This is a genomic window from Listeria floridensis FSL S10-1187 (assembly GCF_000525875.1).
Classification (GTDB): domain Bacteria; phylum Bacillota; class Bacilli; order Lactobacillales; family Listeriaceae; genus Listeria; species Listeria floridensis.
This window is the reverse complement of the sequence record NZ_AODF01000007.1, coordinates 1-54,701: the sequence shown is the minus strand read 5'-3', so window position 1 is coordinate 54,701 and position 54,701 is coordinate 1. Positions and strand designations below refer to the sequence as shown.

The following is a 54,701-nucleotide window of genomic DNA, read 5'->3' as shown; positions in this document are numbered from 1 at the left end:
CCCGTTGCACCAAAATATTTAGAAAAGGAATAGATACAAGCCGAGTGAAACGGTAAAGCACTAAAAACCGAGTGAAATTCCGGTACAAACGTGCCATAGACATCATCCGTTAAAATCATCAGTTCCGGATTATCCGTTTCAACAATATCTTGAAGCAATCGAATTGTATCTTCCTTAAGCGCCGATGAGCTGGGATTACTTGGATTTACCATAAACACAGCTTCAATCATCGGGTTTCTAAGCTTTTCAATTTCTTGTTCCGCAAACTGATAAGTCAGCCGCCCATCAATCAGTTCTGGTGTCGAACGAATATGAACGACATTAAAACGATAACGTGACAAATGCGGAATTTCTAAATACGGTGTAAATGTCGGTATCATCAGTGCAATCGTGCTGCCTGGTTGCAGCAGATGATTGCTCACAAGCGAATCAAATAAGTAGCAAATTCCCGCTGTCCCCCCTTCGACAGCGAAAATCTCAAACTCTTCTTTTAGTCCTTGAAAAAATTTCTTTTCTCAAATAAGCCTTAACCGCTTGATCTGTATATTTTAGTACCCTATCAGGATTTGGATAATTATCACCCGTGATCGCATCTACAAGTTCAAACAACCAATCATGCTTATCTGCTCCAAGAAATTGCTCCCCTTTTTCCCAAATTCGTTCAAGCAAATTTTTCCCCGGAGTTTCCGTTTGACCCTTTAAAAACAGTTCAAACCTTGAAAGCATCTCCATCCGAGCCGGCATTCCCGATAGTTCCCCTTGCCGAACCCGTTCCATCTCAGTAACTGCAAACAAACCTAGCAGAAAAAACGCCTCGCGCGGCGCGGCTGCCGTCCAGTTCGGGTTCCCTCTTCCCGCATTAAGCGGCACGCTATTCTTAACAGCTTGTTTCGCACTTTTCTCTAAAAATAAGCCTAATTCAAATGGGCTGAGACCTTCCGCCTCTTTTACAGAAAACATTTATCGATCCTCTTTCCTTCTGATTTGCACTTTTTTTTCAAATGCTCTCGGTCGGCAACATTGTGAAATCGATTTACTAATTGACTCGATCGTATAAAAGTATCTCTATAAAAGTATCACTTCCTATCTGCGTTAATCTATTGGCTGCTAGATAAGTAAGCGCTTTCTCTAAAAACATTATATCTGACATCTCGTGTGATGTACACCAATTTGCACAAAAAAAGTATGTGAAAAAAAATGCGTGCAAATAAAAAAGCCTGCCGAAGCAAGCTCTCCTTTTCTTATTTTGATTCTCTTGCAATTAAAACATTACATTTAGCATGCTGCACAATATAAGATGAAATGCTTCCCATCAGCATTTTCTCCATGCGATTTAATCCCGTCGCACCGCATATAATTAAATCTGCACCAAATAAATCAGGGAGTTCCTCTGACAGCATCTTTTTCGGATTCCCCACTTCCAAATAAGTTCCAATTGATTCAAATCCAGCCGCCTTTGCTTTTTCAACATATTTACTTAAAACCGCTTCCATTTCTTTACGAAGTTCATTTTCCCAAGTCGTACCATCCGCGGTAAACGTAGGAAAAGAGCGTGAATCAATGACAGACGCGAGCGCAACACTAGCTCCCGTTATCTTGGCAAGATTGATTGCCTCTTGAAAAGCGATCTCTGCTTGATCCGATCCATCAATTGCAACAAGAATTCGTTCATAACCAGCCATTTTTATCTCCCCTTTATGTTTTTGAATTCGTTTATTCTATACCTATTATCGAGGGGATTAAAACGTCATTTTGAACTTTTTTTTCGCTAAATTTTCAGCTTCTCGGTAGCGTACAATTCGCTCAATCAAATCTAGCGGCAATTCTTCTACAAGCGGAAATTGAATCGTTCCCTTCGAATAACTATATTTCCCTTCAATCTCACCTAAAAAGTGTTTCACACCGTCCGCTCCCGGATAAAAACCAATATGCGTTTTATATCCCGCGAAATGAACTAAATTTTTCTTCAAAAAAAAGGTTGGAATACCGTAACTGATTTTTTCAGTTGCAAGCGGTACAAGCTGATGAATCAGAGCTCTGATTTCTTCCAGTTTCTGCTTCACATCCTCTGGAAACTGCGCAATATATTCATCAATCGTTTCATAAGGTTCCATTTTCATTTTCCTCCTTTTTAAAAAAAAGCACGCCGGACCTCTCCAGCATGCTTTTCCAGCTATTATATCGAACAGCTTCCGTCTTCACACCCAGGACCTTGCGTTGCTTTAATTTCCGCTTTCGTCCCGCCCGCTCGTTCAAGAACAGATACAAAACTCTCAACCGGCTGAGCACCGGAAACCGCATATTTTCCGTCAATCAAGAAAAACGGTACACTATTAATTCCGTATTCCATCGCCTTCGTCTCGTCGACCCGCACCTGCGCTAAATATTCGTTTGAATGAATAATCTCACGCACCTTTGTTTCGTCAAGACCTGCTTTTTTAGCAAGTTCCACCAAGGTTTCCTCGTCGTTCAAGAATGCTCCCTTGGCGAAATATGCATCCATTCCAAGCTCCATGAATTCATTTTCTTTCCCAACCGAGCGCGCATATTGAGCAATCCTATGTGCCGTAAACGTATTGGTTGACTTCATGTTGTCAAAGTCATAATGAAGACCTGCAAGTTCCGCCATTTGACCTACTTGCGCATTCATTTGTTTCGCTTCTTCAACCGTCTTGCCATATTTTTCTGCTAATAATTCGTGAATCGACTTGTCCGTTTCAACCGGTGCATTCGGATCAAGTTCAAAACTGCGGAATTCAACTTCCACATCCTCGCGTCCATTCATCGCCTGTTCCAAATTTTTCTTTCCAATATAACAAAATGGGCAAGCAAAATCTGACCAAATTTCAATTTTCATGCGACTTCCTCCATTTAAGCTTATTTATAGTAAGTTTATAACTATTTATAACCCAAATAGTATCCTGACGCAATTTTTCTGCTTAGAAATTCTGAATCAATAGAATCCCAGCAATCATCGCGATAACTCCTATAATGCGGTAGCGATTGATTGGGTGCTTAATCACCCCAAAAAAGCCGAAATGGTCAATAACAAGTGCAATCAACATTTGTCCACAAATCGCGAGCACAACCGTCATCGCTGATCCGAGCAGCGGTAAAAGTAAAATATTCGATGTAACAAAAACGACACCCATAATGCCGCCAGTGAAAACCCAAAACGGAATTTTGCCAACACCTCGAACTTGAAACGTCACGCGCTTTTCAATCAGCAAACAAATGATAAAAAGCAGCGTTGTTCCGACCAAAAAAGAAATAAAAGAAGCGAGAAATGGCGAGCCGACTGCTATTCTAAGCTTGCCGTTAATCGACGTTTGAATCGGCGAAAGCATTCCGGCAATAAGCCCCATCAGCATAAACAGCAGCATCGTTTTCGGTGCTTGTCTTTCCATATCTAACTCCCCCTTAAAAGCGCTGCATCAAGTATACGCCGAAAAACATCAGCGCCATCCCAAGCAGCCTTTCAATATTTAATTCATGAACCGGCAAATTAAACCAGCCGAATTGATCAATCAAGATCGCCATCACCATTTGACCACAAACCGTCACCATCACCGTTAAAGCCGCACCTAGCCGAGGCAAAAGCAAAATATTATTCGTCAAAAAGATGATTCCGAGCGCCCCGCCTCCAAACCAAATCCACCACGGACTCGTTGCGATCGCATCTGGAATAATCGCATAGTTATGAAACGTAATTAACGTAATAATAAGAAGCACCGTACTCCCAACCGCAAAAGAAATAAATGAGGCAATAAACGGCGACCCAGTGTAGCCTTTCAGCCGATTATTGACAGAGGTCTGCACAGGAAGCATCATGCCTGCTAAAACTCCCGCCAGAACATAAAAAATAATCAAAATAAGTCCCTTCTTTCTCGTTCTGCAATACTCATTTATTTTATCGGGCATCTCCGCCCAATGCAACTGAATTTTCCCAAAACGAATAAAAAACCCTTCTTCCGCTTAAGAAAAAGAGTTTTTAAAGTTGTTCTTCAAGCTCGTATTGCCGCATTTTCAGATGTGCATCGAGCGCGCTTCTAGCATTTTCTGAAACAAGCCCGACAATGGCCCGCTTATCCCCACGCTTTGGCATTTTAACTTTGATGCCGAGCACCTCACACAAAAGTTCTGCATTCAGACCTTCCCCAACAAAAAGCTCGGCAGGCAGCAGGTGGTTGGGATGGTCATAAAACGAAACCACAAAACTTTCAACAACCGCCTCGTCCTCTAAGGAAGCACCGTCTTCGATAATCTGACCAAATCTCCCTACGATCGCACCATTTCGGATAAAGAAAATTTGGATGGATAATGTATCGTCTTGGCGGACAAAATCAATCACATCCCGATTCCCGCCGTCTTTCGTCACAACCTTCTGCTTTTCCGTAACCCGATCAAGCGATTCTAACAAATTGTGGATTTCCTTTGCCCGCTCAAACTCCAGTCGCTCAATATGCCCATCCAGTTTTTGCTTCAGTTCACGCCGTACATCTTGATGTCCGCCGCTTAAGAAATGCTTGATTTTTCTAATCTGCTCTGCATACTCTTCATCTGAAACGTCGCGTGCACACGGCCCGATACACATCCCCAGATGATAATAAAAGCATGGGCGCCCCCGCTTTCCGCTACAATGACAAAGCGGATAAATTTTTTGCAGGAACTCCTTCGTTTTTTCAGCCGCATACGTTCCCACATAAGGCCCGAAGTACATTCCACCATCCTTTTTAATCTCACGCGTAACCTCTAGCCGCGGATTTACTTCGCTCGTAATCTTAATATATGAATAATGTATTTCATCTTTTAACAGAATATTATACGGAGGTTGATATTTCATGATCAATGACATCTCAAGCAGCAGCGCTTCTTTTTCAGAACTCGTCACGATCAGCTCTACATCAGCAATATAGTGCACGAGCCGTGCCGTCTTCCCCGTTTGCGTTTTCGTAAAATAAGATTTTACACGTTTTTTCAAGTTTTTCGATTTGCCGATATAAAGGATTTCACCCATTTTATCGCGGTAAATATAACAGCCGGGTACTTCAGGGAGCGTCCTAAGTTTCTGCTGCAATTTTGTTTCGCTCAAGATTCCTCACCTCCAAAGAACAATCGTTCGTATTTTCATTGTAGACCCTCTTAAGCGAGTTGTAAAGTCGATAAAAATAGAGCTTGCGCTGCGGCGCAAGCTCTATCAAATTATTTAAAAGGAATTAAACGGCAGTGTAAGCACCGTCTACAACAAGAATTGTACCAGAAACGAAAGAAGCATCATCACTTGCAAGGAATACCACACAGTTGGCTACTTCTTCTGGAGTCCCAAGACGACCCATTGGATGAAGCGAAATAAGTTCTTCGCGAGCTTTACCTTGTGCTGCTTCAATTAGTGGAGTATCAATATAACCAGGGCCAACAGCGTTAACACGAATGCCATGTTCTGCATATGTAGCACCAAGTGTTTGTGTTAACAATTTTACGCCGCCTTTTGCAGAAGCATAAGCAGTCACACCTCTTTTACCTGCTAAACTGTGAATTGAACCAGCATTGACAATTGCGCCGCCGTTTCCTTGTTTGATCATTTGTTCAATCGCATATTTATCGGATAAAAATACCCCATTTAAATTGATATCAATTGTTTTCTTCCATTGTTCATATGGCATTTTATCAATATCAGCATCATTTGCAATCCCAGCATTAGCAAACATGATATCAAGTTTACCGAAAGATTCTACTGTATTTTCGATCATATTTTTGATATCTTCTTCACTCGTAACATCCGTTTTAACGAAAATAGCTTCAAACCCAGTATCGCGAAGTTCTTTTGCCAGCACTTCACCTTTATCGGAAAAATCGGCAATTACTACTTTGGCACCTTCACGTACAAATTTTTCAACTGTCGCTTTTCCGATACCGCTCGCTCCACCTGTAATAATCGCTACTTTGTCTTTCAATTTCATGTCAAATCTCTCCTTCATGTTATAAAAATATTTGCGCTTACATTATAAGTATACTCCCCGTTTTTAAGATTAGACAATACTTTTGCTTTAAATAATTCAGTGCTTTTTGAAGATTCTTTAAAAAGCGTACTTAATTTTACAAGCCCGCCAATTAAACGTATTAAATAAAATACTCTTATAACAAAAAGATATTTAATTTACTATTCATCTTATCTATTACCTTTTAATAGTTATCTAATCTACTTACGATTTATTAAAAACTAAAAGGCGACTTTTATCAATGAGTTTGAATGCGTTTCAACAGCCAAGTAAAGAATACGGCTAAAAGAACCATCAAGCCGCCAAATAGTGGAGCGGCCGTTAAACCCATTCCCTCTGTAATTACCCCACCGAGGAATGCCCCAGCGGCAATACCGATATTGAATGCAGAGATATTGAGAGCTGAAGCCATGCTGACGGCGTCAGGAACATTTTCTTCAGCCAGCTTTACCACATAAAATTGCAAACCTGGAACATTCATGAAAGCAAAGAATCCCATTAGTAACACTGTAGCTAGCCCCAGAATCGGACTTGTTGAAGTAAAATACAGCAGAAATAAAATAATGCTTTGGAATAAGAACATATATGAAAGTCTCTTCAAGGTATTTTGATTCGATAAGTGACCACCGATTGTATTTCCAAAAGCCACCATCAAGCCGTAGACAATTAGAATAATAACAATAGCATGAGCGCTGTAGCCCATTTTCGTTTCAAGAAGCGGCGACAAGTAAGTATAAATGACAAACGTTCCTCCGTAGCCAAGAGCTGTAACAAGGAGAATCAAAAGAATTTTCCCATTCTTAAGTACCCGAATCATTCCGGAGAAACTTGTTTTTTCACCTTGGTTTAAATCTTTTGGAACAAGTAGCCAATTACTGATGAGCGCAATTACGCCGATTAACGCGATGAATAGGAAAGATACTCGCCAATTGCTGATTTGCCCGATAAAAGTCCCCAGAGGAACACCTGTTACGGTTGCCACTGTAAGTCCGGTGAACATTACAGCAATAGCACTGGCACGCTTACTCGGACTAACAACATCAGCAGCGATCACAGATGCAATCGACATAAATACTCCGTGTGCAAACGCTGAAACGATTCGACCAACTAGCAAAATACCGAAAACGGGTGCAAAAGCCGCTAGCAAGTTCCCGATAATAAAAGTCAACATCACAAGCAATAATAGTTTTTTCCGGTTTAAACGTGCTGTCAGCGTTGTAAAAACAGGCGCCCCAATTGTCACTCCCAGCGCATAAATTGAAACAGTCAAACCAGCTGTACTAATGCTGATCCCCATATCACTCGATATCAGCGGCAATAACCCTACGCTGATAAATTCTGTTGAGCCGATTCCAAAAGCACTGATTGCAAGTGCCATCAAAGTAAATGCGGCATGATTTGATTTTCTTTGAACATGTTCCATCCTATACAATCCCTCTTCTCTATTTGACCTTTTCTGTAGCATGTTATACAGTATCTTATATACCGTATAAAATAACAAGAAGGCACTTTAAAGTTATATACGCACTTTTTAGTACCTATGAAAGGAGTTGCGATCACGTGACCAAAGTTTACAATATCGGAGTTGAAGCCACGCTTGAGGTAATTGGCGGTAAATGGAAGCCTGTCATCTTATGCCACTTGCGTGATGGAAAAAAAACGTACTGGCGAGTTGCGGCGTTTGATCCCGAATATCACTCAAAAAATGCTGACACAGCAGCTTCGCGAACTGGAAACATCTGGTGTTATTTTACGAAAGGTTTATGAACAAGTGCCGCCAAAAGTAGAATATTCGCTTAGCTCGTATGGAGATTCTCTTTCTGCTATTTTGAACCAACTTTGTTTGTGGGGGGAACATCATGTTGATCTACTTCTTGAACAAAATGAAGATATTATTCTTTTGAAGCGCGACGCCGATAAGGTGATCGAAACTGAAATAAACGAAAACCTCCGCTGATAATCCTTAGCGGAGGTTTTCTATTCACGCGGGTGTCCCATTTTCACTTGAAATTTATAAATACGATCCTTTAGTGCTAAATGGTAGAAGATACTTTGAACAATGTATAATAGGGAGGTAGAAAACGAATAAACTGGAGGTTTATTATGGATAATTTATTTGCCAAACTTTTTCCTGATTTCACAATCGATTGGAATGAAATAGCTTATTTGTTTCAATTTATAAAAATACCCGCCAAAACGACTTTACTTCATGAAGGAGATGTTGCTACAAACATTTATTTCGTGTCCAAGGGAGCATTAAGGTTGTGGAATAATGATAATGGCAATGATATTACCGTACAATTCTTTTTTGAAGATCAAGTCGTTTCTTCGTTTGAAAGTTTTTATCTTGAAACACCCAGTAATTTTTCTATTGAAAGTTTAGAAGAAACAGAGCTCTATATGTTACGAAAAAAGGATTTAGATTTCTTACTAAAAAAAGAACCCGAGATGAATGTCTGTCTCACCAAATTTATTTCTGAACGATTTATGGCTTATACCCATTATTTTTTATCCAGAATCAAGGAATCTCCAGAAGAACGCTATATTCACCTTATTCAATCAGAACCCTTTATCTTTGACAGGGTTCCAAACTATTACATTGCTTCTTATTTAGGAATTACACCCGTTTCTTTAAGCCGCATCAGAAAACGAATCGAAAAAAAAACAGCATGAAGATTAACATAAGATAATTTCAACCTCTCTCTTTCCGATTATGATAGAGCCATACTTAACATGAAGGAGAGAAAATAAATGAAAACAGTCATTGTTTACAATCATCCCTATAATGGAAGCTTTTGCCACGCCTTGCTCGAATCCGCTCAAAAAGGTGCCGAAAGAGCTGGACATGAAGTAGAAATCATTGACTTGGATGCTGATCAGTTTAATCCCGTAATGTCAGGAGCCGACCTCCTTGCTTTCAGAGAACACAAAATGATAGACTCACAAGCGCTTCATTATGCCAAAGCTATCCAACAAGCCAATCACTTAGTACTCATTTTCCCAATTTGGTGGGAACTGATGCCAGCTATGATGAAAGGCTTTATTGATAAAGTCATTTTCCCCGGTTCCACTTATACGTATACAAAATCAGGTTATCGTATGAAAACCCTGCTACCAAATTTGCAAACAACAACCGTGGTCACAACGATGAATACACCGAAAGTTATGTATACAACAGTGTACGGAAATGCGATTAAAAAAGCTTTAATCCAAGGAACTCTAAAAAAATCCGGCATTAAAAAAGTGAAATGGCTTAGCTTCAATATGGTCAAAAATAGCAGTTCTGAAACAAGAACAAAATGGCTAAAACAAGTTGAACAGACCTTTACAAAAAACAAACGATAAAACCTACTTTTTTGAAATTAACAGTATGATAAAAAGCAAGGAACCATCTCCCTTCTTACTGAAAATGGTTCCTTGCTTAAATTTGTTCCCTTAAATATTATCCGTTTTTCTTCACAAATTCTGATTTTAGTTTCATCGCCCCAAAACCGTCAATTTTACAATCAATATTATGGTCGCCTTCAACAAGACGAATATTTTTAACTTTCGTGCCGATTTTCAGCGAAGAAGAACTTCCCTTCACCTTCAAATCTTTAATAACTGTTACCGAGTCGCCGTCTGTTAGAATATTGCCATTGGCATCGCGTACAACATTTTCTGCTTGTCCGCTTTCCTCTGTGCTCCATTCGTGTCCGCATTCCGGGCAAACATATAAACCGCGGTCCTCATAGGTAAATTCTGACTTACATTCTGGGCAATTAGGTAATTTTGACATTAATCACATTCCTCCATTCACTATCTTTATTATATCCTATCCGAATATCTTTTCACAGGAATTTTTTCATCCTGCCACTTAACAAATGCCGTCCGAACCGATATAATGAAACAAGAGTATTTTTAATTCATGATAAATCAGAAAGAGAGTGTTCTTATGGGCCGCAAATGGGCAAATATTAAAGAAAAAAAAAGCATCAAAAGATACAAATAACAGCCGCATCTATGCGAAATTCGGGATTGAAATTTACGTAGCCGCTAAACAAGGTGAACCAGATCCGCATGCCAATCAAAAACTTCGCTTCGTCATTGAACGGGCAAAAACGTATAATGTCCCGAAACATATTATTGATCGCGCCATTGAAAAAGCAAAAGGGACCGGCGATGAAAGTTATTCTGAACTTCGTTACGAAGGGTTTGGTCCAAACGGCTCGATGGTAATCGTTGACGCACTGACAAACAATGTAAACCGGACTGCATCGGATGTTCGAACAGCCTATAACAAAAACGGTGGCAATATGGGGGTTAGCGGTGCCGTATCCTATATGTTCGATAACACCGCTGTATTTGGAGTTGCTGGAAAAGATTCTGAAGAGCTACTCGAAATCTTAATGGAAGCGGATGTCGACGTTCGCGATATTCTTGACGAAGACGATCAAGCAATCATCTATGCAGAACCAGGCGACTTCCATCAAGTTCAAGAAGCACTGAAAGCGGCAGGAATTGAAGAATTTACGATTGCAGAAATCGAAATGCTGCCTCAAAACGAAGTGGTACTATCCGGTGACGATTTAGTTAAATTCGAAAAAATGATCGATGCACTTGAGGACTTGGAAGACGTCCAAAAAGTGTATCATAACGTTGATTTATCTGCAGAATAAACCAAAAGAGACCTTTGTATCAGGTCTCTTTTTTTTGCTTCAAATATTCTTTTGCCTCGCGATTTACTTGTTTCAAATCCACATTTTGCTGTTTAGCTGCAAAAATACAGCCACAATAGCACTGGCGGTAAATATCGTATTGTTCGCACATCTCAACCGAACGCTTATACCCGCCTTTTTTCTTAAAATCACTTGGCAAATAACTTACATCATAAAGCTGCTGTATCTCCACACCAATCGAGTTAATCAAGCTACTGTTTTTATGTGGGCTAATTGTAAGTGCGCTACCGAAATAATCAGCACCGACTTCCTTTGCTTTTTGCGCCGCTTGATCTAATCGCAAGTTAAAACAAGCCGAGCATCGCAAACCACCTTCCGGCTCTTCTTCAAGCCCTTTTATGGCACACAAAAACGTTTGAGGTTCATACTTCTCAGCAATAAATTCGACATGTGATCCTGTATTTCCATTAAAAGCTTCAACAAAATCGGCTTGAACTTGTTTGCGCCGCTCAAACTCAGCACGCGGATGAATATTGGAATTAGCAAAATAAAGAATAACATCTGCGTATTTTGTTAAGTATTCAAGCGTATAAGTGCTACATGGCGCACAGCAACTGTGCAATAAAATCTTAGGTCGAATGGCTTCTTTTTCCCACCAATGAATCATTTTCTCGAGCAAGCTGTCATAATTAATCTTCTGATCGGGCTGCAGTTTCTCAAACAGTTCTGTAATATTCGGCATCATGTTCATCTATCTCCTTTTTCCCACTCAGTTGATTCTCCCCCGAGGTTACAATTCTAATACTGCTTTTTCGTTCACTTAAACCCGCTTCCAGCAGCATCTTTTATAGTCCACATTTAAACTTGCAAATCGAATACTGCTACAAGTAAAAAGCTTGATACTTCATAACCTGAATCGTTTCCAAGTATAGCATATTTCCCCATGCTTTTCAGTAGCTTTCAAATCCCATTTTAATTTAAAAAAGAGCACCGGCAAAAATGCCGGTGCTCTTAAACCTTGCTTTATCTCACTTCTAAAACAAGCGGAACAACTGCTTCAACAGCGGCAACGAGATGCCCGTCTGAAAGAACAGCGGTTGCTTTTTCAAGCTCATCATAAATCTCAATATCCCGATCATTTTCAATGAAATCGACGCTCTTTCGGAAAACATCATAAGCGACTTGCGTTCCTTTGCCGAGTTTTCCAACTTGTTTCTCTTCAAAATCAAGCGCTTGGCAAGCCGCCATAATTTCTGTTGCCACAACTCGGCGCGCATTATTCACAATATCTCGTGCCTTTCTCGCAGCAATCGTACCCATACTCACAAAATCCTCTTGATTTTCGCACGACGGAATGGAGTCAATACTTGCTGGGTGCGCCAAAACCTTGTTCTCTGAAACGAGCGCAGCCGCAGCATATTGCGTAATCATAAAGCCTGAATTCAACCCCGGATGTTTGACGAGAAACGATGGAAGTCCGCTGAGCGAGGAATTTACGAGCCTTTCAATCCGCCGCTCGGATACACTTCCGATTTCCGCAGCCGCAATACCTAGAAAATCAAATGGCTGAGCAAGTGGCTCTCCGTGGAAGTTACCACCTGAAATGACTTTGCCGCTCTCCGTTACAATCGGATTATCTGTTGCTGAATTGATTTCAATTTCAACTTTTGATTTTACATAGGACACACTATCTTTATTCGCCCCGTGAATTTGCGGAATACAGCGCAGTGTGTAAGGATCTTGAACGCGCTCAGTCGAGGCACGGACAACTTTCGTACTACCTGAAAGCAAGTTTCGCATATTTTGTGCCGTTGCAAGCTGACCATACTGCGGGCGAATCCGGTGCAAGGCTTCATCAAATACATCCACAATCCCTTGATGCACTTCAAGCGATAAAGCACCGGCAATATCGGAAAGTTTGATCAGCTCAACCGCATCATAGGTAGCAAGTGCACCCACTGCCGTAAGCACTGTAGTCCCATTAATTAAAGCAAGACCTTCTTTAGCCGCAAGCCGAATTGGTTCAATTCCAGCCTTCTCCATCGCCTCTTTCCCAGACAACAGCTCTCCGCGATAAAATGCCCGACCGAGGCCAAGCATCGGCAAAACCATGTGCGCAAGCGGTGCCAAATCTCCTGATGCGCCGAGTGAACCTTTCTCAGGAATATGCGGAATCACACCTTGATTGAGCATCGCAAGTAATGTCTCAACCGTGCTGAGCCGAATGCCTGAACAGCCTTTTACAAGTGAGTTAATCCGAATCAGCATTGTTGCTCGAACTTCGTCCTCTGCAAGTGGCTCGCCAAAACCGCTCGAATGCGTCCGAATCAAATTTTCTTGCAACTCGCAGCAGTCTTCCGTGGATATGCTAACGCTTACAAGTGATCCAAAACCAGTTGTGACCCCATATGTGACACGATTATTTGCCACAATATCATCAATAATTTCACGTGATTTTTTTTACTGCTTCAATCGCATCCTGATCAATCTTCACTTGCCAGCCACATCTTGAAACACCAATCACTTCGTCTAAAGTCAAATCGTTCCCTGTTAAAACTACTTCTTTTGTCATTTCTTAACACCTCTTCACGTTAAATTTGCCCATTTTACAACTCTCTGCTTCCTTCGCTTTTCTTTTTCCCGTACAGAATAAAGTATAAGATACTTGTGATACAGATTGCTCCAACCGTAAAGAGAATGTTAATCATACTCGAGGAAGAAATCATCCACAAGCTGACAAGGACACTCAAAATTGCGATAACCGGACCAAACGGAAGCTTGAAACCTGGATCTTCAAGTCCCTTTTTCCTTAAAGCAATGACAGAAAGAGCCGTCGGAATATACTGAATAAATCGCATCAACACGCTTAGCTGAGCTAGCTGTTCAAACGAACCGCTCAATACTAAAGCGGAAGCAAGCACCCCTGAAACAATGATCGCAAAAATCGGTGCTTGATTCTTATTTTTCTTCGCAAATGCTTTTGGAAGTAAACCATCCTCTGCAATCGAGCAGGCATAACGCGGAATCATCATGGAATCTCCCGTATTGAGACCGCCAACCGAAATGAGTGCGCCGATTGTAATAATAAATTTGCCTACTGGACCGATGATCTTTGTAAAAGCATCTTGTACAGGGGTATCTGTGCTTAAAATTCCGTTTCCGAGCTGCGCAATTGTTCCAGCAATAATTAAGAAATAAAGCAGGGAAACGATGATGATCGACATGACGATTGCTTTCGGCACATTCTTCTTCGGATTACGCATTTCACCAGCAACAACAGGTAGCGCTTCAAAACCGATGAAAGCATAGAAGACAACAAGCGCTGATGAACTCATTCCTTCCATAAAGCTTTTACCTGGCGGAAGCTGAACAAACGGCGTAAAGTTGCCAGCGTCAAAGCCGCCTCTTATAAAGAATACCGAAATCGCAACAAAAGCAATGATCGGAATCAATTTTGCAATCGTAATCGTAATTGTAAAAATTTTAGATGTTTTAACACCAAAACTATTAATCACTGATAGAAGTACAATCAAAATGACTGCAATCCATGTTTCATAAGGTTTAAATGACGGGACAAGTGCAATAAACAAGCGGGCAAAACCGGCAGCCATTGCACCCCATGCAATAACCGTGACAGCCCATCCTAGTACACCGACATTAAAACCGACAAAATCGCCAAATGCTGCTTTTGAATACTGAAAGGCACCGCCGTTTTTATCAAAATAACCGGCAACCTCAGCAAAACATAATGCGAGCAGTAATACTAAAATAACATCTACAAGCATCGCGACAAGCGATGCCGGGCCAAGTCCTTCATAAAGTGTTCGCGGCAGTAAAAATATTCCTGAACCAATGACAGCGTTGATACCGTATAACGTAGCTCCACTCAAACTAAATTTTGATTTTTCGCTTTCTTTTTGCGTAGCCATTTTCTGTCCCCTCTCAATATGACGGGCATGACTATACACGTTTTTCGTATCATCTTTATAGTTGCGTCATTTTAGCCTCGACTGCAATATTTCCAGAAGAAGAATATGTACTTGTAAAAAACAGCTTCGCTGCGCCGGATATTCCGCTTAGAAACAAACTGTCTCCCTTTTGCAGCTTTACCGTCTCTTCACTTGGGAAATGAACCAAGATTTCCTCAGCCAGAGCGTAATAAAAATAATCCGCTGTTTGGCTCAACTGATATTTTCCTTCCGAATCTACTAAAGATAATGTTGCGGTATAGGCGGGTGTATAAATGATATTGAAATCAATACATTGCCCGTAGCTTGTTGTGATCTCAGAACCGCCGAAGCTGTCTTGGCTAAATTTGGCCAGCCGTTCCTGCCGCATTTTCCCGTCTGCTTCGTGCTGTAACTCGATCTCACCGTCTAGAATCAGTAGTTTTCGCTCATAAGAAGGAAGAGAAGTAAAAGTCGACTTCGGTAAACTCACAGTCGCCGTTGAAATTCGGTACGCAAAATCACGTGCTTCATACAGCGCTGTTTCAGGCCAAATCAAAAGTTCGGTTGTCGTACCGCCAGTCCAAATGCTTTTCTTATAATCTGATTTTCGCTTGATCATTTTTTCCATCGCCTTTTCTCCTCTCTCCTATGTTTTACTCATTTGGCTTAGAATAGTCCAGAAATAACACCATGATCATCTACTTGAATATGCTCTGCTGCTGGAACCTTTGGCAAACCAGGCATAGTCATGATCGCTCCTGTAAGTGCGACAACAAATCCGGCACCTGCTGAAATTTTTACTTCTTTAATCGTAATCGTAAACCCTTCCGGACGTCCGATTTTCTTGGCATCATCTGAAAACGAATACTGCGTTTTTGCCATGCAAATTGGAAGATGTCCGTAGCCCATGTCTTCAATATGACGCAGCTCTTTTTTGGCAGCAGGAGCAAGTTCAATTCCAGTTCCGCCATATACTTTTGTCACAATTTTAGTCAATTTTTCTTCTAAAGAATCGGATTCTTCATAAACAAACCGGAAGTGGTTTGGTTCATTTGCTAGGCGAACAACTTCCTCAGCAAGTTCAACCCCGCCATCACCGCCATGTGCCCAAACATCAGATAAAACAACATTCGCACCATGCTTCTTACAAGCCTCTTCAACCGCCTGCAGTTCAGCATCTGTATCTGTCGGAAACTTATTGATTGCTACAACTGCCGGAAGCCCATAAACGTCCTGAATATTCTCAAGATGTTTTTCAAGATTCGGCATCCCTTTTATGACTGCCTCTACATTTTCGCTGCCGAGATCTTTCTTCTCAACACCGCCGTGCATCTTAAGTGCTCGCACAGTCGCAACAAGAACAGCTGCATCAGGTTTCAATCCTGATTTACGGCATTTAATATCAATAAATTTTTCTGCACCAAGATCAGCCCCAAATCCAGCTTCCGTCACCACATAGTCTGCATACTTCATCGCAGCTTTCGTCGCCAAAACACTATTACAGCCATGCGCAATATTTGCAAATGGACCGCCGTGAATAAAAGCCGGCGTATGTTCCAAAGTTTGCACAAGATTCGGTTTGATCGCATCTTTAAGTAGCGCTGCCATCGCCCCGTCTGCCTTTAATTCTCCGGCTGTAACCGGTTCATTATCCCGTGTGTATCCGACAATGATTTTCTTCAATTTTTCCTTCAGATCATGAATATCATTGGCCAAACAAAGAATTGCCATCACTTCAGAAGCTACCGTAATATCAAAACCGTCTTCGCGCGGTACACCTTGCATTTTCCCACCGAGTCCGTTCACGATATGGCGCAGCTGGCGATCATTCATATCAACCACACGTTTCCACGTAATCCGCCGATTATCAATCCCGAGCTGATTACCTTGTTGAATATGATTGTCGATTAACGCAGCGAGCAAATTATTTGCTGCTCCAATCGCATGAAAATCACCCGTGAAATGCAAATTAATATCTTCCATCGGTACAACCTGCGCATAACCGCCGCCAGCAGCGCCGCCTTTTACGCCGAATACAGGTCCAAGTGAAGGCTCACGCAACGCACAAATGGCTTTTTTACCAATTTTTCTAAGTCCATCACCAAGACCAACCGTCGTTGTTGTTTTCCCTTCACCAGCAGGAGTGGGTGTGATAGCTGTCACCAAAATTAATTTTGCTTTGCTACCTTCTAAATCATTTACAGCTACCTTGGCCTTGTAGTTCCCATAGAGTTCAAGTTCTGATTCGTCGATACCAGCTTCACGCGCTACATCTCTAATTGGCTTCATCTTACTTTTATGGGCAATTTCGATATCTGAAAGTACCATTGCTGCAAAACTCCTTTTTTAAACAATTTTTTAAAATCGCTTGATAAATTTGGTCTGCCTTGTCGCAACTATCCGCAAGTAACTTCTCACCATCGTTCTTATATTTTTCTACATAGGCTTCATCTTTGATTCCCGAAAGATTAATTAAGACATTTAGCCAAGCGCCTTGCAAGCCTGATTTCAAATTAAGTGCCGCGACACCAAGATCACTTGCGGCATTGACATTCGACTTTCCAACTGCTTTTTCCGTAATTCCAATTGCTTCACTTGCAAGCACCATAATTTCATATGGAGCCTCAGCTGCTTGTTTCAATGCTTTTTGCATAGCAGTTTTCCGTGCTTCTTTATCCGCATCCGTCTCTTTCGGCATTGAAAATACCGCAGATACTTGATTAAATGCTTCCGTATCTTTGTCGATTGCTTTAAGCAGTTCTACATTTACTTTTTTTTGCATCAATCAATACTTGTTTCATCACATCGTCATACTCCGCATATTTTTTCTTGCCGACCGTAAGTTCAGCTACCATCATGGTAAGAGCCGATCCAACACTTGCCGCAAGCGCAGAAGCCGAGCCGCCGCCTGGAGCCGGAGCATCTGACCCTAAAACATTCACAAAATCCGTAATCTTCATATCTACAAGTTTCATTTTCTTCTCCCCTAACCTAGTAAGTGATTTTCTAAAATTTGTTTTTTCTCGTCAAATTCTTCAATTTGCAAGTAATATTCTGCACAATCAATCAATGCCTTGGCTGGGGTTAAACCAATAACCTCACTTCCAATAATTCCGACACCATAGCGTTTTGCTTCAAAGCGAATCGTCTCAAACACACGATATAATGGGGTGCCTTCGTAATTGACCATGTTCATAGAAACTTGGGCAATATTTCTGTCCTCAAGCAAAAGACCGATTCCCTTACAATATTTGAACCCTCCGCTTGAACCCCGTACAACTTTTGCAATTTTTTTAGCGACCTCGACATTATCCGTATCCAAATTCACATTAAAGGCAACAAGTGGCATCCGCGCTCCAACAGCCGTAACCCCTGCTGTCGGATGAACCTTGCGTTCCCCGTAATCAGGCGCCCATTCAGGCTCCTTTAGCTTGTCTGTCATTCCTTCAAATTGCCCTTTACGAACCTTCGCTAAGTTTTGTCGTTCTGGCGTTGCCGCTGATTCTTCATACAAGAAAATCGGAATATCCAGTTCGCTATTTATCCGCTGCGCGACTTTTTTTTGAGATTTCGATACACTCTTCCATTGTTACATCTTTTACGGGTACAAATGGAACAACATCCGTAGCCCCCATACGGGGATGCTCACCGTGATGCTTAGTCAGGTCTATGTTCTCACTTGCAAATTTGATCAGCTGAAAGGCTGCTTCCTGAATGCCATTTTCATCTCCAACAAGCGTAAAAACACTGCGATTGTGATTTGGATCAGATGAATGATCAAGTAAAGAAACACCCGGAATACTCGTTGCAATTTTAACTAGCCCATCAATCGTTTCTTGATTTTGTCCTTCACTAAAATTGGGGATACATTCCACTAATTTTGCCATGTTTTTTTGCTCTCCTTTTTCAAAGTTATTGAATGACTTGGCGGTTTTTTACAACTAATTCGCCATTTTTATAAACATCTGTAACGAGATTTGTTGCAAAGAAATAAAGCGGATAATCAATATTCGGCGCATCAAACAATGTAATATCCGCTTTTTTCCCCTTATCAAAACTTCCAATCGAATCCGCGCGATCGACCACATAAGCCGCATTAATTGTAACCGCATTCAAAACTTCGATCGGCGTCAGCTTGTCAGCAAAACAGCCAAGCTGCATGATAAATTGAATATTGGCAGTTGGACAGCTCCCTGGATTACTGTCGGTCGAAAGGGCAATGGCCATATCATGATCAAGCATTTTTCGCGCTGGTGCATACGTATCCTCCATCAAGCTGAATGTTGTCGCCGGAAGCAAGTTTCCGATCACATTTGCACGGCTGAGTTTCTCGATTCCCTCATCCGTTATAACCATCAAATGTTCAGCACTTACAGCTCCAAGCTCAGCAGCTACATCAGTACCGCCAATGGACTCAATTTCATCAGCATGAATTCGGAGTTTAAACCCTTGAAGAGCGGCTGCCTGTAAAAGTTTACGTGATTGTTCTGCCGTAAAAACTCCTGCCTCGCAAAAAATATCGCAAAACTCAGCTAGCTTTTGTTCCTTCACTTTCGGTAGCATTTCTGTGATGATTAGATCAATAAAACCGTCTGGATTCGTACGATATTCTTCCGGAATTGCATGCGCCGCCATAAAAGTTGAGATCACATCAACCGGCAAGTGGTGTTCAATTTCTTTCGCCACCTTAAGCTGCTTTTCTTCCGTCTCCCAGTTGAGGCCGTAACCGCTTTTCGCTTCCACTGTTGTTACCCCGTGTACAAGCATCTGTTCAATCAGCTTAGCCGTTTTATCATACAGCTCTTGAAACGTAGCAGCTCGCGTGGCTCGCACAGTACTTAAAATTCCGCCGCCTTCTTTCAAAATATCCAAATAAGCGACACCGTTTAGTTTTTTTGCAAATTCATTTTCGCGCGTTCCCCCGTAAACCAAGTGTGTGTGCGAGTCGATTAGTCCCGGCGTCGCCGTCTTCCCCGTGCAGTCAATCAGCTTTGTCTTTTCACCGATAATAGAATCTGGAGGAGTTCCCTCGCCAACCGCCAAAATTTTACCTTCTTGTATCGCAATGTAGCCTTGCTCCATTAAACGAGCTTCACCCATTTCCTTGCCGCGTAAAGCACGCCCTTTGTCATTCGGACAAAAAATCTGATTTAAATGAATTAAAACCTTATCTGCGTGCATTCTCTTCCGCCTTTCATTTCACGTATTTTTCGACTGCTCTTTTCACCGCTTCATCATCCGTCAAATATGGAATCGTGATATGATCAGAGCCGTTCTTTTCTTTATTGAATGCAATCGACGTTTCCATTGAATGTTCATTTCTCGCCCAGTTGCGGCGTGCCACGCCACCCATTACATCCCAAGAAATCGCAGATCGAATAATATCATCCACAAGCTCGCTTCCATCCAGTACAAGCCCGAAACCGCCGTTAATGGCCTTCCCAATACCTGTTCCGCCGCCGTTATGCAGGGCAATCAAACTCATGCCTCGCGCTGCGTTCCCCGCATAGCACTGCACTGCCATATCTGCCGTCACATTGCTTCCGTCTTTAATGTTGGATGTTTCACGGAATGGCGAATCCGTTCCAGACACATCATGATGGTCGCGTCCAATCATCACCGGCCCAATTTTACCTTCACGAACCAATTGATTAAATTTCAGCGCGATGTCAATTCGACCTTGCGCATCTTGATACAAAATTCGCGCTTCCGTCCCAACAACTAGCTGATTCTTTTCCGCATCGCGAATCCAGTTGTAATTATCTCGATCTTGATAGCGTCTTTCCGGATCAATCGCTTCCATTGCGGCCCGGTCCGTCGCCTTCAAATCTTCATGTTTCCCGCTCAAACAAACCCAACGAAACGGTCCATATCCATAATCAAACAGCATTGGTCCCATAATATCTTCCACATAAGACGGCCAAATAAAACCATCCTTATCATCCCGTCCATTTTTCGAGATTTCCGTCACACCTGCGTCAAACACCGACTTCATAAACGCATTTCCGTAATCGAAGAAATATGTCCCTTCAGCTACCAAGCCTTTAATCGCGTTAAAATGTCTGACAAGCGTTTCATCGACAAGCTTGCGAAACTTCGTTTGGTCTTCCTGCAAAAGCCGCGTTCTTTCCTCAAATGTGATTCCAACCGGACAATAACCGCCGTTATAAACGTTATGACAAGAAGTCTGATCCGACAACAAATCAATGTGGATTCTTTCCGCCGAAGCATATTCTAATAAATCAACAATATTTCCGTGATAGGCAATTGACATGGCTTCTTTCCGCTCCATCGATTCCTTAGCGAGCCGAATGGATTCTTCTGGCGTTTCCGCACATTTCTTAATCCAACCTTGCTCCATCCGTGTATCAATCCTAGATTTATCAACCTCGGCGACAATCGCCACCGCATGAGCTATCTCCGCTGCTTTCCCTTGCGCGCCGCTCATTCCACCAAGCCAGATGAAATAAAAAGCTTACCGGACAAATCTCCATCATCCTTAACACCGAGCTTTAAGCGACCTGCATTTAGAAGCGTATTAAAAGTCCCATGAACAATCCCTTGTGGCCCAATATACATCCAACCGCCTGCTGTCATTTGACCATAGTTTGTTACGCCCATTTCTTCCGCTACTTCCCAATCATCCAAGTTGTCATATTCGCCAATCAATAATCCGTTTGTAATAATGACACGCGGCGCATCCTTTTTCGACCGAAACAACCCGACCGGGTGCCCAGATTCAACGACTAAAGTCTGCTCATCTGTCATCACTTCCAGATATTTCTTAATCAGACGATATTGTAGCCAATTTTGGCAAACCTGCCCCGTTTCACCATATGTAACCAGCTCATACGGATAAAGTGCAACGTCAAAATCAAGATTATTATCAATCATCACTTGCATTGCTTTAGCAGCTGTACAATTCCCTTGATATTCCTCAATCGCTTTTCCGTGCATTCTGCCTTCAGGACGCCATCTATAAGCGTAAATCCGTCCTCTTGTTGTGAGTTCTTCTAAAAATTCTGGGATAACCTGTTCGTGAAATTTTTCAGGAACATAGCGTAAAGCATTTTTAAGTGCAATTTCCGTCTGTTCCCTAGTCAACCGAAAACCTCGATCTGGTGCGCGTCTAATCCCTTCAACAAATGAAGCTTATTCGGCAAAACATCATCCAGCTTGATCGTCATTGCGTTTGCTATTTGCTCATTCTTAACCATGTGCTCCATCCATTCCCTTCACTCATATTTCTAGTTTCCCCGTCCTTTATTTCACTCAAATGAAAACCACATCCCCTTTCTTTTCATAGAACAAGAAAACTAATCCAGCATAATAAAGCGCTTTTCTTTTTTTTAAAAACCTTGTAATTCCAAGACTCTATAGCCTCAGTTCTTCCTTCACTCAAATCAATTGTACCTAAAAACCTTTTCATCCTTTACCAAGATAAAGGAATTCTTTCATTTCAAGAAACCGCTTTCATTACGCATTCACTATATCTAATTGTGAAGCATTTGTCAATATAAATTCTTCACATATTTATAAAGTTGTCAATAAGTCTTATTTTGTGTATCATTAAACATATCATCACTCAATTAGGGGGAAAGACGTTTGTATACCGTATTAGATCAAAAAAATTACAAAACTATCGAATGGAGCGGCGGTGATTCCATAGAAATATTAATTTTTCCGCATGACCGTTCCTTTCAAAACAAAGATTTTGATCTTCGCATTTCGCGCACCAAACTTTACCAGAAGGAATCACGGTTCACAGATTTACCTGGCTATACGCGCGATTTAATCAGCTTACATGGCAACGTCACCCTGCATCACTTTGAAGGAACCACCGAGCGAACCGTTAAAATGTCTCCGTTCAAACTTGACCATTTTAACGGCAGCGCTAAGACGAAAAGTCTAGGATCAGGTGAAGATTTCAATTTTATTTACCGTAGCGGTTTGGAGGCAAGCATCGAAATTCTACATCATAATCAGACCAAGAATTTTCTAATCGAGCCTTATTCTTTCCAACTCATCCATGTTATCTCAGATTTAATTGAAATCCAAATTGAACCAGAAAATGACTATCTAAGTGACGAACTGGTATTAAAAAAAGGCGACAGTCTACTTGTATTTAACGAAACTGCCAAGTTCAGCTTCCGTAACGCCTCAATCGCATCCAACAGCGAACTTGCTATTCTATGCACTTTCGATACCTTACACAATCGTGAAAATTACCAATCCTTCATAAACAACATCCAAAGCAACTATTCTCATTGAATCCAAAAAGCAGCGTAATCAATATTACGCTGCTTTTTTCCTTGTCATTTAGTTAGTTTCCATTACAATACCTTTGTAAACTGCAATATCTTTTACATTTAATTCTGGCTTACTAAGTACATTGACATTTGATGTGCCTAATAGACCATAGTTGAATTCCCCCGTTTCATATTCTCGATTACCATTAAAAGGAAGAGTTCTAAACCAATCATAATCATCCAATCCATTGGTATAGAAATTAGATCCGTACATGGTCGTTCCAAAACCGTTTATAAGTGTATTTTCAGCTTCACCTCGTGCACTTGTTGCCACTTTCGCTAACATTGCTACACCTTCCATAGATGACTCTGTTGCTGCTTGAAAAAGTTCCTTCCTAGATAAGACATAGTAAAGTGAACTTGGGAAAACCGGATACGATTTCGAATTTTTTATGTTTAAAACCTTACCTTTGAGCGTTTCTTGAAACGAGTAGGTTGCATCTTCATTTACTTTCCAGCCATCAAGTTTCCCCTTGCTGAAGTCAGTAAACGAAGTTGGCGTTATTTTCTCTAAAACAATATTATCTATGTACGTGGTTCCAGCATTATTTGTTAGAATACTATGGAAATCTGGCGTCTGAGTTTCCGTACCAACTGAAAATACGAATGAATTATGATGCCACTCTAAAGAGTTCGTCATTGGGATGAATTGAGCACCAATATCGAAATCAGATCTATAACCGCCTGCAAAATTAGAGAATTGGCTATCATATTTTGTATCAAAGCTAAAACGATATAAAGCACTGATATCTTTGCCTACTAACAAATTTTTAATCGTTTCTAACTCTACTTCACCTGACAGTTTAAGCACCTTTGATCCGCTGCTTGCATCAGCAACAACCTCACTAGTACCCATTCCTCTACTGTGCCAATTATCTGTATTGCCGCTTTCAAAATCTTCTTTGAACATTATTGTGCTCTCTTCTTGTTCGCTTCCGTTAGATTTGATTCTTAGTTTGTTGCCATCATATATCGGAGCTGTTTCATTACTTCCTACAATCGCCTTTGAGAAGGCGTCCTTTGTTGGCGGCTCTATACTTTTCGCGTTCACAACTAAAGGAGCCTGACATAATAGCAAAGTCGCAATCATAATTTTAATTGGCAGTTTTATTTTCATTCTAGTATCATCTCTTTTCTATATTTATATGTAAATCTATATTGATAAAAGAGATTAAAATTGTTTATTTTTTTCACATGAAATCACATGCTCAACTTACCCTGCTACTCCCCCTTCCTGTTTCCATCTTAAATTATCAACATCTATTTACTTTTTAACAATACCATAAAATTCACTACAATGACTAAAAATGTAATAAAATACTCGTTTTTTGTAATTAACGATTAAAATAACTAATTTTATTTCTTTTTTCGAGTAAGATAAATAATTTTCTTACTTTTTATCTGACATAAGATTTATTGAATTATTTTGATATGATAGTCAAAATAATAGTCAACTCTGTTTTTACGCATAAAAAACACCAACCTTCCTAACGAATCAAATCGTTAAAACAGTTGGTGCTCTGATGATACCGGCGGCCGGGGTCGAACCGGCACGCCCTTAACGGGCACTGGATTTTGAGAAGTGTAAGTATGGATTGTTCTAATGTCTTAAAAACACAAAATAGCATAAACACTTACCTAAATACACTTATCAGTATAAGAAACACAAAAAAAATGGATACTTTGTGGAAACCAAAAACGAAATTAGAATAGCAGGAAAATATACACTATGGGTTATTTCGTACTTTCTATCATTTCCATTGCTTTTAGATTTTTTTATTTTGATCATTTTGTGGACAATCTCCAGTTCTAAAATAAGCCTAAGCTTATTTTAAAAAAACAATCTCATCAATCGAAAATGTTTCGATATACTCATTAAAATGTTGTAACTGGACAATACCTGTCGTTACATTTAAGTAAACGGGTGCCAGTTTTTTATATTTAAGTAACCTTTCATTCTGCCGCACATGAATTTCAACAGTTCTTTTGCGATCGATCGCAATCAACAACATAAAAATATATTCTTGGCGATCTATATAACTGGGATCATCAAACAAATTATACACACGACTTCCTCCTACACATAATCTTTATATGTATAAACATTGATGTTTCTATCATTTGATGGCTCACTTGTCTTTTCAAATCGAAAAATATGGTCGCACCTATCTCTTGTGCGCGTGCTTGGAATTCGAAAAGACTTGGTCTCATTCATTTCCATTAAATATAACAAATCTTTCTGAACCGCCCACAACGGCACATCTGACACTACTATTTTATGGAAATCATGAATAAACTTATCTGCGTTTGTAACACTATCAAATAACGCATTTGTGTGTAGCCAATTCATTTTATCACCTCTAATCGAATAAATTTATTATACGAACAAACGTTCTGTCAATCAATAGGTAAATAGGCATAAAAAAACCTATCTAAAATGGGATAGTTATTGTTTATCGGAATAAATGTGTGGGAATGACGTCCTCACAAAAATAAACGGCAAAAGCCTGAGCTAATGCCGTTTTATATTAATTAATCTTTGTATCATCCCAAAGAGGAGAAGAATAATCTGAGGCATATCCCAGTTTTAAATCCCCTCTATTTATTTCAACAGTCAAATCTAGTATGTGAAAAAACTTGCTTTTAGCCTCATCAAAAGTTAAAAACTCGAAAGTTGCTCCAATAATATAACCTCGCTCATCTCGTGAATCCACCATAAATTTATCATCTTTTAAGTAAAGATGTACAGCGAATGGTGTTTTACTGTTTTCATCAAATAGCACATATCTCAGTGTTTGATAGTTCTTCTTATTTATCTCTTGTTTAATTATCTTGCTAAACTCCTCTATCTGCTGAGTCATCATTTTATTTAACCTCCCTTATTAATCCTAGTATTTCATAATATTTTACACTAGTAACAAACTTAATTTGCTCTCCTCCACCAACACCAAACACTTCTGCAACTTTTCCTTTTTGAACACTGGCTAGCTTATCAAAATCAAGCCCAAATTTATCCATTATCCCATCTATTTGTTTCTTTACTCCCTCTGCAGAATTAATGTATGCGTCTCTTATGTTATCTTTTGTAATGTCTGATAGTATTTCATACTGGTGATAAGCTTTTATACTTTCTGGATAAGGCAATCCTCTTGTATCGTACGCCAATATCTTGCCATTTTCTACTGGACTCGTAAATCTACCCATTGAATCGCCATATCGATCAACAATCTGACCCGCCTTCAAGTTTGCATCTGTCATAATGGGTTTGCCAGAACTGTCACACACAAAACCATCGGTGCCTTTCGGCGGCCATTTTATTTCTCCCACTTCATCTAAATAATCTGGAGACCTGACCAACTCACCACGAGATGATTTATAGGCTACCTCTCCATTTTCAAGCGTCACTTTTTCAGTCTTAAACACTTTCGTGCTTTCCTCAATTATATCACCTGTTCGCTTACCCCCGCCAAGATTTAAGTCAAATTCCTGCATGACTTTCTTCAGCGCCTTTTGACTATTTCCTTTTACCGGAACAGCTCCAACACCCGGCGCCGCGAGTTGTCCACGCGGTGGAAGATTCAAACTATCACCTAGATGGTTCAGTTGTTTCTTAACCGCTGTTGTGCCTGTATGTACCGGTTCTTTTAAAGCCGCTTTTAGTCCTCTTATTCGCGTAAGCGCCATTTTGTTCCCTTGCACAACAAGATCGTTCACATTTTTCAATGGCGGACGCATCAGTCGTTCCAGCGCTGAACCTGTTGGAAGCCCCTTGATTCCGGTAGAAAAAGCCTTCACTGCTGGAAGCATATCCGCGACAGATAATGCCCCTCTCATCGCCCGTTCGGAAGTCTCAAGCTCTCTGCCGCTTACCCAATCTTTTCCTGAAATCGCTGTACCAAGCTCCAAACTACCATATGCCGCCCCGATTGCCAGTCCGGCAGGTGGACAAAAAATCGTCACTCCAACGATGCCCACTGTCACAATAACATTCACCCAAAACTCTTCCTTCTGCTGTTCGTCTTTGATCGACGTATAGGCAAACGCTCGCGTGTTCAGCATCGCCGCCCGAAAATCGTTCTCTGAAACCGTCTCTTCCGGATTCAACTTTTTCCATTCCTGAAACTGGTTTTTCAATTTGTCCGCATAGACAGTACTCCCGCTAAACAAATCATCCATCGTGACTTCTGTTTTGGGTACTTCTCGCTGTTCCTGCGTATAGCTATTCACAAAAACGGTCTCTGTTTTCGTTGCTCCAATCCGATTCGTGGTCGTAAATTTGGACGCATCCAAATTCCGCATTCCTTCCACAAACTTATCCAAGTCTTCAAAGAATGGTCGATCAATTTTCGTATGAATGAGTTCATCCACTTGTCCTGAAAACTGGTGCAAGACTTCAAAATCTTCAAACAGGGATTGAAGGTCTTTTTCTGAACTCGTATGACGGAATGAAATCGCTCCATCACAATCCAAATCGCGAATCATTTCCTCGACATCGTCCAAGTTCTCTGAGGCTTTCTTTAGCTCATCAATTGCCCCTTTTCCCCAAACGCCTTTCCCGATTAAGTTCCCAATACTCTCATGCGCACGGTCAAAATCATCTTCCTTGTACTCAACATCTTTCACGCTGTACACTCACCTCTTCGTTGTATTCTATTTCTACTTTTACAGTGTAACATACAATATGGAATAGAAATGTGACTATTTGATGAAATCGTCTAGTAACGATACAAAAATGGCATAAAAATAACCCCATCCATTTGGACAAGGTCAACTCATAATCCGTTACTAAATCTTTAAGAGTACAAAAACGCCTCTCAACGCATCCGTTTCTGGCAAAATGTTTTACTGCTACTAAATCTTCAAGAGTACAAAAACTTCATGCACAGACATTTCATGTTCCAATGGGTTTTACTGCTACTAAATCTTTAAGAGTACAAAAACCAATTGCTAGGCATTATATTATTACGAATGGTTTTACTGCTACTAAATCTTTAAGAGTACAAAAACCTTGATCAGCTTCTGGATACGCACTCGCTTGTTTTACTGCTACTAAATCTTTAAGAGTACAAAAACAAACTGCATAGAGGTCAGTTATTTCCAACAGTTTTACTGCTACTAAATCTTTAAGAGTACAAAAACTCTGAGAAGCATAATTGTTTCTTTGGCGGTGTTTTACTGCTACTAAATCTTTAAGAGTACAAAAACGATGAGTTGCGAATAAAAGGTAAGAATGATGTTTTACTGCTACTAAATCTTTAAGAGTACAAAAACCAAGAACTGTGTTTGTATTTGAGGAAGAAAAGTTTTACTGCTACTAAATCTTTAAGAGTACAAAAACCATGCTAGAAATTCTAAAAAATGGTTTGTTGTTTTACTGCTACTAAATCTTTAAGAGTACAAAAACCTCATGCGTTTTTGAGTATTCGTTAATAATGTTTTACTGCTACTAAATCTTTAAGAGTACAAAAACCTCATGCGTTTTTGAGTATTCGTTAATAATGTTTTACTGCTACTAAATCTTTAAGAGTACAAAAACAACGTCGGAGGGAGCCCCGACGTTCATGAAGTTTTACTGCTACTAAATCTTTAAGAGTACAAAAACTCAATTTTCCGGGAAAATGTAACTCGAACTGTTTTACTGCTACTAAATCTTTAAGAGTACAAAAACCTCAAATTAAACGTCTTTAACTGAAAGTTTTACTCTACACCCTTATTTTAACATAAAACTCTGACATCGAAAAATAAAAAAATGCCTCACTTGTATAAAAGTAAGACATCTTTTTTTGCTACTAGTTCTTATTTCCCTCCTGATAAACCTGTTTTACTGAGAGCCGTAGTTATTAATCACTCTACCCGTTCGCAAACACCAGAACACATATAGCGAATCCAAAAAAATTATTTTACATTTGTTTCGGTATAATCAGCTTCCCAGTCATCTGCTTTGTAATCAGGAACAGAAAAAATTCCATTTTTAGACTCTATTTTAAATAGCTTGTTACGCAACTTTTTACTTTCATTACGCCCTGGATATTCAATAAAAACATACTGTCCGTTTTTAAAAACTTTAAAATTACATTCCTCCCTTTTTAAGTTTCTTTCTTGTTCATTTACATCTGATAATAGCTTATCTTCATACTTCACAACACTGTCAATTTGTTCATCATACTTGGAACCATCGCAAGCAGTCAACACAAACGCTAAAAGAATACCAACCAAAACCAACCCCTTTTTTTTCATTTTTCTTCACCTCATTTTTATTATGTAATTGAGCCTTTTCTCTGACTCAATTATTATACCATGCTTCATCCTAATACGTTGTGATTACTTGAATGTGCGCTATTTTGCGATCTGCATTCAATGTGGTTTGAACAATCATATGGTATTCATTTCTTTGATCGTTAAAAGTTGTTTCCAATTTCAATACATTTAAATACGAAACATCCCCTTCCCCTTTCAAGTAAAAACTATCGGCTTTTAGAAGGGTAGATTGAACCTTAGATTGTTTCATATCTCCAGACGGAAAAGCATCAGCCAATCCATTTTGGGTTAGTAACGAGTGTACCGCTCGGTAACGATCTTCTCCATTTCGATACGTGAAAAAGGCTTCGAGAAAAGCTTGGTTTTCTCGTCCACCTTGATTTGAATTCACCTGCTTTAAATCCTTATTTTCATGCGAAAGAGTCTGAACTTGCTTCATTAACGCTTGATTTTTTTCATGATAGAAAAAATTTCGACTTACAGAATAGAGAAACAAAAGTCCTAACACAATAGAAAATAATCCGATTAAAAATCTAGACATTTTTTCACCCTCTCCTTTATTTAAAATCAGCCACTCGACCATACCCTACTAGATGTTGTTTCCAGTATCCAGTCAAATTGTCATACTTAACCCCTGAATCATTGGAGTTATACATGCGTCCATTTCCCAAATAAATACCAACATGGGTAATGTATTTCCCCGCATATGTTCCTGTAAAAAATACTAGATCACCCGCTTTTGCTTCGGCTACAGAGACTTTTTTAGATGCGTAAAACTGTTCTTGCGCCGTGCGCGGAAGAGAAATACCCAATTGTTTATACGTCCACTGAGTTAAGCCTGAACAATCAAACCCAGTTTGTGGGGTGCTTCCTCCCCAAGAATAAGGATTCCCTTGATATTTCAACGCTTCATCCATCACTTTTTGGAAATCGCCTGTAAAGTTGGAGGTAGGCTTCAAGTATCTTCGAACATGAGGGACATATTCAGGATCACCATATCGTCCCCAACCCATTTTCCCTGCCATCATTGAGCTAAATTCTTGCGCGAGACTTAACGTATACTTGCCCCCCCTTTCCATTTTGCACCCACGTAATAAATCCCCCTCCAAAGTTATAAGCCTGTAACGCTAAATCTACATCACTCTTTGCACTCGTATATACGGCTTTAAAATGACGAACACCTGCATCAATGGATTGTTCAGGGTCAGTAATCGTATTGGGTGGAAGTCCTAAACTTTCCGAACTTTGCATAACATCTGGAACACGTCCGCCACTTTCTTGCATGGTTAAGGCCATCAGAATATTTACTAATTTTTCCACTCCATACTTTTTTGCGTATTTTTCAAACAACGGACGATAACGTTCGACTTCCTTTGAAACCATAATAGTTCCTATCTCCTCCTTGTCTTGTGTATGAAATGCGTTCTCTTCCATATTAGTTGGGTTCAACATCATCATAAACAAGGGAATCATCAATAATAACAGTATCAAGCCGCTTGCGCTTACCCAACTTATATGTTTCAATTCCCCCATCTCCTTTTCGTTACTTGCTCCTCATCCTCCACAAAAGGTGGTGTCTCTTGATTGACTGGCTCTTGAACAGCCGGTTTACTCGATTCGTCATAAGAATGTTGTTGGGCAGGCATTTGTGACATACGCGATGAGGATACGCTCTCCCCGTCATGATGGTTTCTTTCTTCCTGTTCCTGCATGCGAGTAGATTCAGCGTTGGATTCAGGTGGCGTGATTTTTTCTAGTTTATCTAAGGAATACGCATCTGCATCATAGGCATCTTGTGGCATTCGTTCGACATTTCGATAATCGTCGAGCTCAACGATATTAGTTTCCATAGGAGGAACTGTGTCATAGTCTGCTCGATCACGATTTGTTTCCTCTTCATCCTCAGAAGATGAAAGATCACTTTCTTCATTTGGTACCACTGAATTAACCTTCGTTTCTTCTTCCTCTTTTCGATTTCCTATCGTAGAATCCTCATCCGAACTTGTTTCAACAGCCGATTGTTCCCCAGTTGTGTCTTCCTGTTTGCCATCTTGTGCCATTCGCTCATTTGGTTGCTTGTCCCCATCAAATTCAGTGTTTCTCATTTCTGTCGCATTAGAAAAATCAGTTGTTTTTTCAGGCGTTTCACGTTCTTCTCGTTCTCTTTTACCTGTATTTTCCCCGTCATTCTCATTCAAAATCGGAGCTTGATCTTGTTCACTAGACAAACGCGACCGTACTTTTCTTAGGGTATGTTCGGTTAGATTCTCTGCTCCACGTCCAATGCGTTCCGGATAATTCCCATCTAACGTTGCTACGCGACCAGCTGTAAAAAATTTAATTAATTGATTCCGATATTTCAACATCAAAATGATAGAGACCGCTATCGCTAAAATGTTAACAAAATACATACCTAAGCTCGTAGGTGGAAGCAAAATATCCATCGTATTGACAATCAAGAAAATAAATAGAATCAATAAACCAATCAGCGCCTTTAACAAGAATACGCCTATTAACTTTCCAAGGGTATTCCAAATAGAGTTGGCAAAACTTGGTAAATAACTAAGAATGGCTGTAGTCGGTACGATTACGGCAATCACCATTGCCAAAATACCGACAATCACATTCATAAAGGCGATTAGAATGAGTGGAATGCCTAATACAATAGAGAATAAAAAGGATAGAAAGGCGATAGCCATTTGATAAGTTGCATAAGCCGAAGACATATAAGCATTATCTTTACTATCAATCTCCTCTTTAACCGCTTCTTTCTTTTTTTCTATCGCTTCTTTCGTCGTTACTTTATAACTTAACATTTCATCAATGCGTTTCTCCCCAATCTTATCAGGATTCGGCGTCCCATAATTCATCAACAAATAAGGACGTTTCACAATCAGATCAAAATAGAAATTGCGCATAATCGCTAAAGAACCCTCGAGTTCTTTTCCTTCTTCCACTTTTTCCCCTGAACTTGTTGTAAACTCGGTACCTGCCTTCATAATCACGCCTTGCGTTTCACTACTCAAGTGATTCAACGTCTTCAAATAATAGCCTGTATTCGAAAACCACATAAGGCAAACTCCCATCACACAAAACAACATAAAGCCTCGTTTCATAGCTTGCATTGAGTTCCTTTTCGCTGTAAAGATAAAGAAAATCTGAATAACCGCAATTAAGAAAAAGAGAACACCGAAGGACGCTTCCAAATTCCGCCATAGAACCCCTGATATTTTCGACACCATATCAGATATTTTTTCAATGACATTTACAGAATAAAGTTTCTCGACACAGGTATCCACAATTTCCGCAATAATTTTAGTAAGGAAAAAGAAAAAATTTGTAATGCCATTCATCGCCCCAACCAATTTACTATCAATCCATCCTTCGTCACTTGTGTCCGTAATCGCTTGATAATTTTCCGATGGAAAATACTTGCTATGAAGTTCAATGCCTGCCACATTTTCTTTCTTCTTGGCAATCATTTCGGCGGGCTCCTCAGCCCACACCGATTGAGTTCCTATTATGCTAAAACAAAAAACCAACAAACAACTGACTAGAAACCGTTTCATGGATCACCCTCCTTTCTTACGCGAATTTTTTCTCAGCAATTGCTGAATGGGTACTATCCACAGTTTTAAAGGCTTCTGCCCACTCCTCAAACAGACAGTGAATGCCGATTTTATTCGTGTCTCCATAAATATCGCGCATCAAACATTCCCCTTTAATCATATTTGCCAATAATTTTTCATTGGCATTCTTTTCTTTCTCGTCCACTTCTAAATCCATAAACCGTAAAATATCTTTCCGTTCTGACTTTTCATCGAACGCAAAATTGACCCCAAAGTTTCCGTTGTCATCTTCTGTATTTACATCCTTCACTGATTGGGTCACAAGCACCAACGCGTTGTTATAAGAACGTCCCACGCGCCGCATAGATTTAATGAGTTTCTTTCCTGATCTTGCTGACGTTAGCATCCATCCTTCATCAAATATCACGCAGGTTTCTTGTTTCTTGTTCTCCATACCAAACTTGTTACAGAATTTAGATAATGGAATCATAATTGCCAACGCTTTTTTCTCACCGCTCTCATAATCTTTGCTTTTCGTATCTTTATCGGGTAAATCCAAGCCTTCAATGCCTAAAATATTCATTTTACTAGTGAAATTTAGGCTCTTAACTTTTCCGTTTGAAAATATCAATTGTAAAACGCTATTATGGATTTCTTGAAAGAGAAGCTCCCCTGCATTTTTAACCGCTAGCTCATCCGAAGCTTGTAACCGTTCGATTACCTGCATAAAGCCCACTTCTTCTCCTCGTTGCCGTTCTTCCAGCACTTCATCAATCGCTCGCAACAATACGCGTTTGACATCATCTTTATTATCGAGTGTGTAAATTTGTTCAATCACAGCTTGTGCTGTATCTTTTGCCTCTACACCTTCCAACATCACAATAGGGTCAAGCACGCCATGACTATTCGGGTCATTGGCATTGAGATTATAGTATTCAAATGATTTTAACAGTTTGGAGAACAGTGGGTATTTCTTTTTAATTTCGGAATCATTCGCTGTCCGCTCAAATTGTTCTTGCACTTCCGTTTTCGGGTCAATATATAAGGTTTTGACTTTCAACATGGCTAAGAACATCACAATCATTTTGATGAGAAAGGACTTTCCTTTTCCCGTTTCACCAGTCACACTAATATGAGGACTGTCCGTCATTGCGCCTTCAATCCCTTTATTCGCAACAAAAGGATGGAATAACACAATATCACGACTGGAATGAACCGATTCTTGAATGGTGTTATTTTGTAAATAACGATTAATACGCCCTAAATAAAAGCCAATGTTGTTGCCTAAACGTTGACTAACTCCAAACAAATTTTCTGCAAAGCCCACACAGGTTGTTTTTTGTACCCAATTTTTTTCAGATGATAAAGACTGACCGGGCAAAAATCTATAGAAAAGTTGTAACTGATCAGCACTGGGCTGAACACAGAAGATTTCTTTCCTTTTCATCGAACGTCGAACTAAGGATGCTCGTTTTTTGCATTCTTTTTTTTGTTGCTCCTGTCACCACAAAGGCGGCAATCCATTCAATAAACTTTTGATTCCCTCCTCCCAGTTGATTTTCTAACCGATTGAGAACATAGCGTGCATCTTTAACCGAATCTTCCACCTCATCGCCCGTTTCACGTTTTTCTCCAGCCATTTGCTTCATTCGTGTTTTAACCATGCTCGTTTTCCTTAACACAGAATCCGAATCTTTAAATTGGGCTTTGATGACAAATTCTGTGGAAAAAGAAAAGCTTTGCGCCCGTTCGAAAATATGAGTATAGTTCATATCGTAACCAAAATCATCAACCACTACATGGGTCATCCATCTCTCACCCTCAGGTGTTTCTAATTTTAAATAGCCCGTATTTGTAGGGTCTATCACTCCATCAGTAATATTGCTTACTCCTCGAGTTCCCGATTCTTCTTCTATGGAATGTTGCATATCTCGAATAAAGGCATGACGATTGAAATAAACTAGTTCATCTTCTCTCAAGCGTCGCCCTCCAACGGAGACAACTAATTGATACAATTCTTTTTCTTATTTCCTCAAATTTTTCATAAAATTCATCGGCAATTTCTCGAGTCAAATTTAACAAATTCAAAATCGTGTCGGTAACGGAACCCACTGCATTAAAAACTTTGGTTTTGGTATCGTCTGCATCAAAAATGTTATCTTTCAACTTTGCACCAAAAATGAACTCATTTTTGGTAATTAAGCCTAACTGACTTTTTAACAATCTTTCCGTTTCACGATTATAATATTGACCAATTTTTAGAGTAGATTCATCAAAATCCTTTTCGAGTTCGGCGTTCAATTTCTCTAACTCCATTTGTTTAGGAAACATGTGTAAATGAAAATCTTGATAGTGTTCGAGCTGTTCTACAAAATGTTGAAAGGCTTCTTTCTGCTCTTCTTTCGCTGTTTTATTCCCCGAATGAATGGATTTCGGGTTAATTCGATAATACGCCCAAATCTCCCCTTGCTTCGTCACCAATAAATTTCGTTGAATCGCTTTCAATGGTGTTTTTAAACTCATTGCTCATCCTCCCCCTTCCTTTTACGCGTCCTATAATAAAAAGGTTCAAAGGATACCTTTTTATCCATATAACGAATCATGGCATCATTTGAAATTCTTTTTTTGCCTTGCTTAATCGTCCATTGATAAGTGAGATAATCCCACAAAAAATAATGTAGTTTTTTTCCATCTGGATTGATTTTCAGCAGCCATCCTGAAATTAAAAATGGGATGCCTAAGAATAAAACCAAACTAAGTCCTGGTATCAAACTCCCAAGTGAAAAAACAACAGCCCGAAAAAGCCATAATATAGCAAGAACCGCCATAAAAATGACGGCTCGAGCTAACCTTACACCTCCAAAAGGTAAAGTCAAATGGTCGGTTAACTTTCGAATTACAACCGGATGATTGAATGCCCGCTTATAGTTGTATGCTTCCTTTCTCATTTTTACACGACCATATTCCAAACAGATTTAATCGCTGAAATAATAGAAGTTGGATTTCCAATAGCAAAAAAGATAACACCTGCAAAAATCAAAAAAGCCAAAAAATTTCCCAATTTGTTGTTTGAAAAAGAAAACAATAGCAAAGATTACTAATATAATCGTTGCTCCGTTTCCGCCCTCCGTTTGAATATAATTTTTTAATCCGTTTAACGAAGGCAAAGCACCTAAAAGTAAATGAAAATGATTCATTCGTTTTTCCCTCCTAATGTATGTGTCAAGTTTAAGACAAAGAATTGTCCTTCTTTCTGTGTTAATTCTAAGGTGAATACTTCCTCATCCACCATTTGTGTATCTTTATCTTTAAAGGTTACAGAACATTTAACGACGCTATTTTTTTTTCAACCGATAGCTCTTGAAATTCGTCACTTCTTCAAACGTTTTTAAACCCTCCAAACTTTCAGGTGTCTTCATCATGAAGACCATTTCTTCTTTCGGACTAGAAGCGTACTTTTCGAAAAAGCTGTTGACAAACTTCTTGACAGCCTCTTCTTTATTAGATGAAAGGGGTTCTAATTCTGAATCCGCTAAGGAATCGGTAATTGCTTTTCCTTTTGAGCTATTTAGTTTTGGAACGCTCGAAAAATACGGATTTTCAACGACTGTGTATTGCCCTTGTTTCGTTTTTTGTACAGGAACATTCAATATACACGTGATTTCTTTCTTAGATGGCTCCTTAATTTTTTCTTTGACATCCCTTACTTTTTCTTTGTTGCCCTCCTTATACTTTTCTTTTTTCACCTTTTCCTTCTCTACAAAAGTTACATCTTCATACGTTACTGTATACTGAACAATTTGTTGCCCGTCCTTTGTAAGTAAATTGAAAAAGGCACTGTCTTTTAACTCGCGTTTTCCTTGTGACGCGTCCACATAATCAAGCGAAATCCCATCTGCAAAATAACCTCTCAATGTTTTTTTATAGCGATCTCTATCCTCTTGATTCTCAGGTACATTTAAAAAATGCTGAATAAAATCATTAGTGAAAAGGAACATCGGATTTTCAGATTCCTGTTTCGTAGCATTCGTAGCTTCTCTTTTCTGCTTCTTTATTTCTTTTTGGATTGACACGGTTCGATGATCGACTTTGACAGCTTTAAAATATCCAAGTATCCCTGAAATAGCTATCAAAAAAATTAACAGCCAAAGGAGCATTCGAATGCCTTTACCATGCGTTCTCGCATGAGGCAGTTTTCGTCTTTCTTTCTTTTCTTGTTGAATATTTATCTTCGAAAAAACAGCTTTAAGTTTTTGAAACAACCGGCTCACCCCCTATTTTTTTGGAACGGCTTGGATAACAATCCGTTGTGTGGTGGATGTGGCTTTATCACAAGTAATTAAAGTTAAACGCGTATCATCGGTATCTTCCATCACTTCTCCATCTTTATATGAAACCTTTTGCTTATTTGTCACTTTGTAGCTTTCTTTTTTTCGTTACTCCATCTTTTTTTGCCACCGTCACCTGAATCTCATCATTAAGTTCTAACTGATTCAAATCTGAAAACAAAATCCCTGCAACCCCCATATTATGACCTAAAAGAACGTAGTTCCCCTCCCCGAGTTCTTGATCTTCACGGAAAGTCGTCGCCCCTACTTTCAAATTTTGATCGGTCGTGCCTAAAAAAATCGGAAGTTGAAGGTTTAAACTTGGAATTTCAATCACTCCTGCCGTTTTCTTCAAAATTTTTTGATACGCATTGGAATTTTGAAATTCTCTTAAATTCTTAATTGATGGACGATCAACTAGATCTGCTTGTTTAAAATCTTGTTTGCTTGCTTCAGCGACTAATGTTTCCGGAATCTCTACTTTTTGGACTTGTTGTGCATCCCTTTTTGCTAAAAAATTTTCTGTAACGACTATTCCAGCAATCACCAACGCAGCAACAATAAACGCCATTTGCGACCAAAAAAACAGCCCTCTTTTTTTCTTCCTTTTTTCCATTTTGTTCTTCCTTTCTTCTTGTAGTTAAAAAGCGCCAATGATTCAGTCATCAGCGCTTTTCCTTAATTAAAATAGGTTTTTAAAGAAATCTAACAGTTTATATCCTGTCCCCGATGTACCCGTTTTTGGAATCTCTTGAACAGGTTCGGATGTCGGGATTACCGTTTTTTCTTGTTTTGGTTCTTTTGCTTTCTTTTCCGGTTTAACTGGTGTAGGAATCGGAACAAGCGTTGTGACTTGATTCGTTTCTTGTTTATCTTCATTCAAACTCAAATACGCCTTATTCGGAATCACATACACGCCCTCTTTCTTGTATTTCGAGAGATCAGAATCTTTCTTTACGGACGCATCAATCAATACATAAAATGATTTTCCGGAAAAATCTTCCGTATCTGTTGGCGACCAACTAAAACTATTTTTTTCTACATCGACTGTCAAAGTCCCTTCCTCAGTAATATCCTTATCTTTCTCATCAAGCACTTTCACACCTTTTAAATTCAAAACGGCTTCTAACGTATCCCCAACTTCCATTTTTTCGTACGGAATATCATTCGGAATCGTGTAATCTAGTCGATACTGATAGGTCTTTTCTTGTGTGGTTTGGTTTTGATCCACTAACTGCCCATTTTCAACGATTTTCTTTTGAAGTTTGAGCAAGATAGGTTCTGGAACTTTGGTTTCTGTTGTTCCGGTTGGCTTTGTTTTTTCATCGATTGTAATTTTGGCTGTATTTGGCAATATAATATTTCCTTTTGCATCTTTGTACTTCGAAAGATCAGCGTTTTTTTTTGACTTTAACGCCTAAATTATAAAAGTAGGTATGATTATAAAAATCAGCCTTTTGTAGGATTTCACTCTTTGCGACAAATTTTACAGCATTATCTGTCGTTTTATTTTCAAATAAAGCTGTTACATCTTCCCCTTTTTCGTTCGTAATCGACACAGAATCAAGATTTAATTCATCGATTAACTGATCTTCCATTTGATACGATTTGTAGTAAAATTCTTTTCGTTCATCGGGTACAGTATGTGAAACTGTGTAGGAATAAGCTTCTTGTACATAGTCTAACGTATTCTCGTTTTTATCTTTTTCATTGGAATCACTTACTAATTTTGTCGGCTCTAAAACTTCTGTTCTCACAGGTTTTGTGCTACTATAAGCAAAGTATTCGTTGCCTGCAAATCCCTTCGGACTTGAATTGTTTTTTGAATAGCCGGCACCTTCATAGTCTTTGCCCCAGCTAAAGGTCATTTTTCCGCCATCGAACAAAGCCGTGAATTGCGCAAATAAATCACTATCCACGGACGTTTTATTGGCTGTTTCTGCGATCTTCAAGCCTCCGTCAATGGTTGAAGCATCAAGCCATGTGTCTTCTGACACATAAATTTTATCGATGTTGGCTGTTGTGGCTTTGTCGAAGGTGATGGACTGCATCCCATCCATATCCACAAAAGTCATAAACGAGCCTTTGACATCTACATTTTTCTTAGTCTCAGAATCAATGTATTGCCATTCCTGTTGCACGTCAGAATAGCCTGTCTGTGTGTGCGAAATCGCTTCACGTCCGTAGCTAATCACCTTGTCCCCATTAAAATACGGCTTCCAATCTGTAATCGTAATTTTTAAATCCAGCGAGCGTCCTTCATAAGTGGCTACATTTGAATAAACAAGACCGATCTTCCCTTTTTTATCAGTTGTTGGGTTGACTTGTGAATAGGAAACCAGCTTTCCTCCCTGATTCTGTTCTGTCTTTGTCCAGCCTTCGCCAAAGGTACTTGCTGTCGTTTTTTCCGGATTAAAAACCGGAATAACGGAATACTTGGATGATGCTTCTGAATTTTTGGATGGAACTTCAACATTCGGAAGTTCCTTGATAGGTTCTGCAAAGGCATTATAAGGGACGGATGCTAAAGATAAAACTACTCCTGCCGCAAGTGTCATGGCTACTTTTTTATTTAGTGTTTGGGTCATTCATTTATCCTCTTTTCTATTTTTTGTTGTTTTTTGTTTATTGGTGATTCTTTATTCGGTCGGTGATCGTATACGCATCCCAATCATTCCTTTCTAAACATAGAATTTAATGTAGTCTCGATCATTTTTATAGGTTTTTTGTTCAGCTTCACTTAAATTGGTTGCCTCAACAGCTTTTCCCTCACCAACCATTTCACCTAACTTCTGTTTTAATGGGGCAAATAACAAATGGTCTAAATCTTTTAAATAACCACGTTTTAAGTAGAAAACTTGCCCTCTTTTAAAGCTATCCATCTTTTCACCTCACCTTCACTTTTTCATGTTCCAAAAACTCCAAATATTTCTTTACTCGGTAGAAAACTTCAACAAACGAACGATTCTTCATATACACTTTCAAACCTGCCATCCGGCCATCTTTTCTTTCATAACGCGCTTTATAAAATGTATACAAATAAGAGCCGCTCGTTTTATGAAATCCACCTCGAACAGCATGTACGGGTTCGCCTTCTACAACCAACATTGTTTTGCGACCGATCTCTCGAACAAAAAGGGTATATGGAATTCCAACCAAAAAACCAATGCTTTCCATTTCGGAATTGACACTTTTCATCTTCAATCCTCCGATCTAAACGATGAGTTCTTTCAATCGACTTCTTAAAGCCTCATTTAATAAAACTTTGCACTTCCCTTGAAATTCTTCTTCCTCACGCCAACCCTTATTTTTAAAATAGTTATTTACAAACAAATGGATTCGTTCTTGATAGCTATCCAAAAAGCTTTCTTGTAAGCTTTCTACATAAGTCAATAATGAACTTAGGCTCATTCCTTGCTCCACAATTAGAGAAGCCACACTTTCAGCCCAAACACGCCTGACATTTCTCAACTCTCTATCAAGTGCCTGCAAAAACACCTCAACCAGTTTCTCGGATTCAACCAAGCGCATTGTTGTATTCATCATGATCTCCTCGTTTTTTTTATGAGTTGAAATGCCATCGAACCAACACCATAAAGTATCATAATCAATACAAAACTAAAGCCCACAAGACCAAAAGCCATAGTAAGCGAAAGTAAATAAGCTAAATAGATAACCAGAACGATCACGCTTGACCAAACTATAAATGTATTCAGTTGTCTAAAAGTTTTTTTTCATTCCAGCACTTCCTTTTTAAGACATAAAAAAAGAACAGTTCACTTAACTGTTTCTTTTCTTGTCTCTGCTCTATATCATTTCTTGGTTTTTAGCACTCTTTTCTGAAATAAAATCTTGAAAATTGGTCGTAAAAACTTGTAACATGTGTTGTTGCTTCGGCGACAAATCAGAACGATTAATAATATCTTCAATGGTCGAATCGCGCCCTAAAGTGTCATCAGCAATCTGAACCATTCTGATCGTGGCACCTGCTTGCGATCGAAGCCAATTTTCAGATCGCGTATAGAAATCTTTGTTTGGAGTAACTTTTAGCTTCAACTGATCAACATCATCCACTAATTGATGCCAACCATCGACTAATTTTCGCAACTTTTTCTTTTGACCTCTAATGGTATCTAAATAGACAAATTGTAAGTACTCTTTTAATATTCCCCGACCCACAAAAGAAATCTCCTGCTGATTTAATAATTCTTTTACAGCTAACATCGCTTTTTCATCTATTAACCGAACTTCATAACGATTCCACAACCCAATATTTTCCACCGGAATTTTGTGTTTTTTGGCTTGCTCATAATTTTTTTGATAAAAAGTGAAATAGACATTACTCTTTTTAGAGCCGTAATAAATCGTAACTCCTTCATGTTCGCCGGAAGCAATGTTACCCTGACCGTTAAAGTCATACGTATTAAATTTTGATTGAACGTAGCCTTTATGCGTAAATTCGAGTGCATCCGGAATGTCAATGTATCCTTCGATGTCGTCAATCGCTATATCTAAACGCGTAACTTTTCCATTTTGATGAAGCACAAATTCAAGAAAACTAAACCAGCTTTTCTGTTGCATTTCCAAAACCGCTTCAAATTGGCGACATCCCTGACCCGCCAACTCAATCATCACCCCACGTTCATCCAAATTCACAGAACGATAAACTCGGATTTGATCAAGTTCATATTTTTCGACATAGCCGTATTTTCGAGTAGGCGCATTCAGCATATATTCTTTTTTTTAAACCCATCACTTCCTCAATCACACGATCAACATCATGGGTTTTGAAGGTTATTCGAATATAATCAATACAGGCACTCAGTGCCTCTTTTGGAAAGCCACTTAAAAATGTCACGTTTTTTTTACCTCCTAAACGTTACGGGTGCAACGTTTTTTACAGTTTCATTGTCATTTTCTACCCCCCTGTTAGTAAGCGGGGGTTTTGAGTTTTTTGGTGCTGACGTTAGCTCTGCCGTTCAGCGCTTTTGGGCGCTGTAACGCCAGCACCAAAAAAACTAGATATGAATAGACATATAATCACTCCTTACTTATTTTTTTAAATTCATCCATAAAATCAAAATCAGATGGTACAAAAGGGCTATAGAACTCTGAGATCACACCTTTTCCAGCATCAACATAGCCAAAACCCATGATTTCTTTTTGCATAAATTTTTTGTTAGTATCTCCAAACATCATCGAGTATCCAGTCTCACTATTTCGTCCAAGAGCAAGCCTAAAATGAAACTGATCTCGAATACCATCAGCAAGGTACTTCGCATCCGGTCTTTGAAGCCCCAAAATGATAAAGAAACCTGCTTGTCGCCCTAACATAATAATTTGCTTCATGTCAGACATCACTTTGCTTTGTTCGGAATACTCCAGCATTTCCATAAAAGCGACAAACTCATCAAAAATTAAAAATTGAGGACGTAAGCCAAAATGTCGATAATTATGCCCTGTTTCATAAGTAGGTAGTTGTTTCATATCCTCTGACCTTTGTAACATTTCTTCCTTAAACTCACGTATAGCTTTTAGTATGCCGCCCTTTTTACTAGAAACATAAGGAAAAATACCTTCTAAATCTGCTAAATCCGCATTTTTGGGATCAATGATTTTTAAATCTTCTTTTTCAGATTCACCACGAATCAAGCCCAAAATAAGGGAAAGAATAACATAAGACTTCCCTGCGCCTGTTCCTCCGGATATCAACATGTGAGGCAATTTATCAAAATTCCATTCAACACGTTTCATTAAATTAATGCGACCGTTTTGAGACAATACATCCTGAATCATGATACGATCTCTTGAAATCGCATAAATAAATTGATAACAAACATAGCCTTCTTCCATTTCTTGTTTTACTAGCTCACTAAAAAAAGAAAGCTCTAAAGTTTTCGCTACGTCTAAAAATTGATCTTGAAATTTCATTCCGTCTAAAGGAAACCGCACATACAAATAATCATTTTTCAGTTGAAAATAGACCCGTGGAAAATATTGATTTTTTTCCTTAGAAACGGTTTTCGTGGTATTGTGATTATCGAATTGAAACATACTTAACCAATTCTCTTTTTCTTTAGAAACAGTTTCCATCTGATACCACCCACGATCAATAATAAATCGAGCCAATGTTTGACGAAGTCTTAATACTGTATATCGTTCATAAAAAATAACTTTTAAGCTAAATAATAACAATGCCGTAACGCCTAAAGATGTCATAAGCAAGAGAGCTACGCGCAACCAGTCTATGGATAAAAAAATACTCTTTTATGCCATCCAAATTGAGAACCAAAGGAAATGAAGGAAGTACCTTAAAAACCCACAGGAATAAACTTAAAACCAATAAAAAAGTAGGTATCCCAATTGAAATACCTACTTGACGTAATAGATTTTTTGTTCGATATCGGATTCTTTTTCCTCGATAACGAAAGACATATTTCTTGATGAAAGATTTCATTTTTCACCCCTGTTAAGCCTTCTGAGCTTGTTTTTTATCATCCGAAGGTTTATTTGCATTTTGATTAGCCGTTTCTATGGGTTTAATGGCTTCTGCCTGTACTTTGAACTGCACAACATTGTTTCTCGATAAGCTAAATGTAGTGTATGGACTAAGTTGAACCCCCTCCAGAACAACTTCCTTTTTATAACCAATTTCTTGTTTTTCTAATGTAGGTGGAAGAAAAACAACCAACACATCATTCAAATTTTCACTGAAAACTCCTGCACGTACAGCATCGACTTCTCCAGTATATTCCCCGTCCTCTGTTTTTAAACGATCATCTTCATATCCTAAAAATTCTAGTTTCCCTAACGTTTTCTGAACATCCAAACGATCTTCGGTAAGTGGGTTTTGTTTGTTTATTTTAATTGCCATTTTTTCCTCTCCTTTATTTTTAGTTTTTTTATGCCGGAACAATATTATCTGCGACCACAATCCAATTAATAATAGAGCCATTTTGACTTCGAGTAGCCATTCCACGAATAACAGGATTGACCAGTTTAACAGCTGTCCCTGATTCAAATGCTTGAACAATTACATCACTTGGAACATGTACATTTAAACCGCCAACTTGGTTTTGTCCCATCAACTTATAGCAAAAATGCGTTGTTTTTTGATTTTGTCGATTTCCTTCTACCAAATCTTCCATTTCATTTCGACCTAAAAATTCTAGATTTTTAAACTCAGAATCTTTAAAATAAATATCTTGTAACATAGTATAAAACTCTCCTTTTCATTCATTTTTTTTAAGCAAACAAAAAAGCATAGTTCTTTGTATAAAAACTATGCTTTCCGTATTTATAATCAAAACATATTAAATTTCACAGGAATATTATTCCGGACTAATCCTAAATCTCACAACCACAGTTTCATTGTCAATAATTTCTACCAACTCAAAAACAGCGCATGTTTCATAATAAGTCAAATTATCTAAAAGAACGTATATTTCCTCTCCTCGTTTTAGCGAATCCAAATTTTCTCGTAAGGTTGAGACGATTTCGTCAAAAGTCAGGATTTTATCTCGTGGTAATTCGCGACCATATTCTACAGCAGATAAATAAGATTGTCGACTCTCTTCTAGACAATTCAATAACTTAGACATATTTTCAATATCAATATGCAAGACAATCACCCTCTTTCAAGGATTTTAACTTCTTTATAATGTTACTAGCTCAAAAACGACATAAATTTCGTTTTCATCGGATTCTTCTAAAGGTCTAAACACAAGCTTATCGTTTAGATTAGCAACCGGAATAGAGATTGTTATGTCCATAGAAGACCCTTCGTCTAACGTAATCGTATTATCCTCTAACCAATCCTTAAGATCACTAAGCGTTAAAACTTCAAGCTCTCCTGGATCAGCCGCTCCTTGTCTTAAAACATGTAAGCACGTTCGATCATAATTCACCAGATATTCTTCCAAATAATCCCGATTCGTCAAAATAATTTTTTTCATACCGTACACCTCATTTTATTGTGTTTTATTTAGATTTCTCTGCACCTAAATACTATTCATTTGTTCACAGTGGCATGGAAACAGTTTGACTTCTACGCTATAATCCCTCATCGTTTCATGAATATCAAACGCATATAACATAGTTTTTCCGTTTTTTAAGTCCTCTATCGTAACAGAAATTCTTGGATTACTTACATCACTTTCTATACAACCTTGAATTAAATCCAACAAAAAATCAAAACCAGTCTCTTTTATCAGCGTTCTAAAATTTTCATCTGAATCAAGAATAGCTGGATTTGTAAAAATTACATTTCTCATCCTATCACGCCCTATAAAGTATTCTATTGAACAAAGCCAATCTCAGTCTTACAGCTATCTAATCGCAACCCAAGCTCCCGAGTCTAATTGAGAATAGTCTCCTGATAGTTCTAAATCACGTCCATAAGCTGAATAATCAAAGTATGAAACCACGGCTTCAGGAACTCCAGATAACAAATCAAGTTCTTCTACAAGATATCGAGCTAAATCACTTCTTGTCATGGGCTCAATATATTCAATATTTTCGATATTCTCAAAAGCTTCTATCAAACTACCATAATAACCATCAAGAACAAGTTTATCCAGTTCATCTATACAAGGAAAATGACTATATTCTTCATAATAAGTAGCTATTTGATCGAACTCTTCAATGCTATAAAGTCTATCCATTCGAAGTGGTGATTCATAGTCTTCAATTAAATAATTATCCTCATCAATGACATGTTCATATTCATCGTTAAGAGCTAATGCCGATGCGAGTTTGTTATAATTTATCGGAACGTCAAACCAACCACTTTTTCCACTCTTAGAATTACGAATAAGTAAACGAAATTCTTTACTCATTTTTATACCTCCAAAGTGTTCATCCTGTTTTCATTTGCTACTATTTCTTTAGTAATTATTCGAAATTATAAAAATCGCTAGGTTCTGTATCCATTATCGCGCTTATCAACTATTTCAAGGTCTTCGCACTATTTAATTAGCGCTCGCATACAAAATAATCTAGTAGGCTTTAACTGCTTGCCAGCAGGACTGTTTTTGGCGACAGACAACCCGAGGTTTCTCATCCCCGTTTCCTTCCCTTAAGTCGGGACAACTCGAAATTTACACATGACAAACAAAATCAAATGCTCTATAATAAAAGTGTTCAGGTTTTATTAGAGCGTTCTTGATTCTATCAAGTGCGCTTTTCTTTTTGTCTAAATCTGTCACATTTAGACTTATGTAATTGTCAAAGAACAGATCTCACACATCCAAAATAACGGAGCATGTCATTTGTTTTGTACATTTTGTACCCTTAACTATGCTCTATTATCCTATAAGGCGGTATACACTCACGCCATGGACAAATCATTAAAGTGTTTTTAATTGATGGTGACTAACACCATAATGCTTACAAATTCGGCGCATGGATGCTCCCTTCGTAAGTAAAAGTTGAAGGTTTTCTTTTTCTAAAGGAAGGGTTAAATAATGTCGGATAACCATTTCTTTAAGAGCCATACTCATCCGAATATTCCAATCACCTTCCATTTTTCGCGCTAATGGAACTGCTTTCCGCATCATATCTTTAGTTTGTTTGTAGTTCATAATCTATACTCTCCTTCAACATCTTTTCTATATCTTCGACGTTTAGAAAATAACGTTCAGCAAAGTAATCTTTATTTATTTTACCTTGTATAGTTCTATAACCTTTGTCCCTTAATTCAGCATTTAATTCAGAAATAACCTTTTGAGACGCTGATTTTTTAAAACCCAAAATTATCCCTACTTCTTTGATCGTCAAAAAATTATTAAACACTTCATCACCTCGTTAATCAAAATCAAATTGACATAAAAGTATTATATATGGTACTATTTGATCATAGTTATAGACGCAATATTATCAGTTAAATCAATAGCTCCCAAGCAATTTATCATTAGATAATTTTAGCATCTATCTTCTAAATAGTAGCTTATGAACTTATAATAATTCATTTGAATACTTTTGTCAACAAAAATATTCAATATAATTCTTTTTGTTCATAAATAAGGAGATTTATTGTCATGGACTTATTTAATCGCATAAAAGAATTAGCAGAAGAACAACATATCTCACTAAAGGAACTAGGTATAAAATTAAATCTTGGCGAAAATGCTATTTACCAATGGAAAAAAAGAACACCAGGAATAGATAAAATCGAAAAAATTGCAGATTATTTTAATGTTTCTACTGATTACTTACTCGGTCGAACAAATGATAAACACTCACATATTTTCCCTTTAAACTCAGAACTTCTAGATGAGCTTGAAGCTAATTCAAACGCCCATAAAATTCTAGTTCAATTAAACTCATTAGATAAAGATACTTTGGACAAACTTGAACAGCTAATAAAAATTATCGAAAATAAATAGCCTCTAACAAATAGAGGCTAAAATATATCATCTAGACATTCTTCCATACATAAAGATTGCTATTTTCTTTGCATTTTCGTTAGAAATGTCTGTTTTTTTAAGAAATTGTAATATTTTTTCATCTTTTTCAGCTTGTTCGATTATACTAATAATCCTTTTATATTCACCATCTTCTTTTTTTACCATCTTTCTATTACGCATTAAGGATTCACCTCAAAAGTCTCTTGTAGTTTTTATACGTGAATATTAATAAACAAAGAAATGAAACTTGTCACAAATGGAATTGACATTAATGTAATCATAAAAAATTGATGCTTCTTTTTCATTTATATCCCCCCTTACTATATTAGAATTATTATAACAACAATTTCCAGAAAAAGTAAAAAAAATATCATATAGTAATATTATTGGAGTGATTCGTAATGAAAACAGTTGGAGAAACCATTAAAGAAATACGCAAAATGAAAAATTTACGGCAAAAGGATTTTTCTAATTTATCACAAGCATCAATAGCAAGTATAGAATCATCAAAGCGAAATGTGACTATTGATAAAGTACAGAGCTTTTTAGATGATATTCAAATGTCATTAAGGGAATTTGAATATATCAGAAACGATTATTGTTTATTACCATCCGATGAGTTGTTTTATGATTTTACAAGCGCAAAAAATTCAATTGATAGAATTTCTGGTACAAATCTCATAAAAAAAATTGATAAGCATCTGGAAAACAACCCAAAAGACTTTATAGCCTACTCATTGAGAGTAATCGAAGATGTTTTTTTTAAAAAATTAGCAAACAGAATACCTATCAAATAGAAAGTCCTGAATCCTTTGAAATCTGGAGTATACTATACAACCGACAGTCATGGACTTATCAGGAAATCTTTATAATGTCAAAATTATTTTACGTCTATCCTTTTGAAATAGCAGCAAAAGTCATAAAAAGAATTGAAAAAGAAATGGAAAAATATTTAGACTTTTTAAGAGAAGTTAATTTTGACTGCACATTTTATTTAAATGTAGGAAAGTATTTAATCCACAACAAGCAGCTTAATTCTGCCTACAATTATTTGAACAAAGCATTACCACTATGCAAAAAATACGACAAAGTTATTCTAGAAATTGATACTACTGCACATTTAGCTATTATTTCTTATCTATCGGGAGATGAAACTGCTGAAAAAATAATATATGAAAAAATTGATTTATTCAAAAGAATTGATAGATCAGTATTAGCTGATGATCTAAAAAACGATTGGGAATTATTCTTCAAAAATAAGAAAGGATGGGAAATATAATGAATAAAATATTAAAAACATTATTTAATAAAAATAAAAACACTTTTGAATTTGATGAAGAAGATATAAATATTTTTCTAAATCCACCTACAAAAAAAGACCCTCCATCCAATAAAAGATTCACAAATTTAATTGAACGGATTTACACTTCACAAGGTTTTTCATGCGAAATTGTTGAAGGAATAAACGATTGTGGTGCTGATATTATAGCTCGAAAAGATAATAAAGTTACAGCCATTCAAATTAAACATCATAATCCATTGAGTAAATCAAAAAACATTGGAGAATCAGTATTAAATAAACTTTTACAGGCAAAAAAAAATATATAGTGCTACTCATCTAGTTCTTATTACAACAACTTATTTTATACCTGCTACTAAAAATAAAGCTAACTCACTAGAAATCGAACTAATCGACAGAAAAAAAACTATTCAATCTTATTGCAAAATCATCTCCCGATTTCATAACAGCTCTTGCATATAGATATTCCATTAACAACTTTAAAAGTTGTCCAAACTGTAGAAAAGGGAAACTAATTGTCGAGCACTCAACTAAGCATAAAGATTATTATTATCGTTGTCTAAATTGCTCAAAAACAAGTTCAATCCCTAAACAAGATAATTGATTAAGAAAGAAGAGTGAATCAATCATGAGCATACGTAAAAGCAACAAGGGAACGTATACTGTCGATGTTTCAGGTGGTTTTGATCCAATCACAAAAAAAAAGAATTAAAAAGATAAAAAAAGGAATCTTAACCTACAAAGAAGCACTAAAATATGAAAAAGAAATTAGAGATCAAATACAACAAAATAAAATAGTTACAAGAACAAAAATTACGATCAATCAAATATGGAATCTTTACAAAATTGAAATTGAAGAACATCACAAAATAAGTTATATTAGCACTCAAACATATAATTATGGCGCTCACATTGAACCATATTTTAAAGAAATTGACATTCAAAAATTAAAACGAGAGCATATTAAAGACTTCCAAGAGTACTTATTGGCTCGAAAACTCAGTCCAAACACTACTAACAAAATAATTATTCTCCTAAAAAATATACTCGATATCGGAATTGAACAAAACTTGTTATCTACAAATCCTGTAGCAGGATTGAAAAAATTAACTATTGAGAAAAAGAAAATGGATTTTTGGACTTTAGATGAATTTAAAACTTTCATTTCACTTATTGAAGATTCCGAACAGAATTACAAAACTTTCTTTTTAACCCTATACTTTACTGGTATGAGACTTGGTGAAATTCTTGCCTTGAATTGGAATGATATTGATTTTTCTACTTGCGAAATCAATGTCACAAAAACATTTCATATGCTAAAAGGGGAAGCCAAGTTCACAAGCCCAAAAACAAAATATTCTAACCGCCAAATCAGCATAAATAAATCTCTACTTAAGGAATTAAAAAAATGGAAGCTAGAACAAGATAAACTATTAAAAAAATATTTATTAACTCCAGATAATACTAACCAAGTATTTCAAGAAAGTCCACATTACATGACTAAAGACCATATATATAAAAAGTATAAAAAAAATTCTATCACGAGAACCTAATTTAAAAAAAAATACGAATACATGATTTTCGACATTCACATGTCGCATTACTCATCCACAATGGAGAAGACTATACTGTTATCAAAGAAAGGCTGGGACATTCTAGCATAACTACGACTATAGATATTTATTCACACTTATTCCCAAATAAGCAAAAATCCATTGCTGATAGATTAGAAGATTTTTTTTTAAAGTGGAAACTTTGTGGAAACTTTTGCCCAAAAATCATGTAACAAAAAGAAAATCCCAGCACTCTTAAAGTGTTGGGATTACTTCGATACCGGCGGCCGGGGTCGAACCGGCACGCCCTTAACGGGCACTGGATTTTGAGATTCACAAAACGAGTTTCTGACGGTTTCTGTGAATCTCTCTTGTTAATTGAACGTTGGTATTATGGGATTTGTTTTTCTCTCGTTTTCTACTAGTTTCTGACATTTTCTAAATCGTGATAGTCAAAATGATAGTCAAAAATCTATTTCAGTATTCTAAAAATCTTAGAGTTTGTGAAATATCCTCACTCTAAAAATACAATATCATCGACACTGAAAGTTTCGATATACTCATTAAAATGTTGTAACTGGACAATACCTGTCGTTACATTTAAGTAAACGGGTGCCAGTTTTTTATATTTAAGTAGCCTTTCATTCTGCCGCACATGAATTTCAACAGTTCTTTTGCGATCGATCGCAATCAACAACATAAAAATATAAAAATTAGTTCAAATTAAGAGTCTCTACTATAAACTGCTCTAAAGTGTCATTATCAGCTACAACCTTAACACCGTCAGTGTCATCAAGAATATACTCTTCTTCTCCATCATAGGCTTTAAAGTATGTTTTTAGAGCTTGAACTTCATCGTCTGCCAAGTAGACGTTTTTAATTTTGTCTTTTGGAACTTGATGACTTTGATCATATTCTACAAAAATATTATTCGGGTCATCCATGTCTTGATAGACATCTATTCTTGAAAACTCACCCATAAAGGCTAATTTGTTTGCATTTTTCCTTTTGTTAAACTTCTGTTGAATAGACATATTTATTTCCTCCTCTTCTTTCTCTTCGATTAAAATATTAATAGCCTCGGCCAATTGTTCAGCATACTTTCCTAGCCAAGAATAACGACCTGATTTCCAACTTTCGATTGTTCTTTGATTAATACCCGTCTTTTCGGACAATTCGCGAGCCGTCATGGCTTTTAAGTATGAATCAATCTGTTCTGTATCAATAATCATGTTTAACCTCCTATTTTTTTGATGACCGATAAAATGGTAGCGATAGTTTCTACGTTAGACTCGTCAACTTCTTGCTCTTGACCTTTATACCAAAACTGAATACCTACTTGTTCTTTGATTTCTGCCAATAGCTTCTCATTCTTCTTAGACTTTTTTGTTTTTTGATTGTACGATACAACGCTGATTTTGTCATGTCGATAAGAGTTCCTAGCGGTCGTTCGTCCTTTTTAACATCGTCGCAAGCGAGTAGGTAGTCAATCAATCTACTAGCATCTGATTTTGACAAGTCCATGCCGCTGCGGTGCGCTTGGATAAGCGTGTCATTAGGTTCATACTCTTTCTTTTTCATGAGGCTATCAATAAATTGTTCTTGTTTTTCAGTCATCATTATTACCAACTCCTTGTTTGTATCTTTCTATATTTATATTATACGAGCGTTCTCGTATAAAATCAAGGGTTCTAAACAAAAAAAATAACCTTGTCCAAAATGGACAAGGTGTAGAGGATAGACCAGCAACGAGGATAATATTCCAAAAATTCTTTACAGAATATGTTCTATTTTCTTAACAAAAACCGCCAACTTATTAGGAGTCTCATAATCTTTAATCAATGCAAATCCATTATTTATGTAAAATTGAATAACTTTAGGATTATTCTCGCACTCCAAATATAAAATACGACCTCCAACAAGCATATGTATCTTTCTAATAGTCCTATAAACAAGTTCTAATAACTCTTTCCCAGAAACGGCATTTGCTTCACGTGCAATACTCGAATAGTTTTTTCCTAATTGTCCCAATAAAAAAACCTGTAGTCTGATAGTTTTCTAAATCAGACCTTACACCGAAACTCATCAAGCGCTTCTTCATTGAGCTCCCAAGCTTCTGAAAATGCCTTTTTGGAACTACTAAAGATTTTGGAGACAGCGAAAAATAGCCTGCAATAAATGGAACTCCTTTGTAACTCGACATTACTAAATATGTTTTTGCCAAACCAATTCTTTCAAATTCAATTGCTTTATCGTGAAGAAAGGTTTCTACATCCTTCGCTCCACTTGATTGATTATTACAAGAAAAAGAGGAGAGAAATTTCTTTACCTCCTCTTCTTCCTGAGTCTCTACTAAATCCGTTAAATTGATTAATTCTAATCCCATATTCTATTTTCCTTTATTCTGCGAGAAGAACGACTCCATCATCCGATCTAACTCTTCTTTTTTATTAACATCTCTAACTGGTTTTTTTATCTCTAAATCTACTCTCCTAGAATTATCAACAGCATTTGCAAGTTTATTTCCAGCTTTTGTGTTTAACTTAAATTCTGTGTAGAAGCTTTTTGTAGCCATAACACAACACCTCTCCATTTCTATTCTATGTTACTCGAAATTCAGTAACACGTAGACAGTATTATCAGCATGCTAAAACATAAAATACGCAAACAAAATGTCTTTAAAATATTTGATTATCGTTTAGGAATTTTTCCATTCCTGAATCACACAAAAAAATGAACTTTTAAATACTGTTAATACTAATATACCCTTTTTCTTTGAAAAGTATTATGAACAAATTGTAATAATTTATCTCTTATGTTATCAAAAAATAACCCCGCCCAAAATGGACGAGGTATAGAATCTATTTCAACCAATAATTAGCCGTATAAAATACTTTCTTCTGCTTCGAAAAGTATGCTGATTTCATACCAGCCCGTTCTGGATAGTGCTTCAATTTTGTGCCGACTTTATACGTTAGAACTTCGCCTCCGTTTAAACTTTCGTTATCCCAAAAGATCGCGAAGGCTTGAACCGTAGCAGAAATACGCCCCTTACTATCCGGCTTACTTAAATTCTTCAAAAATCCATGATAGATGAAGCCTAGCACCAATTTTCCATTTTTATCTGGCACGTAGGTTTTATACCAGTATTTGTTATGCTTATACACCTTAATTTTCGTTCCTGTTTTCCATTTACGAAGCGGCGATTGCCCTTTAAACTGCGGTTTAGGCATCAAGGGGGCAATATCTTGGACAGTCGCGGCAATGGCATTCGGATTCACGATAGCGCCGGAGCCTGCGCTCTTCAAGTCTTTTTCAAATTGATCTCTACTAATACCCCACTTCAACAAATAGCCATAGGGGTCTGTATGTGTTGTTCCTCCAAGATTAGCTCGCACCCAGTCATGAGATTTAATGCCCTTATCGCTTGCTTTTCTACCCTCATCTAAGTTAATTGGAATGCCTGCTTGTTTCGCCAAATCGACTAATAGCTGACAATAAGCCGCATAATCCTTCAAGAATGTAGCTTTGTCATTTGTACGGCATAATTCAACTTGTGCATACGCATACCCATTTCCTTTAGCACCGCACCCCCAACTTACAAAACCAACTGGAGCGACTTGTACCACTCGACCGCCCCCACCAACAAAATGCGTCACAAAAGCGTTTTGCCAGTTTTTGGACATATAAGCCACTTCGTTATCAATCGTCGATTTATCGTTCGCGGTTTCATGCGCCACAATAAAATTAGAGGCTTTTAGTTTGGTTTTTGGCAATCCGCTAATTAGCTTCTTTTCTACTTTGTAGCTCATTTATTCGTCCTCCTTGTTCGGTTTGTCATACGTTAATGCCCGCCTACTATCTCCGAAGCTATCCGTAGTAGGGTCAACGTAGTTCGCTACCAAAGCGGCGAGGACTGCAATAATCGCCGACGGCTTACTTAAAAACGTTACAAAGGCTTGCCACGTCTGCCCCCAACTGTCAAGGTCTGAAACCTGAAAGCCCCCAGAAGCCCAAACAATAGACAAAAAAGTAATAGCGCCTAAAACCCATGTGCGCCAGTTTTTAAAACGTACTTTCCAATTGATTTTCATATCTCAACACTCCTTCACTGTTTTAACTCTTTAATGTCGTCCTCGATATAGTCAAGACGTTTATCTATCACCAAAAAATGACCGTCATGTTTATCGATTCTTTTTGCCGCGCGCGAAACGCGATCATGCAAAAGCTTGCGGTCAGCACTGCTTTCTTCTAACTGCTTCGTTAAATTGTTCATGCTGTCCGTCAAGGGCTTTACAACAATCCGTTGAAACATCCATGCCAAGCCTCCGAATAAGCTAACTGTTATGCTCAAAATAGCCGCCCATTCGG

75 protein-coding genes, 3 pseudogenes and 1 CRISPR repeat array (1 of these 79 running past the window's edge) are annotated in these 54,701 nt (G+C 38.1%); of the genes and pseudogenes, 11 read left to right on the top strand and 67 right to left on the bottom strand.

Annotation, left to right across the window (positions count from 1 at the left end; all coding sequences use genetic code 11):
• From aspD to MFLO_RS04020, 10 genes are all read right to left on the bottom strand, one after another.
• Positions 1-446 carry the 5' portion of an aspartate 4-decarboxylase gene (aspD, locus tag MFLO_RS04060; protein WP_241433539.1) on the bottom strand. The gene continues 643 nt to the left of window position 1, outside the view, so only the first 446 of its 1,089 coding nucleotides appear in the window; its start codon is at positions 444-446; its stop codon lies beyond the left edge, outside the window.
• Between the two features lie 31 nt (positions 447-477).
• Entirely contained in the window at positions 478-960 is a 483-nt protein-coding gene (locus tag MFLO_RS15950) for a PLP-dependent aminotransferase family protein (protein ID WP_206538307.1), read from the bottom strand.
• Positions 961-1,241: 281 nt separating this feature from the next.
• Positions 1,242-1,682 carry a universal stress protein gene (locus tag MFLO_RS04055; RefSeq protein ID WP_036096559.1) on the bottom strand — a complete coding sequence of 147 codons (441 nt, stop codon included), beginning with the start codon at positions 1,680-1,682 and terminating at the stop codon, positions 1,242-1,244.
• 57 nt (positions 1,683-1,739) lie between these two features.
• Positions 1,740-2,114 carry an iron chaperone gene (locus tag MFLO_RS04050; protein WP_051993505.1) on the bottom strand — a complete coding sequence of 125 codons (375 nt, stop codon included), beginning with the start codon at positions 2,112-2,114 and terminating at the stop codon, positions 1,740-1,742.
• Positions 2,115-2,176: 62 nt separating this feature from the next.
• Positions 2,177-2,857: a DsbA family oxidoreductase gene (locus MFLO_RS04045; RefSeq protein ID WP_036096556.1), complete on the bottom strand. Its 681-nt coding sequence runs from the start codon at positions 2,855-2,857 to the stop codon at positions 2,177-2,179.
• Between the two features lie 82 nt (positions 2,858-2,939).
• Positions 2,940-3,407, bottom strand: a complete 468-nt coding sequence (locus tag MFLO_RS04040) for a DMT family transporter (RefSeq protein ID WP_036096554.1) — start codon at positions 3,405-3,407, stop codon at positions 2,940-2,942.
• Between the two features lie 13 nt (positions 3,408-3,420).
• On the bottom strand, positions 3,421-3,870 hold the full coding sequence (locus MFLO_RS04035) for a DMT family transporter (RefSeq protein ID WP_036096552.1): 450 nt from the start codon (positions 3,868-3,870) through the stop codon (positions 3,421-3,423).
• Between the two features lie 121 nt (positions 3,871-3,991).
• Positions 3,992-5,092 carry an excinuclease ABC subunit UvrC gene (gene uvrC, locus MFLO_RS04030; protein ID WP_036096550.1) on the bottom strand — a complete coding sequence of 367 codons (1,101 nt, stop codon included), beginning with the start codon at positions 5,090-5,092 and terminating at the stop codon, positions 3,992-3,994.
• Positions 5,093-5,216: 124 nt separating this feature from the next.
• Positions 5,217-5,960, bottom strand: coding sequence for an SDR family NAD(P)-dependent oxidoreductase (locus MFLO_RS04025; RefSeq protein WP_036096549.1), 744 nt, complete (start codon positions 5,958-5,960; stop codon positions 5,217-5,219).
• A 277-nt stretch (positions 5,961-6,237) separates the two neighbouring features.
• The gene (locus MFLO_RS04020) at positions 6,238-7,422 is read right to left on the bottom strand and encodes an MFS transporter (RefSeq protein WP_036096547.1); all 1,185 of its coding nucleotides are present in this window, start codon (positions 7,420-7,422) and stop codon (positions 6,238-6,240) included.
• Positions 7,423-7,559: 137 nt separating this feature from the next.
• On the opposite strand from MFLO_RS04020, the pseudogene MFLO_RS04015 reads away from it, so the two are divergent.
• The 3 genes and pseudogenes from MFLO_RS04015 to MFLO_RS04005 all read left to right on the top strand — a co-directional run bounded on the left by MFLO_RS04015 (position 7,560) and on the right by MFLO_RS04005 (position 9,344).
• A pseudogene (locus tag MFLO_RS04015) lies at positions 7,560-7,956 on the top strand (winged helix-turn-helix transcriptional regulator).
• Positions 7,957-8,102: 146 nt separating this feature from the next.
• Positions 8,103-8,672, top strand: a complete 570-nt coding sequence (locus tag MFLO_RS04010) for a Crp/Fnr family transcriptional regulator (protein WP_077913157.1) — start codon at positions 8,103-8,105, stop codon at positions 8,670-8,672.
• A gap of 78 nt (positions 8,673-8,750) precedes the next feature.
• Positions 8,751-9,344 (top strand): NAD(P)H-dependent oxidoreductase, encoded by a 594-nt coding sequence (locus MFLO_RS04005; protein ID WP_036096545.1) that lies wholly within the window; start codon positions 8,751-8,753, stop codon positions 9,342-9,344.
• 97 nt (positions 9,345-9,441) lie between these two features.
• On the opposite strand, the gene MFLO_RS04000 is transcribed toward MFLO_RS04005, so the two are convergent.
• A complete protein-coding gene (locus MFLO_RS04000; RefSeq protein ID WP_036096544.1) occupies positions 9,442-9,777 on the bottom strand; it encodes a zinc ribbon domain-containing protein YjdM in 336 nt (111 codons plus the stop codon).
• 156 nt (positions 9,778-9,933) lie between these two features.
• Here MFLO_RS04000 and MFLO_RS03995 point away from each other — a divergent pair.
• A pseudogene (locus MFLO_RS03995) lies at positions 9,934-10,657 on the top strand (YebC/PmpR family DNA-binding transcriptional regulator).
• Positions 10,658-10,676: 19 nt separating this feature from the next.
• On the opposite strand, the gene MFLO_RS03990 reads toward MFLO_RS03995, so the two are convergent.
• The 13 genes and pseudogenes from MFLO_RS03990 to MFLO_RS16740 all read right to left on the bottom strand — a co-directional run bounded on the left by MFLO_RS03990 (position 10,677) and on the right by MFLO_RS16740 (position 21,833).
• The gene (locus MFLO_RS03990) at positions 10,677-11,399 is read right to left on the bottom strand and encodes an epoxyqueuosine reductase QueH (RefSeq protein WP_036096602.1); all 723 of its coding nucleotides are present in this window, start codon (positions 11,397-11,399) and stop codon (positions 10,677-10,679) included.
• 281 nt (positions 11,400-11,680) lie between these two features.
• Positions 11,681-13,087 carry a histidine ammonia-lyase gene (gene hutH / locus MFLO_RS03985; protein WP_241433533.1) on the bottom strand — a complete coding sequence of 469 codons (1,407 nt, stop codon included), beginning with the start codon at positions 13,085-13,087 and terminating at the stop codon, positions 11,681-11,683.
• A gap of 16 nt (positions 13,088-13,103) precedes the next feature.
• Entirely contained in the window at positions 13,104-13,229 is a 126-nt protein-coding gene (locus MFLO_RS16755; protein WP_277619761.1) for a hypothetical protein, read from the bottom strand.
• A gap of 34 nt (positions 13,230-13,263) precedes the next feature.
• A complete protein-coding gene (locus tag MFLO_RS03980; RefSeq protein ID WP_149022963.1) occupies positions 13,264-14,586 on the bottom strand; it encodes an APC family permease in 1,323 nt (440 codons plus the stop codon).
• A gap of 55 nt (positions 14,587-14,641) precedes the next feature.
• Positions 14,642-15,235, bottom strand: coding sequence for a HutD family protein (locus MFLO_RS14550; RefSeq protein WP_051993504.1), 594 nt, complete (start codon positions 15,233-15,235; stop codon positions 14,642-14,644).
• Positions 15,236-15,273: 38 nt separating this feature from the next.
• Positions 15,274-16,935 (bottom strand): formate--tetrahydrofolate ligase, encoded by a 1,662-nt coding sequence (locus MFLO_RS03970; protein ID WP_036096541.1) that lies wholly within the window; start codon positions 16,933-16,935, stop codon positions 15,274-15,276.
• Positions 16,904-17,389 carry a cyclodeaminase/cyclohydrolase family protein gene (locus MFLO_RS03965; RefSeq protein WP_206538306.1) on the bottom strand — a complete coding sequence of 162 codons (486 nt, stop codon included), beginning with the start codon at positions 17,387-17,389 and terminating at the stop codon, positions 16,904-16,906. The genes MFLO_RS03970 and MFLO_RS03965 overlap by 32 nt, the downstream gene beginning before the upstream one ends.
• Positions 17,358-17,582, bottom strand: a complete 225-nt coding sequence (locus MFLO_RS15945; protein ID WP_206538305.1) for a cyclodeaminase/cyclohydrolase family protein — start codon at positions 17,580-17,582, stop codon at positions 17,358-17,360. Before MFLO_RS15945 ends, MFLO_RS03965 begins: the two co-directional genes overlap by 32 nt.
• An 11-nt stretch (positions 17,583-17,593) precedes the next feature.
• Positions 17,594-18,121, bottom strand: coding sequence for a glutamate formimidoyltransferase (gene ftcD / locus MFLO_RS16750; protein ID WP_277619760.1), 528 nt, complete (start codon positions 18,119-18,121; stop codon positions 17,594-17,596).
• Positions 18,122-18,143: 22 nt separating this feature from the next.
• Positions 18,144-18,494: a hypothetical protein gene (locus MFLO_RS16745; RefSeq protein WP_277619759.1), complete on the bottom strand. Its 351-nt coding sequence runs from the start codon at positions 18,492-18,494 to the stop codon at positions 18,144-18,146.
• A gap of 25 nt (positions 18,495-18,519) precedes the next feature.
• Positions 18,520-19,788 (bottom strand): imidazolonepropionase, encoded by a 1,269-nt coding sequence (hutI, locus tag MFLO_RS03955; protein WP_036096539.1) that lies wholly within the window; start codon positions 19,786-19,788, stop codon positions 18,520-18,522.
• A 16-nt stretch (positions 19,789-19,804) separates the two neighbouring features.
• Positions 19,805-21,501, bottom strand: a pseudogene (locus tag MFLO_RS16950) (hypothetical protein); the annotation flags it as partial.
• 206 nt (positions 21,502-21,707) lie between these two features.
• Positions 21,708-21,833 (bottom strand): hypothetical protein, encoded by a 126-nt coding sequence (locus MFLO_RS16740; protein ID WP_277619758.1) that lies wholly within the window; start codon positions 21,831-21,833, stop codon positions 21,708-21,710.
• Positions 21,834-22,212: 379 nt separating this feature from the next.
• On the opposite strand from MFLO_RS16740, the gene MFLO_RS14545 reads away from it, so the two are divergent.
• The gene (locus MFLO_RS14545; protein ID WP_051993502.1) at positions 22,213-22,878 is read left to right on the top strand and encodes a HutD family protein; all 666 of its coding nucleotides are present in this window, start codon (positions 22,213-22,215) and stop codon (positions 22,876-22,878) included.
• A gap of 48 nt (positions 22,879-22,926) precedes the next feature.
• Here the strand turns inward: MFLO_RS14545 and MFLO_RS03940 are convergent, their stop codons facing one another.
• The 34 genes from MFLO_RS03940 to MFLO_RS03800 all read right to left on the bottom strand — a co-directional run bounded on the left by MFLO_RS03940 (position 22,927) and on the right by MFLO_RS03800 (position 46,863).
• Positions 22,927-24,033, bottom strand: coding sequence for a carbohydrate binding domain-containing protein (locus MFLO_RS03940; RefSeq protein ID WP_036096537.1), 1,107 nt, complete (start codon positions 24,031-24,033; stop codon positions 22,927-22,929).
• A gap of 709 nt (positions 24,034-24,742) precedes the next feature.
• A complete protein-coding gene (locus MFLO_RS03935; protein ID WP_036096535.1) occupies positions 24,743-24,982 on the bottom strand; it encodes a hypothetical protein in 240 nt (79 codons plus the stop codon).
• 11 nt (positions 24,983-24,993) lie between these two features.
• The gene (locus MFLO_RS17175) at positions 24,994-25,266 is read right to left on the bottom strand and encodes a DUF5960 family protein (RefSeq protein ID WP_036096534.1); all 273 of its coding nucleotides are present in this window, start codon (positions 25,264-25,266) and stop codon (positions 24,994-24,996) included.
• A 178-nt stretch (positions 25,267-25,444) separates the two neighbouring features.
• A complete protein-coding gene (locus tag MFLO_RS03925) occupies positions 25,445-25,780 on the bottom strand; it encodes an Imm59 family immunity protein (protein WP_036096532.1) in 336 nt (111 codons plus the stop codon).
• Position 25,781: 1 nt separating this feature from the next.
• Positions 25,782-27,539, bottom strand: coding sequence for a glycohydrolase toxin TNT-related protein (locus tag MFLO_RS15875; RefSeq protein WP_149022962.1), 1,758 nt, complete (start codon positions 27,537-27,539; stop codon positions 25,782-25,784).
• A gap of 150 nt (positions 27,540-27,689) precedes the next feature.
• Positions 27,690-28,584: a CRISPR direct-repeat array (repeat unit 36 nt; unit sequence GTTTTACTGCTACTAAATCTTTAAGAGTACAAAAAC).
• A 227-nt stretch (positions 28,585-28,811) separates the two neighbouring features.
• Complete coding sequence (locus MFLO_RS03910; RefSeq protein ID WP_036096531.1) at positions 28,812-29,153, bottom strand: cystatin-like fold lipoprotein; 342 nt, start codon at positions 29,151-29,153, stop codon at positions 28,812-28,814.
• A 70-nt stretch (positions 29,154-29,223) separates the two neighbouring features.
• Positions 29,224-29,715, bottom strand: coding sequence for a hypothetical protein (locus MFLO_RS03905; protein WP_036096529.1), 492 nt, complete (start codon positions 29,713-29,715; stop codon positions 29,224-29,226).
• 16 nt (positions 29,716-29,731) lie between these two features.
• Positions 29,732-30,253: a C40 family peptidase gene (locus tag MFLO_RS17170; RefSeq protein ID WP_420912515.1), complete on the bottom strand. Its 522-nt coding sequence runs from the start codon at positions 30,251-30,253 to the stop codon at positions 29,732-29,734.
• Positions 30,207-30,698, bottom strand: a complete 492-nt coding sequence (locus MFLO_RS17165) for a lysozyme family protein (RefSeq protein WP_420912514.1) — start codon at positions 30,696-30,698, stop codon at positions 30,207-30,209. Before MFLO_RS17165 ends, MFLO_RS17170 begins: the two co-directional genes overlap by 47 nt.
• Positions 30,695-32,743: a CD3337/EF1877 family mobilome membrane protein gene (locus MFLO_RS03895; protein ID WP_420912513.1), complete on the bottom strand. Its 2,049-nt coding sequence runs from the start codon at positions 32,741-32,743 to the stop codon at positions 30,695-30,697. The genes MFLO_RS17165 and MFLO_RS03895 overlap by 4 nt, the downstream gene beginning before the upstream one ends.
• A gap of 16 nt (positions 32,744-32,759) precedes the next feature.
• The gene (locus tag MFLO_RS14540) at positions 32,760-34,190 is read right to left on the bottom strand and encodes an ATP-binding protein (RefSeq protein WP_077913156.1); all 1,431 of its coding nucleotides are present in this window, start codon (positions 34,188-34,190) and stop codon (positions 32,760-32,762) included.
• Positions 34,150-34,722, bottom strand: coding sequence for a hypothetical protein (locus MFLO_RS14535; RefSeq protein ID WP_051993498.1), 573 nt, complete (start codon positions 34,720-34,722; stop codon positions 34,150-34,152). Before MFLO_RS14535 ends, MFLO_RS14540 begins: the two co-directional genes overlap by 41 nt.
• Complete coding sequence (locus MFLO_RS14530) at positions 34,709-35,266, bottom strand: hypothetical protein (protein WP_051993496.1); 558 nt, start codon at positions 35,264-35,266, stop codon at positions 34,709-34,711. Before MFLO_RS14530 ends, MFLO_RS14535 begins: the two co-directional genes overlap by 14 nt.
• On the bottom strand, positions 35,263-35,691 hold the full coding sequence (locus tag MFLO_RS03885) for a TcpE family conjugal transfer membrane protein (RefSeq protein ID WP_149022961.1): 429 nt from the start codon (positions 35,689-35,691) through the stop codon (positions 35,263-35,265). The genes MFLO_RS14530 and MFLO_RS03885 overlap by 4 nt, the downstream gene beginning before the upstream one ends.
• Before the next feature lie 2 nt (positions 35,692-35,693).
• A complete protein-coding gene (locus tag MFLO_RS17160) occupies positions 35,694-35,828 on the bottom strand; it encodes a TcpD family membrane protein (RefSeq protein ID WP_420912512.1) in 135 nt (44 codons plus the stop codon).
• 250 nt (positions 35,829-36,078) lie between these two features.
• Entirely contained in the window at positions 36,079-37,005 is a 927-nt protein-coding gene (locus MFLO_RS03875) for a conjugal transfer protein (RefSeq protein WP_036096522.1), read from the bottom strand.
• A 12-nt stretch (positions 37,006-37,017) separates the two neighbouring features.
• Positions 37,018-37,116, bottom strand: a complete 99-nt coding sequence (locus MFLO_RS17155) for a sortase family protein (RefSeq protein ID WP_420912516.1) — start codon at positions 37,114-37,116, stop codon at positions 37,018-37,020.
• Between the two features lie 31 nt (positions 37,117-37,147).
• Complete coding sequence (locus MFLO_RS03870; protein ID WP_036096520.1) at positions 37,148-37,687, bottom strand: class A sortase; 540 nt, start codon at positions 37,685-37,687, stop codon at positions 37,148-37,150.
• Positions 37,688-37,753: 66 nt separating this feature from the next.
• On the bottom strand, positions 37,754-38,425 hold the full coding sequence (locus MFLO_RS14525) for an isopeptide-forming domain-containing fimbrial protein (protein ID WP_051993494.1): 672 nt from the start codon (positions 38,423-38,425) through the stop codon (positions 37,754-37,756).
• A gap of 37 nt (positions 38,426-38,462) precedes the next feature.
• The gene (locus tag MFLO_RS03865) at positions 38,463-39,659 is read right to left on the bottom strand and encodes a hypothetical protein (RefSeq protein ID WP_051993492.1); all 1,197 of its coding nucleotides are present in this window, start codon (positions 39,657-39,659) and stop codon (positions 38,463-38,465) included.
• Between the two features lie 93 nt (positions 39,660-39,752).
• Positions 39,753-39,953, bottom strand: a complete 201-nt coding sequence (locus tag MFLO_RS03860) for a hypothetical protein (protein ID WP_036096518.1) — start codon at positions 39,951-39,953, stop codon at positions 39,753-39,755.
• A 4-nt stretch (positions 39,954-39,957) separates the two neighbouring features.
• On the bottom strand, positions 39,958-40,269 hold the full coding sequence (locus MFLO_RS03855; RefSeq protein WP_036096517.1) for a hypothetical protein: 312 nt from the start codon (positions 40,267-40,269) through the stop codon (positions 39,958-39,960).
• 15 nt (positions 40,270-40,284) lie between these two features.
• Positions 40,285-40,614 carry a hypothetical protein gene (locus MFLO_RS03850; RefSeq protein WP_036096515.1) on the bottom strand — a complete coding sequence of 110 codons (330 nt, stop codon included), beginning with the start codon at positions 40,612-40,614 and terminating at the stop codon, positions 40,285-40,287.
• A 264-nt stretch (positions 40,615-40,878) separates the two neighbouring features.
• On the bottom strand, positions 40,879-41,802 hold the full coding sequence (locus MFLO_RS03845) for a replication initiation factor domain-containing protein (RefSeq protein ID WP_051993490.1): 924 nt from the start codon (positions 41,800-41,802) through the stop codon (positions 40,879-40,881).
• Complete coding sequence (locus MFLO_RS17150) at positions 41,756-41,929, bottom strand: hypothetical protein (RefSeq protein WP_162148134.1); 174 nt, start codon at positions 41,927-41,929, stop codon at positions 41,756-41,758. The genes MFLO_RS03845 and MFLO_RS17150 overlap by 47 nt, the downstream gene beginning before the upstream one ends.
• Before the next feature lie 182 nt (positions 41,930-42,111).
• Positions 42,112-43,290, bottom strand: a complete 1,179-nt coding sequence (locus tag MFLO_RS03840) for an FtsK/SpoIIIE domain-containing protein (RefSeq protein WP_241433532.1) — start codon at positions 43,288-43,290, stop codon at positions 42,112-42,114.
• A gap of 250 nt (positions 43,291-43,540) precedes the next feature.
• The gene (locus tag MFLO_RS03835; RefSeq protein ID WP_036096514.1) at positions 43,541-43,945 is read right to left on the bottom strand and encodes a DUF961 family protein; all 405 of its coding nucleotides are present in this window, start codon (positions 43,943-43,945) and stop codon (positions 43,541-43,543) included.
• 28 nt (positions 43,946-43,973) lie between these two features.
• On the bottom strand, positions 43,974-44,285 hold the full coding sequence (locus MFLO_RS03830; RefSeq protein WP_036096512.1) for a DUF961 family protein: 312 nt from the start codon (positions 44,283-44,285) through the stop codon (positions 43,974-43,976).
• A gap of 117 nt (positions 44,286-44,402) precedes the next feature.
• The gene (locus tag MFLO_RS03825; RefSeq protein WP_036096511.1) at positions 44,403-44,693 is read right to left on the bottom strand and encodes a hypothetical protein; all 291 of its coding nucleotides are present in this window, start codon (positions 44,691-44,693) and stop codon (positions 44,403-44,405) included.
• A gap of 33 nt (positions 44,694-44,726) precedes the next feature.
• Entirely contained in the window at positions 44,727-45,026 is a 300-nt protein-coding gene (locus MFLO_RS03820) for a hypothetical protein (RefSeq protein WP_036096509.1), read from the bottom strand.
• 45 nt (positions 45,027-45,071) lie between these two features.
• The gene (locus MFLO_RS03815; protein ID WP_036096507.1) at positions 45,072-45,344 is read right to left on the bottom strand and encodes a hypothetical protein; all 273 of its coding nucleotides are present in this window, start codon (positions 45,342-45,344) and stop codon (positions 45,072-45,074) included.
• Between the two features lie 54 nt (positions 45,345-45,398).
• Positions 45,399-45,908 carry an antirestriction protein ArdA gene (locus tag MFLO_RS03810; protein ID WP_036096506.1) on the bottom strand — a complete coding sequence of 170 codons (510 nt, stop codon included), beginning with the start codon at positions 45,906-45,908 and terminating at the stop codon, positions 45,399-45,401.
• A gap of 510 nt (positions 45,909-46,418) precedes the next feature.
• Complete coding sequence (locus MFLO_RS03805; RefSeq protein WP_036096504.1) at positions 46,419-46,652, bottom strand: hypothetical protein; 234 nt, start codon at positions 46,650-46,652, stop codon at positions 46,419-46,421.
• A complete protein-coding gene (locus tag MFLO_RS03800) occupies positions 46,633-46,863 on the bottom strand; it encodes a hypothetical protein (RefSeq protein WP_036096502.1) in 231 nt (76 codons plus the stop codon). Before MFLO_RS03800 ends, MFLO_RS03805 begins: the two co-directional genes overlap by 20 nt.
• Positions 46,864-47,108: 245 nt before the next feature.
• Between MFLO_RS03800 and MFLO_RS03795 the strand changes: the two genes are divergently transcribed.
• Complete coding sequence (locus MFLO_RS03795; protein WP_036096500.1) at positions 47,109-47,456, top strand: helix-turn-helix domain-containing protein; 348 nt, start codon at positions 47,109-47,111, stop codon at positions 47,454-47,456.
• A 27-nt stretch (positions 47,457-47,483) separates the two neighbouring features.
• Here the strand turns inward: MFLO_RS03795 and MFLO_RS15545 are convergent, their stop codons facing one another.
• On the bottom strand, positions 47,484-47,657 hold the full coding sequence (locus tag MFLO_RS15545) for a hypothetical protein (protein WP_156065826.1): 174 nt from the start codon (positions 47,655-47,657) through the stop codon (positions 47,484-47,486).
• 221 nt (positions 47,658-47,878) lie between these two features.
• Here MFLO_RS15545 and MFLO_RS03790 point away from each other — a divergent pair, with 221 nt between their 5' ends.
• The 5 genes from MFLO_RS03790 to MFLO_RS17145 all read left to right on the top strand — a co-directional run bounded on the left by MFLO_RS03790 (position 47,879) and on the right by MFLO_RS17145 (position 50,563).
• The gene (locus MFLO_RS03790) at positions 47,879-48,274 is read left to right on the top strand and encodes a helix-turn-helix domain-containing protein (protein ID WP_036096499.1); all 396 of its coding nucleotides are present in this window, start codon (positions 47,879-47,881) and stop codon (positions 48,272-48,274) included.
• Complete coding sequence (locus tag MFLO_RS03785; RefSeq protein ID WP_338151500.1) at positions 48,247-48,756, top strand: Rgg family transcriptional regulator; 510 nt, start codon at positions 48,247-48,249, stop codon at positions 48,754-48,756. The genes MFLO_RS03790 and MFLO_RS03785 overlap by 28 nt, the downstream gene beginning before the upstream one ends.
• Positions 48,756-49,085, top strand: a complete 330-nt coding sequence (locus tag MFLO_RS03780) for a restriction endonuclease (protein WP_036096495.1) — start codon at positions 48,756-48,758, stop codon at positions 49,083-49,085. Before MFLO_RS03785 ends, MFLO_RS03780 begins: the two co-directional genes overlap by 1 nt.
• A 360-nt stretch (positions 49,086-49,445) precedes the next feature.
• Positions 49,446-50,330, top strand: a complete 885-nt coding sequence (locus MFLO_RS03775; protein ID WP_206538302.1) for a tyrosine-type recombinase/integrase — start codon at positions 49,446-49,448, stop codon at positions 50,328-50,330.
• A gap of 11 nt (positions 50,331-50,341) precedes the next feature.
• On the top strand, positions 50,342-50,563 hold the full coding sequence (locus MFLO_RS17145; protein WP_206538309.1) for a tyrosine-type recombinase/integrase: 222 nt from the start codon (positions 50,342-50,344) through the stop codon (positions 50,561-50,563).
• A gap of 480 nt (positions 50,564-51,043) precedes the next feature.
• Here MFLO_RS17145 and MFLO_RS03765 read toward each other — a convergent pair whose 3' ends face one another.
• The 8 genes from MFLO_RS03765 to MFLO_RS03730 all read right to left on the bottom strand — a co-directional run.
• Entirely contained in the window at positions 51,044-51,562 is a 519-nt protein-coding gene (locus MFLO_RS03765; RefSeq protein WP_036096491.1) for a helix-turn-helix domain-containing protein, read from the bottom strand.
• 103 nt (positions 51,563-51,665) lie between these two features.
• Positions 51,666-51,950: a hypothetical protein gene (locus MFLO_RS03760; RefSeq protein ID WP_036096490.1), complete on the bottom strand. Its 285-nt coding sequence runs from the start codon at positions 51,948-51,950 to the stop codon at positions 51,666-51,668.
• Between the two features lie 153 nt (positions 51,951-52,103).
• Positions 52,104-52,361, bottom strand: coding sequence for a hypothetical protein (locus MFLO_RS16255; protein WP_241433531.1), 258 nt, complete (start codon positions 52,359-52,361; stop codon positions 52,104-52,106).
• Positions 52,321-52,716 (bottom strand): hypothetical protein, encoded by a 396-nt coding sequence (locus MFLO_RS16250; protein ID WP_241433530.1) that lies wholly within the window; start codon positions 52,714-52,716, stop codon positions 52,321-52,323. The genes MFLO_RS16255 and MFLO_RS16250 overlap by 41 nt, the downstream gene beginning before the upstream one ends.
• Before the next feature lie 3 nt (positions 52,717-52,719).
• The gene (locus MFLO_RS03750) at positions 52,720-52,905 is read right to left on the bottom strand and encodes a hypothetical protein (RefSeq protein ID WP_036096489.1); all 186 of its coding nucleotides are present in this window, start codon (positions 52,903-52,905) and stop codon (positions 52,720-52,722) included.
• A 286-nt stretch (positions 52,906-53,191) separates the two neighbouring features.
• Positions 53,192-54,142, bottom strand: coding sequence for an N-acetylmuramoyl-L-alanine amidase (locus tag MFLO_RS15010; protein WP_077913150.1), 951 nt, complete (start codon positions 54,140-54,142; stop codon positions 53,192-53,194).
• A complete protein-coding gene (locus tag MFLO_RS03735; RefSeq protein ID WP_036096487.1) occupies positions 54,143-54,424 on the bottom strand; it encodes a phage holin in 282 nt (93 codons plus the stop codon).
• 14 nt (positions 54,425-54,438) lie between these two features.
• Positions 54,439-54,701 (bottom strand): hypothetical protein (locus MFLO_RS03730; RefSeq protein WP_036096485.1); only part of this gene is annotated, 263 nt, incomplete at its 5' end.

What these genes read in the sequence shown, in the direction of transcription:
- MFLO_RS15950 (WP_206538307.1), bottom strand. Translation starts at nt 960, where the DNA reads ATGTTTTCTGTAAAAGAGGCGGAAGGTCTCAGCCCATTTGAATTAGGC.
- MFLO_RS04055 (WP_036096559.1), bottom strand. Translation starts at nt 1,682, where the DNA reads ATGGCTGGTTATGAACGAATTCTTGTTGCAATTGATGGATCGGATCAA.
- MFLO_RS04050 (WP_051993505.1), bottom strand. Translation starts at nt 2,114, where the DNA reads ATGGAACCTTATGAAACGATTGATGAATATATTGCGCAGTTTCCAGAG.
- MFLO_RS04045 (WP_036096556.1), bottom strand. Translation starts at nt 2,857, where the DNA reads ATGAAAATTGAAATTTGGTCAGATTTTGCTTGCCCATTTTGTTATATT.
- MFLO_RS04040 (WP_036096554.1), bottom strand. Translation starts at nt 3,407, where the DNA reads ATGGAAAGACAAGCACCGAAAACGATGCTGCTGTTTATGCTGATGGGG.
- MFLO_RS04025 (WP_036096549.1), bottom strand. Translation starts at nt 5,960, where the DNA reads ATGAAATTGAAAGACAAAGTAGCGATTATTACAGGTGGAGCGAGCGGT.
- MFLO_RS04020 (WP_036096547.1), bottom strand. Translation starts at nt 7,422, where the DNA reads ATGGAACATGTTCAAAGAAAATCAAATCATGCCGCATTTACTTTGATG.
- MFLO_RS04010 (WP_077913157.1), top strand. Translation starts at nt 8,103, where the DNA reads ATGGATAATTTATTTGCCAAACTTTTTCCTGATTTCACAATCGATTGG.
- MFLO_RS04005 (WP_036096545.1), top strand. Translation starts at nt 8,751, where the DNA reads ATGAAAACAGTCATTGTTTACAATCATCCCTATAATGGAAGCTTTTGC.
- MFLO_RS04000 (WP_036096544.1), bottom strand. Translation starts at nt 9,777, where the DNA reads ATGTCAAAATTACCTAATTGCCCAGAATGTAAGTCAGAATTTACCTAT.
- MFLO_RS03990 (WP_036096602.1), bottom strand. Translation starts at nt 11,399, where the DNA reads ATGCCGAATATTACAGAACTGTTTGAGAAACTGCAGCCCGATCAGAAG.
- MFLO_RS16755 (WP_277619761.1), bottom strand. Translation starts at nt 13,229, where the DNA reads ATGACAAAAGAAGTAGTTTTAACAGGGAACGATTTGACTTTAGACGAA.
- MFLO_RS03980 (WP_149022963.1), bottom strand. Translation starts at nt 14,586, where the DNA reads ATGGCTACGCAAAAAGAAAGCGAAAAATCAAAATTTAGTTTGAGTGGA.
- MFLO_RS14550 (WP_051993504.1), bottom strand. Translation starts at nt 15,235, where the DNA reads ATGGAAAAAATGATCAAGCGAAAATCAGATTATAAGAAAAGCATTTGG.
- MFLO_RS03970 (WP_036096541.1), bottom strand. Translation starts at nt 16,935, where the DNA reads ATGGTACTTTCAGATATCGAAATTGCCCATAAAAGTAAGATGAAGCCA.
- MFLO_RS03965 (WP_206538306.1), bottom strand. Translation starts at nt 17,389, where the DNA reads ATGCAAAAAAAAGTAAATGTAGAACTGCTTAAAGCAATCGACAAAGAT.
- MFLO_RS15945 (WP_206538305.1), bottom strand. Translation starts at nt 17,582, where the DNA reads ATGAAACTTGTAGATATGAAGATTACGGATTTTGTGAATGTTTTAGGG.
- MFLO_RS16745 (WP_277619759.1), bottom strand. Translation starts at nt 18,494, where the DNA reads ATGGCAAAATTAGTGGAATGTATCCCCAATTTTAGTGAAGGACAAAAT.
- hutI (WP_036096539.1), bottom strand. Translation starts at nt 19,788, where the DNA reads ATGCACGCAGATAAGGTTTTAATTCATTTAAATCAGATTTTTTGTCCG.
- MFLO_RS16740 (WP_277619758.1), bottom strand. Translation starts at nt 21,833, where the DNA reads ATGGAGCACATGGTTAAGAATGAGCAAATAGCAAACGCAATGACGATC.
- MFLO_RS03940 (WP_036096537.1), bottom strand. Translation starts at nt 24,033, where the DNA reads ATGAAAATAAAACTGCCAATTAAAATTATGATTGCGACTTTGCTATTA.
- MFLO_RS17175 (WP_036096534.1), bottom strand. Translation starts at nt 25,266, where the DNA reads ATGAATTGGCTACACACAAATGCGTTATTTGATAGTGTTACAAACGCA.
- MFLO_RS03925 (WP_036096532.1), bottom strand. Translation starts at nt 25,780, where the DNA reads ATGATGACTCAGCAGATAGAGGAGTTTAGCAAGATAATTAAACAAGAG.
- MFLO_RS03910 (WP_036096531.1), bottom strand. Translation starts at nt 29,153, where the DNA reads ATGAAAAAAAAGGGGTTGGTTTTGGTTGGTATTCTTTTAGCGTTTGTG.
- MFLO_RS03905 (WP_036096529.1), bottom strand. Translation starts at nt 29,715, where the DNA reads ATGTCTAGATTTTTAATCGGATTATTTTCTATTGTGTTAGGACTTTTG.
- MFLO_RS17170 (WP_420912515.1), bottom strand. Translation starts at nt 30,253, where the DNA reads ATGGAAAGGGGGGGCAAGTATACGTTAAGTCTCGCGCAAGAATTTAGC.
- MFLO_RS03895 (WP_420912513.1), bottom strand. Translation starts at nt 32,743, where the DNA reads ATGAAACGGTTTCTAGTCAGTTGTTTGTTGGTTTTTTGTTTTAGCATA.
- MFLO_RS14540 (WP_077913156.1), bottom strand. Translation starts at nt 34,190, where the DNA reads ATGAAAAGGAAAGAAATCTTCTGTGTTCAGCCCAGTGCTGATCAGTTA.
- MFLO_RS14530 (WP_051993496.1), bottom strand. Translation starts at nt 35,266, where the DNA reads ATGAGTTTAAAAACACCATTGAAAGCGATTCAACGAAATTTATTGGTG.
- MFLO_RS03885 (WP_149022961.1), bottom strand. Translation starts at nt 35,691, where the DNA reads ATGAGAAAGGAAGCATACAACTATAAGCGGGCATTCAATCATCCGGTT.
- MFLO_RS17155 (WP_420912516.1), bottom strand. Translation starts at nt 37,116, where the DNA reads ATGGAAGATACCGATGATACGCGTTTAACTTTAATTACTTGTGATAAA.
- MFLO_RS03870 (WP_036096520.1), bottom strand. Translation starts at nt 37,687, where the DNA reads ATGGAAAAAAGGAAGAAAAAAAGAGGGCTGTTTTTTTGGTCGCAAATG.
- MFLO_RS03865 (WP_051993492.1), bottom strand. Translation starts at nt 39,659, where the DNA reads ATGACCCAAACACTAAATAAAAAAGTAGCCATGACACTTGCGGCAGGA.
- MFLO_RS03860 (WP_036096518.1), bottom strand. Translation starts at nt 39,953, where the DNA reads ATGGATAGCTTTAAAAGAGGGCAAGTTTTCTACTTAAAACGTGGTTAT.
- MFLO_RS03855 (WP_036096517.1), bottom strand. Translation starts at nt 40,269, where the DNA reads ATGAAAAGTGTCAATTCCGAAATGGAAAGCATTGGTTTTTTGGTTGGA.
- MFLO_RS03850 (WP_036096515.1), bottom strand. Translation starts at nt 40,614, where the DNA reads ATGAATACAACAATGCGCTTGGTTGAATCCGAGAAACTGGTTGAGGTG.
- MFLO_RS03845 (WP_051993490.1), bottom strand. Translation starts at nt 41,802, where the DNA reads ATGCTGAATGCGCCTACTCGAAAATACGGCTATGTCGAAAAATATGAA.
- MFLO_RS03840 (WP_241433532.1), bottom strand. Translation starts at nt 43,290, where the DNA reads ATGACATCTTTAGGCGTTACGGCATTGTTATTATTTAGCTTAAAAGTT.
- MFLO_RS03835 (WP_036096514.1), bottom strand. Translation starts at nt 43,945, where the DNA reads ATGGCAATTAAAATAAACAAACAAAACCCACTTACCGAAGATCGTTTG.
- MFLO_RS03830 (WP_036096512.1), bottom strand. Translation starts at nt 44,285, where the DNA reads ATGTTACAAGATATTTATTTTAAAGATTCTGAGTTTAAAAATCTAGAA.
- MFLO_RS03820 (WP_036096509.1), bottom strand. Translation starts at nt 45,026, where the DNA reads ATGAAAAAAATTATTTTGACGAATCGGGATTATTTGGAAGAATATCTG.
- MFLO_RS03815 (WP_036096507.1), bottom strand. Translation starts at nt 45,344, where the DNA reads ATGAGAAATGTAATTTTTACAAATCCAGCTATTCTTGATTCAGATGAA.
- MFLO_RS03810 (WP_036096506.1), bottom strand. Translation starts at nt 45,908, where the DNA reads ATGAGTAAAGAATTTCGTTTACTTATTCGTAATTCTAAGAGTGGAAAA.
- MFLO_RS03805 (WP_036096504.1), bottom strand. Translation starts at nt 46,652, where the DNA reads ATGAACTACAAACAAACTAAAGATATGATGCGGAAAGCAGTTCCATTA.
- MFLO_RS03795 (WP_036096500.1), top strand. Translation starts at nt 47,109, where the DNA reads ATGGACTTATTTAATCGCATAAAAGAATTAGCAGAAGAACAACATATC.
- MFLO_RS15545 (WP_156065826.1), bottom strand. Translation starts at nt 47,657, where the DNA reads ATGCGTAATAGAAAGATGGTAAAAAAAGAAGATGGTGAATATAAAAGG.
- MFLO_RS03790 (WP_036096499.1), top strand. Translation starts at nt 47,879, where the DNA reads ATGAAAACAGTTGGAGAAACCATTAAAGAAATACGCAAAATGAAAAAT.
- MFLO_RS03780 (WP_036096495.1), top strand. Translation starts at nt 48,756, where the DNA reads ATGAATAAAATATTAAAAACATTATTTAATAAAAATAAAAACACTTTT.
- MFLO_RS03775 (WP_206538302.1), top strand. Translation starts at nt 49,446, where the DNA reads ATGTTTCAGGTGGTTTTGATCCAATCACAAAAAAAAAGAATTAAAAAG.
- MFLO_RS03765 (WP_036096491.1), bottom strand. Translation starts at nt 51,562, where the DNA reads ATGATTATTGATACAGAACAGATTGATTCATACTTAAAAGCCATGACG.
- MFLO_RS03760 (WP_036096490.1), bottom strand. Translation starts at nt 51,950, where the DNA reads ATGATGACTGAAAAACAAGAACAATTTATTGATAGCCTCATGAAAAAG.
- MFLO_RS16250 (WP_241433530.1), bottom strand. Translation starts at nt 52,716, where the DNA reads ATGGGATTAGAATTAATCAATTTAACGGATTTAGTAGAGACTCAGGAA.
- MFLO_RS03750 (WP_036096489.1), bottom strand. Translation starts at nt 52,905, where the DNA reads ATGGCTACAAAAAGCTTCTACACAGAATTTAAGTTAAACACAAAAGCT.
- MFLO_RS15010 (WP_077913150.1), bottom strand. Translation starts at nt 54,142, where the DNA reads ATGAGCTACAAAGTAGAAAAGAAGCTAATTAGCGGATTGCCAAAAACC.
- MFLO_RS03735 (WP_036096487.1), bottom strand. Translation starts at nt 54,424, where the DNA reads ATGAAAATCAATTGGAAAGTACGTTTTAAAAACTGGCGCACATGGGTT.